The 56,147-nt window shown below is 67.1% G+C and carries 52 protein-coding genes and 2 tRNA genes (2 of these 54 running past the window's edge); 20 read left to right on the top strand and 34 right to left on the bottom strand.

What is annotated here, in order from left to right:
* Nucleotides 1–81: the 5' end (the start) of an MGMT family protein gene (locus V8246_RS10065; protein WP_336188970.1), read on the bottom strand. The gene continues 258 nt to the left of window position 1, outside the view; only the first 81 of its 339 coding nucleotides appear in the window; the start codon lies at nucleotides 79–81; its stop codon lies beyond the left edge, outside the window.
* A 41-nt stretch (nucleotides 82–122) separates the two neighbouring features.
* Between V8246_RS10065 and V8246_RS10060 the strand changes: the two genes are divergently transcribed.
* Nucleotides 123–533 carry a hypothetical protein gene (locus tag V8246_RS10060; protein ID WP_162110233.1) on the top strand — a complete coding sequence of 137 codons (411 nt, stop codon included), beginning with the start codon at nucleotides 123–125 and terminating at the stop codon, nucleotides 531–533.
* A 155-nt stretch (nucleotides 534–688) separates the two neighbouring features.
* Here the strand turns inward: V8246_RS10060 and V8246_RS10055 are convergent, their stop codons facing one another.
* Nucleotides 689–1,810, bottom strand: a complete 1,122-nt coding sequence (locus V8246_RS10055) for an inorganic phosphate transporter (protein WP_336188969.1) — start codon at nucleotides 1,808–1,810, stop codon at nucleotides 689–691.
* A gap of 12 nt (nucleotides 1,811–1,822) precedes the next feature.
* Nucleotides 1,823–2,449 (bottom strand): DUF47 family protein, encoded by a 627-nt coding sequence (locus V8246_RS10050; protein ID WP_162110231.1) that lies wholly within the window; start codon nucleotides 2,447–2,449, stop codon nucleotides 1,823–1,825.
* A 268-nt stretch (nucleotides 2,450–2,717) separates the two neighbouring features.
* Here V8246_RS10050 and V8246_RS10045 point away from each other — a divergent pair, with 268 nt between their 5' ends.
* Both V8246_RS10045 and V8246_RS10040 read left to right on the top strand, forming a co-directional pair.
* On the top strand, nucleotides 2,718–4,055 hold the full coding sequence (locus V8246_RS10045) for a hemolysin family protein (RefSeq protein WP_336188968.1): 1,338 nt from the start codon (nucleotides 2,718–2,720) through the stop codon (nucleotides 4,053–4,055).
* A gap of 1 nt (nucleotide 4,056) precedes the next feature.
* Complete coding sequence (locus V8246_RS10040) at nucleotides 4,057–4,677, top strand: exopolysaccharide biosynthesis protein (RefSeq protein ID WP_336188967.1); 621 nt, start codon at nucleotides 4,057–4,059, stop codon at nucleotides 4,675–4,677.
* Nucleotides 4,678–4,798: 121 nt separating this feature from the next.
* Here the strand turns inward: V8246_RS10040 and V8246_RS10035 are convergent, their stop codons facing one another.
* The 3 genes from V8246_RS10035 to V8246_RS10025 form a co-directional block, all read right to left on the bottom strand.
* Nucleotides 4,799–6,919, bottom strand: coding sequence for a GGDEF domain-containing protein (locus V8246_RS10035; protein WP_336188966.1), 2,121 nt, complete (start codon nucleotides 6,917–6,919; stop codon nucleotides 4,799–4,801).
* Entirely contained in the window at nucleotides 6,916–7,809 is an 894-nt protein-coding gene (locus tag V8246_RS10030) for a phosphate/phosphite/phosphonate ABC transporter substrate-binding protein (RefSeq protein ID WP_336189091.1), read from the bottom strand. Before V8246_RS10030 ends, V8246_RS10035 begins: the two co-directional genes overlap by 4 nt.
* An 86-nt stretch (nucleotides 7,810–7,895) precedes the next feature.
* On the bottom strand, nucleotides 7,896–8,717 hold the full coding sequence (locus V8246_RS10025) for an RNA methyltransferase (protein WP_336188965.1): 822 nt from the start codon (nucleotides 8,715–8,717) through the stop codon (nucleotides 7,896–7,898).
* 96 nt (nucleotides 8,718–8,813) lie between these two features.
* Between V8246_RS10025 and V8246_RS10020 the strand changes: the two genes are divergently transcribed.
* Nucleotides 8,814–9,635, top strand: a complete 822-nt coding sequence (locus V8246_RS10020) for an inositol monophosphatase family protein (protein WP_336188964.1) — start codon at nucleotides 8,814–8,816, stop codon at nucleotides 9,633–9,635.
* Nucleotides 9,636–9,865: 230 nt separating this feature from the next.
* Here V8246_RS10020 and secF read toward each other — a convergent pair whose 3' ends face one another.
* From secF to V8246_RS09990, 6 genes are all read right to left on the bottom strand, one after another.
* Nucleotides 9,866–10,840 carry a protein translocase subunit SecF gene (gene secF, locus V8246_RS10015; RefSeq protein WP_336188963.1) on the bottom strand — a complete coding sequence of 325 codons (975 nt, stop codon included), beginning with the start codon at nucleotides 10,838–10,840 and terminating at the stop codon, nucleotides 9,866–9,868.
* Nucleotides 10,841–10,855: 15 nt separating this feature from the next.
* Nucleotides 10,856–12,739, bottom strand: coding sequence for a protein translocase subunit SecD (gene secD / locus V8246_RS10010; RefSeq protein WP_336188962.1), 1,884 nt, complete (start codon nucleotides 12,737–12,739; stop codon nucleotides 10,856–10,858).
* 100 nt (nucleotides 12,740–12,839) lie between these two features.
* Nucleotides 12,840–13,178, bottom strand: a complete 339-nt coding sequence (gene yajC / locus V8246_RS10005) for a preprotein translocase subunit YajC (protein ID WP_162110146.1) — start codon at nucleotides 13,176–13,178, stop codon at nucleotides 12,840–12,842.
* Nucleotides 13,179–13,669: 491 nt separating this feature from the next.
* Nucleotides 13,670–14,809 (bottom strand): tRNA guanosine(34) transglycosylase Tgt, encoded by a 1,140-nt coding sequence (gene tgt / locus V8246_RS10000; RefSeq protein WP_336188961.1) that lies wholly within the window; start codon nucleotides 14,807–14,809, stop codon nucleotides 13,670–13,672.
* Nucleotides 14,810–14,954: 145 nt separating this feature from the next.
* On the bottom strand, nucleotides 14,955–15,989 hold the full coding sequence (gene queA / locus V8246_RS09995; protein ID WP_336188960.1) for a tRNA preQ1(34) S-adenosylmethionine ribosyltransferase-isomerase QueA: 1,035 nt from the start codon (nucleotides 15,987–15,989) through the stop codon (nucleotides 14,955–14,957).
* 59 nt (nucleotides 15,990–16,048) lie between these two features.
* Nucleotides 16,049–16,480 carry an Lrp/AsnC family transcriptional regulator gene (locus V8246_RS09990; RefSeq protein WP_162110149.1) on the bottom strand — a complete coding sequence of 144 codons (432 nt, stop codon included), beginning with the start codon at nucleotides 16,478–16,480 and terminating at the stop codon, nucleotides 16,049–16,051.
* Between the two features lie 119 nt (nucleotides 16,481–16,599).
* On the opposite strand from V8246_RS09990, the gene V8246_RS09985 reads away from it, so the two are divergent.
* Nucleotides 16,600–18,096: an aminotransferase class III-fold pyridoxal phosphate-dependent enzyme gene (locus V8246_RS09985; protein ID WP_336188959.1), complete on the top strand. Its 1,497-nt coding sequence runs from the start codon at nucleotides 16,600–16,602 to the stop codon at nucleotides 18,094–18,096.
* 65 nt (nucleotides 18,097–18,161) lie between these two features.
* On the opposite strand, the gene V8246_RS09980 is transcribed toward V8246_RS09985, so the two are convergent.
* The 3 genes from V8246_RS09980 to V8246_RS09970 form a co-directional block, all read right to left on the bottom strand.
* Nucleotides 18,162–18,767 carry an inorganic diphosphatase gene (locus V8246_RS09980; protein WP_336188958.1) on the bottom strand — a complete coding sequence of 202 codons (606 nt, stop codon included), beginning with the start codon at nucleotides 18,765–18,767 and terminating at the stop codon, nucleotides 18,162–18,164.
* A gap of 115 nt (nucleotides 18,768–18,882) precedes the next feature.
* Nucleotides 18,883–20,241: a metallophosphoesterase family protein gene (locus V8246_RS09975; protein WP_336188957.1), complete on the bottom strand. Its 1,359-nt coding sequence runs from the start codon at nucleotides 20,239–20,241 to the stop codon at nucleotides 18,883–18,885.
* A gap of 20 nt (nucleotides 20,242–20,261) precedes the next feature.
* Complete coding sequence (locus tag V8246_RS09970) at nucleotides 20,262–21,377, bottom strand: phytase (protein WP_336189090.1); 1,116 nt, start codon at nucleotides 21,375–21,377, stop codon at nucleotides 20,262–20,264.
* A gap of 216 nt (nucleotides 21,378–21,593) precedes the next feature.
* On the opposite strand from V8246_RS09970, the gene V8246_RS09965 reads away from it, so the two are divergent.
* Nucleotides 21,594–23,969, top strand: coding sequence for a TonB-dependent receptor (locus tag V8246_RS09965; protein WP_336188956.1), 2,376 nt, complete (start codon nucleotides 21,594–21,596; stop codon nucleotides 23,967–23,969).
* Between the two features lie 119 nt (nucleotides 23,970–24,088).
* Nucleotides 24,089–24,721, top strand: a complete 633-nt coding sequence (gene upp / locus V8246_RS09960) for a uracil phosphoribosyltransferase (RefSeq protein WP_336189089.1) — start codon at nucleotides 24,089–24,091, stop codon at nucleotides 24,719–24,721.
* Nucleotides 24,722–24,820: 99 nt separating this feature from the next.
* Here the strand turns inward: upp and V8246_RS09955 are convergent, their stop codons facing one another.
* The 6 genes from V8246_RS09955 to rsmD form a co-directional block, all read right to left on the bottom strand.
* Entirely contained in the window at nucleotides 24,821–25,711 is an 891-nt protein-coding gene (locus V8246_RS09955; protein ID WP_336188955.1) for an MBL fold metallo-hydrolase, read from the bottom strand.
* A 19-nt stretch (nucleotides 25,712–25,730) separates the two neighbouring features.
* On the bottom strand, nucleotides 25,731–27,476 hold the full coding sequence (gene ggt / locus V8246_RS09950) for a gamma-glutamyltransferase (RefSeq protein WP_336188954.1): 1,746 nt from the start codon (nucleotides 27,474–27,476) through the stop codon (nucleotides 25,731–25,733).
* A gap of 48 nt (nucleotides 27,477–27,524) precedes the next feature.
* The gene (locus V8246_RS09945; protein WP_055940809.1) at nucleotides 27,525–27,773 is read right to left on the bottom strand and encodes a YfhL family 4Fe-4S dicluster ferredoxin; all 249 of its coding nucleotides are present in this window, start codon (nucleotides 27,771–27,773) and stop codon (nucleotides 27,525–27,527) included.
* 194 nt (nucleotides 27,774–27,967) lie between these two features.
* Nucleotides 27,968–28,462, bottom strand: coding sequence for a hypothetical protein (locus tag V8246_RS09940; RefSeq protein ID WP_185896749.1), 495 nt, complete (start codon nucleotides 28,460–28,462; stop codon nucleotides 27,968–27,970).
* Nucleotides 28,463–28,506: 44 nt separating this feature from the next.
* Nucleotides 28,507–29,013, bottom strand: a complete 507-nt coding sequence (gene coaD / locus V8246_RS09935) for a pantetheine-phosphate adenylyltransferase (protein ID WP_185896750.1) — start codon at nucleotides 29,011–29,013, stop codon at nucleotides 28,507–28,509.
* Entirely contained in the window at nucleotides 29,010–29,654 is a 645-nt protein-coding gene (gene rsmD / locus V8246_RS09930) for a 16S rRNA (guanine(966)-N(2))-methyltransferase RsmD (protein WP_336188953.1), read from the bottom strand. Before rsmD ends, coaD begins: the two co-directional genes overlap by 4 nt.
* Nucleotides 29,655–29,794: 140 nt before the next feature.
* Here rsmD and htpG point away from each other — a divergent pair, with 140 nt between their 5' ends.
* Nucleotides 29,795–31,693: a molecular chaperone HtpG gene (gene htpG / locus V8246_RS09925; protein ID WP_336188952.1), complete on the top strand. Its 1,899-nt coding sequence runs from the start codon at nucleotides 29,795–29,797 to the stop codon at nucleotides 31,691–31,693.
* A 211-nt stretch (nucleotides 31,694–31,904) separates the two neighbouring features.
* On the opposite strand, the gene V8246_RS09920 is transcribed toward htpG, so the two are convergent.
* Nucleotides 31,905–32,204, bottom strand: a complete 300-nt coding sequence (locus V8246_RS09920; protein ID WP_336188951.1) for a hypothetical protein — start codon at nucleotides 32,202–32,204, stop codon at nucleotides 31,905–31,907.
* Nucleotides 32,205–32,327: 123 nt separating this feature from the next.
* Here V8246_RS09920 and ftsY point away from each other — a divergent pair, with 123 nt between their 5' ends.
* From ftsY to V8246_RS09905, 3 genes are all read left to right on the top strand, one after another.
* A complete protein-coding gene (gene ftsY / locus V8246_RS09915) occupies nucleotides 32,328–33,521 on the top strand; it encodes a signal recognition particle-docking protein FtsY (protein WP_336188950.1) in 1,194 nt (397 codons plus the stop codon).
* Nucleotides 33,522–33,626: 105 nt separating this feature from the next.
* The gene (gene mutY, locus V8246_RS09910; protein ID WP_336188949.1) at nucleotides 33,627–34,706 is read left to right on the top strand and encodes an A/G-specific adenine glycosylase; all 1,080 of its coding nucleotides are present in this window, start codon (nucleotides 33,627–33,629) and stop codon (nucleotides 34,704–34,706) included.
* A 3-nt stretch (nucleotides 34,707–34,709) separates the two neighbouring features.
* Nucleotides 34,710–34,979: an oxidative damage protection protein gene (locus tag V8246_RS09905; RefSeq protein WP_162110163.1), complete on the top strand. Its 270-nt coding sequence runs from the start codon at nucleotides 34,710–34,712 to the stop codon at nucleotides 34,977–34,979.
* A 16-nt stretch (nucleotides 34,980–34,995) separates the two neighbouring features.
* Here V8246_RS09905 and V8246_RS09900 read toward each other — a convergent pair whose 3' ends face one another.
* Entirely contained in the window at nucleotides 34,996–35,448 is a 453-nt protein-coding gene (locus V8246_RS09900) for a DUF6491 family protein (protein WP_336188948.1), read from the bottom strand.
* Between the two features lie 179 nt (nucleotides 35,449–35,627).
* Between V8246_RS09900 and V8246_RS09895 the strand changes: the two genes are divergently transcribed.
* The 3 genes from V8246_RS09895 (at nucleotide 35,628) to V8246_RS09885 (ending at nucleotide 37,052) form a co-directional block, all read left to right on the top strand.
* Nucleotides 35,628–35,703, top strand: a tRNA-Phe gene (locus tag V8246_RS09895).
* Nucleotides 35,704–35,818: 115 nt separating this feature from the next.
* On the top strand, nucleotides 35,819–36,529 hold the full coding sequence (locus V8246_RS09890; RefSeq protein ID WP_336188947.1) for an rRNA pseudouridine synthase: 711 nt from the start codon (nucleotides 35,819–35,821) through the stop codon (nucleotides 36,527–36,529).
* Nucleotides 36,530–36,731: 202 nt separating this feature from the next.
* Complete coding sequence (locus V8246_RS09885) at nucleotides 36,732–37,052, top strand: antibiotic biosynthesis monooxygenase family protein (RefSeq protein WP_336188946.1); 321 nt, start codon at nucleotides 36,732–36,734, stop codon at nucleotides 37,050–37,052.
* A 19-nt stretch (nucleotides 37,053–37,071) separates the two neighbouring features.
* Here the strand turns inward: V8246_RS09885 and V8246_RS09880 are convergent, their stop codons facing one another.
* Nucleotides 37,072–37,581, bottom strand: coding sequence for a Rid family hydrolase (locus tag V8246_RS09880; protein WP_336188945.1), 510 nt, complete (start codon nucleotides 37,579–37,581; stop codon nucleotides 37,072–37,074).
* Between the two features lie 194 nt (nucleotides 37,582–37,775).
* Between V8246_RS09880 and V8246_RS09875 the strand changes: the two genes are divergently transcribed.
* Nucleotides 37,776–38,111, top strand: a complete 336-nt coding sequence (locus tag V8246_RS09875) for a hypothetical protein (protein ID WP_336188944.1) — start codon at nucleotides 37,776–37,778, stop codon at nucleotides 38,109–38,111.
* On the opposite strand, the gene V8246_RS09870 is transcribed toward V8246_RS09875, so the two are convergent.
* From V8246_RS09870 to V8246_RS09855, 4 genes are all read right to left on the bottom strand, one after another.
* Nucleotides 38,091–39,143 carry an alpha/beta hydrolase gene (locus V8246_RS09870; RefSeq protein WP_336188943.1) on the bottom strand — a complete coding sequence of 351 codons (1,053 nt, stop codon included), beginning with the start codon at nucleotides 39,141–39,143 and terminating at the stop codon, nucleotides 38,091–38,093. The genes V8246_RS09875 and V8246_RS09870 overlap by 21 nt on opposite strands.
* 174 nt (nucleotides 39,144–39,317) lie before the next feature.
* A complete protein-coding gene (locus tag V8246_RS09865) occupies nucleotides 39,318–40,781 on the bottom strand; it encodes an MFS transporter (RefSeq protein WP_336188942.1) in 1,464 nt (487 codons plus the stop codon).
* Nucleotides 40,782–40,905: 124 nt separating this feature from the next.
* Nucleotides 40,906–43,446: a glycoside hydrolase family 3 N-terminal domain-containing protein gene (locus V8246_RS09860; RefSeq protein WP_336188941.1), complete on the bottom strand. Its 2,541-nt coding sequence runs from the start codon at nucleotides 43,444–43,446 to the stop codon at nucleotides 40,906–40,908.
* A 133-nt stretch (nucleotides 43,447–43,579) separates the two neighbouring features.
* On the bottom strand, nucleotides 43,580–46,369 hold the full coding sequence (locus V8246_RS09855; protein WP_336188940.1) for a TonB-dependent receptor: 2,790 nt from the start codon (nucleotides 46,367–46,369) through the stop codon (nucleotides 43,580–43,582).
* Between the two features lie 224 nt (nucleotides 46,370–46,593).
* Between V8246_RS09855 and V8246_RS09850 the strand changes: the two genes are divergently transcribed.
* From V8246_RS09850 to dxs, 5 genes are all read left to right on the top strand, one after another.
* Entirely contained in the window at nucleotides 46,594–48,057 is a 1,464-nt protein-coding gene (locus V8246_RS09850; RefSeq protein WP_336188939.1) for a glycoside hydrolase family 30 beta sandwich domain-containing protein, read from the top strand.
* Nucleotides 48,058–48,139: 82 nt separating this feature from the next.
* Nucleotides 48,140–48,613, top strand: coding sequence for an LEA type 2 family protein (locus tag V8246_RS09845; protein ID WP_336189088.1), 474 nt, complete (start codon nucleotides 48,140–48,142; stop codon nucleotides 48,611–48,613).
* Between the two features lie 35 nt (nucleotides 48,614–48,648).
* Complete coding sequence (locus tag V8246_RS09840; RefSeq protein WP_336188938.1) at nucleotides 48,649–50,442, top strand: acyl-CoA dehydrogenase C-terminal domain-containing protein; 1,794 nt, start codon at nucleotides 48,649–48,651, stop codon at nucleotides 50,440–50,442.
* Nucleotides 50,443–50,538: 96 nt separating this feature from the next.
* Nucleotides 50,539–51,192, top strand: coding sequence for an HNH endonuclease (locus tag V8246_RS09835; RefSeq protein WP_185896764.1), 654 nt, complete (start codon nucleotides 50,539–50,541; stop codon nucleotides 51,190–51,192).
* Between the two features lie 245 nt (nucleotides 51,193–51,437).
* A complete protein-coding gene (gene dxs, locus V8246_RS09830; RefSeq protein WP_336188937.1) occupies nucleotides 51,438–53,339 on the top strand; it encodes a 1-deoxy-D-xylulose-5-phosphate synthase in 1,902 nt (633 codons plus the stop codon).
* 19 nt (nucleotides 53,340–53,358) lie between these two features.
* Here the strand turns inward: dxs and V8246_RS09825 are convergent, their stop codons facing one another.
* The 6 genes from V8246_RS09825 to pheT form a co-directional block, all read right to left on the bottom strand.
* Nucleotides 53,359–54,393 carry a TraB/GumN family protein gene (locus tag V8246_RS09825; RefSeq protein WP_336188936.1) on the bottom strand — a complete coding sequence of 345 codons (1,035 nt, stop codon included), beginning with the start codon at nucleotides 54,391–54,393 and terminating at the stop codon, nucleotides 53,359–53,361.
* Between the two features lie 89 nt (nucleotides 54,394–54,482).
* A complete protein-coding gene (locus V8246_RS09820; RefSeq protein WP_336188935.1) occupies nucleotides 54,483–54,953 on the bottom strand; it encodes a cupin domain-containing protein in 471 nt (156 codons plus the stop codon).
* 102 nt (nucleotides 54,954–55,055) lie between these two features.
* Nucleotides 55,056–55,132, bottom strand: a tRNA-Pro gene (locus V8246_RS09815).
* 86 nt (nucleotides 55,133–55,218) lie between these two features.
* Complete coding sequence (locus V8246_RS09810) at nucleotides 55,219–55,575, bottom strand: MerR family transcriptional regulator (RefSeq protein WP_056878218.1); 357 nt, start codon at nucleotides 55,573–55,575, stop codon at nucleotides 55,219–55,221.
* Complete coding sequence (locus tag V8246_RS09805; protein WP_055936063.1) at nucleotides 55,556–55,855, bottom strand: integration host factor subunit alpha; 300 nt, start codon at nucleotides 55,853–55,855, stop codon at nucleotides 55,556–55,558. The genes V8246_RS09810 and V8246_RS09805 overlap by 20 nt, the downstream gene beginning before the upstream one ends.
* A 56-nt stretch (nucleotides 55,856–55,911) precedes the next feature.
* Nucleotides 55,912–56,147 carry the 3' end of a phenylalanine--tRNA ligase subunit beta gene (pheT, locus tag V8246_RS09800; protein WP_336188934.1) on the bottom strand. It continues 2,152 nt past the right edge of the window, so the window shows 236 of its 2,388 coding nt (coding positions 2,153–2,388); the start codon falls outside the window, past its right edge; it ends in the stop codon at nucleotides 55,912–55,914.

Genomic DNA, 56,147 nt, shown 5'->3' with positions numbered 1-56,147 from the left:
TTCGCCATAGCCGGCCACCTGCCCGCGCGGGATGGCGCGGATCGCGGCCAGGATGCGGTCTTCGGGAGACTTGGCGCTCATGCCGGATTAGCATAGCGGCATCGGCAACACGGGAGCACGCCATGCACAACTTCGAACAGGTCCGCGGCCACCTGAATTCATCGGGCTACAAGGTCACCATGCACGACCCCTTCGTCGCTTGCGTGGAACTGTCGCTGGGCAACGGCAAGCGGCACCAGGCCATCTTCCTGTCCGAGCTGGGCAACGACGACGAGCGCGGTTACCTGCGCGTGAGTACGGTCATCGCGCCGATGACCGGCATCGACGCCAAGCGTGCGCTGAAATTCAACTGGCAGAGCAGCGTGGGCTACCTGGCCATCGGCGAACTCGACGGCGTGCCCTACCTCCAGCTGTGCGAGAACCGCCCCTACGAAAGCCTCAGCCCGGCGGAAGTGGACCGGCTGGTGCTGGAGATCGGCGGACTCGGCGACAGCATGGAGCGTGCGCTCTCCGCCGAAGGCGATCTGCTTTAAAGCCGGGATTCTGGAATCGGGATTGGAGATTCGAAGGATCAACAGCAAAAGAAACGGCGCGTCTTCGACGCGCCGTTTTACGTAGAGCTCGATAAATAACGCGTGGCGCGCCAGTGCCGGCGAATCCTCAATCCCGGCTCACGAATCCCGGCCTTTCAAGCCCAGCCGATCGCTTCCAGCAGGCGCAGCAGGCCGTAGGCGATGCCGCCGGCGGCGGGAATGGTCAGCACCCAGGCCCAGAGGATGCGCTCGATCACGCTGAACTTCAGCGCGCGCGGATTCTTGGCGAAACCCACGCCCATGATGGCGGTGGAGATGCTGTGGGTGGTGGACACCGGCATGCCGAAGTGCGCGGCCACGGTCAGGATGGTGGCCGAACTGGTCTCCGCCGCGAAGCCGTTGATGGGGTGCAGCTTCACCATCTTGTGGCCGAGGGTCTTGATGATCTTCCAGCCCCCCATCGCGGTGCCCAGCGCCATCACGATGGCGCAGGTGATGACGATCCAGGTGGCGATGTCCTGCTCGCCCGCCGCGCCCGGATGCAGGAACGCGAGCCAGCCCGGCAGGTCGTCCAGCGCACCGCTGGCCTCCGCGCCGAACAGCGTCAGCGCGATGATGCCCATGGTCTTCTGCGCGTCGTTGTGGCCGTGGGCGTACCCCATGTAGGCGGCCGACAGGATCTGCGCCTTGCCGAAGAACCGGTTGACGAAGTGGGGACGCGCCAGCCGGCCGAGCCAGCCGCCCAGACGCGACAGCAGCGCGATCAGTCCCCACAGCGCCACCATCACCAGGATGCCGAGCAGGAAGCCCGCGATCGGCGAGGTGATCATGGGCAGCACCACCTTCCACAGGATGCCCTTGTTCTTGGTCCAGTCGCCCACGGCCTCGGACCAGATCAGCGCCGCCCAGTCGTTGTGGGCCGCTGCCAGCGCCGCGCCGCACAGGCCGCCGATCAGCGCATGCGAGGACGACGACGGCAGTCCTTTCCACCAGGTGATCAGGTTCCACACGATACCGCCCAGCAGGGCGCACAGGATGACCTGCGAGGTCACCTGCACCACATCGGTATTGACCAGGCCCGAGGCGATCGTCTTGGCCACGGCGGTGCCCATCAGGGCGCCGATCAGGTTCATGCCCGCCGCCAGCATCACCGCCTGGCCCGGCGACAGCACCTTGGTGGCCACGACGGTGGCGATGGAGTTGGCGGTGTCGTGGAAACCGTTGATGAACTCGAAGATCAGCGCGGCCAGGATCACCACCAGCACGAGGGTCAGCATGACGGAGCGCCCTTAGCTGTTCTTCAGCACGATCTGGTACGCCACCACGCCGGCCTCGCGGCAGCGGTCGATGGCTTTTTCCAGGATCTCGAAGAACTCCTTCAGCAGGAACATCTGCAGGTGGTCCAGGCGGCCGGAATAAATGTCGCGGTACAGCTCCAGCATCAGCCGGTCGGCCTCGTTCTCGATCGCGCGCAGCTTCTCGTTGAGCGAGGTCATGCGGTCGATGTTCATCTTCTTGATCTCGTGGACCATCTCCACGACCACGGACGCCGCCTGCTCCAGCATCGCCGCGCGCGGCGCGAAATCGATGCCCTCCAGGTGCTGGATGGCCAGCGAATAGCGATCGGCGAACTTCTCCACCTGCTTGGGGATCTTGTACAGCGCCGAACCCAGCGCTTCGATGTCCTCGCGCTCGATCGGGGTGATGAAGCTGTCCACCAGCGCCTTGCCGATCTTGTCCGAGGCCGCGCGCTCGCGCAGGCGCGCCAGCTTGAAGGCATCCAGCGCCGGCTGGCGGTCGGTGGCCTTCATCATGGTGTGCAGGGCCTTGGCGCTGTCGTGGGCGGCTTGGGCGGCTTCGTCCAACAGCGTGTAGAACTGCTGGCCGGAGCCGAAGATCGTCTGGAGGGAGAACATCGGGCGGTCCCACCGTCACGGGATGGACGGCTTCAGGGGCGGAATTATGACCGTTTCATGACTCGGGCGGACAGTCCGGCCGCCGGGGCAGGCCTCCGATTAGCCAAACGTCTTGTTCAGCTTCGCGCCTTGTCCACCAGACCGTTTGCTAAACTCGCCCCGCGCCTCCGGGTGCACCCTATGGACGACGACCCTTCCTCCCCGCACTGTCCCCCGCGACAGACCCCGCCCGCCCTGCCGGCCCTCCCCACCCTGAACGGAGGCGCCCGTGCTTGAGCTGATGATCGTGTTCGCCCTGGTCCTGCTGAACGGCTTCTTCGCCATGTCCGAGATGTCGGTCATGACCTCGCGCAAGAGCCGACTGAAGCAGATGGCGCAGACCAGCCATCGCGCGCAGCGCGCACTGGACCTGTCCGAGAAGCCCGAGAGCTTCCTGTCCACGGTGCAGATCGGCATCACGCTGATCGGCGTGCTGACGGGCCTGTTCGGTGGCGAGGCCATCGGCATGGCCATCGCCGAGCGGCTGCAGGGCCTCTTCCCCTCCCTGGCCGCCAGTTTCACCCTAGTCGGCGAACCTCAGCCCTGGTCGGAGTTGATCGGCAAGACGCTGGCAGTCGCCCTGATCACCTTCATGACGCTGATCTTCGGCGAGCTGGTACCCAAGCGCCTCGCCATCACCGCGCCGGAGACGATTGCCGGCGTCGTGGCGGTGCCGATGGGCTGGCTGGCGAAGGCCGCCTTCCCCTTCGTCTGGCTGCTGTCCCACAGCACCCGCCTGGTCCTGCGCATGCTGGGTCTGGGCAAGGACGAGGCCACCACCATCAGCGAAGAGGAAATCCGCATGCTCGTGTCCGAAGGGCACGAGGCCGGCGTGATCGACGCCGACGAGCGCAACATGATGAACCGCGTGCTGCGCCTGGGCGACCGCACCGCCGACAGCCTGATGACGCCGCGCAAGAAGATCACCTGGCTGGACGCCGCGGCGTCCTACGAGGACAACCTGCAGACCATGCACGAGTCGGCGTTCTCGCGCTTCCCTGTGTACCGCGGCGACGACCAGGACGTGATCGGCGTGCTGGAGGTGAAGTCGCTGCTGGACCGCTTTGGCGTGGAGAAGCCGGACCTGTTCGTCAAGTTGCGCGAGCCGCTGTTCGTCTCCGAGTCCACCCATGCGATGAAGCTGCTGGAGATCTTCCGCGAGGAACAGCAATCGCTGGCGCTGGTGGTGGACGAGTACGGCGAGATCCAGGGCCTGGTGACCCAGAGCGACCTGATGGGCGCGGTGGTCGGCCGCCTGCAGGCCGCCGAGAACACCGAGGACGCGCCGTTGGTCGTGGTGCGCGACGACGGCTCGCTGCTGGTGGACGGCTCGCTGCCCAACGACGACCTGCGCGAACTGCTGGGCGGCGTGGCGCTGCCGGACGACGACGAATACAACACCCTGGCCGGCATGATGATCGAGCGCTTCGGCCGCATCCCGCACGTCGGTGAGCGCCTGGACTGGGCGGGCTGGCGCTTCGAAGTGGTCGACCTGGATGGCGCGCGCATCGACAAGCTGCTGCTGCACAGGTTGCCCGACGCCGACGACGAAGACCTCGTCGCCTGACATGAGCCACGAAGACAACCACACCACGACGGTGGCGCTGCTCGATGGCTTCGCCGACGGCGATCCCGAGGATGTGCTCCGGCTGGGTGATCTGCTCAAGGACTTCGGGCCCGCCGCTTTCGGCATGCTGCTGTTCCTGGGCGTACTGCCCGCCTTCATCCCGGTCCCGGGCGTAGGCGGCGCTGTCGGCGGGCCGCTGGTGATCCTGGTCGGCGTGCAACTGCTGCTGGGGATGCGCAAGCTGTGGCTGCCCGGGTTCCTCGCGCGGCGCGGCCCGCATCGCAGCGCGATGATGCGGTTCCGCCAGCGCATGGCGCCCTGGCTGCGGCGCCTGGAAAAGCTGGTGCGTCCCCGCATGACGGCCTTCCTGGACAATCGCATCGCCCTGAGCTTCACCGGCCTGCTGCTGGTCCTGCTGGGCGTGCTGCTGGCGCTGCCCATCCCGTTCACCAACTACGTCTTCGGATTCCTGCTGTTGCTGTTCGCCTTCGCGCTGCTGGAACGCGATGGCGCCCTGCTGCTGGTGGCGTGGGTGGCCGGTGGCATCGCCGTCGTGGTGTTCGGTTTCCTGTCGGGCAACCTGGTGGAGGCGACCAGCGCGCTGCTCGCGCGGTGGTTTTGAGCAGGCATGGTTCTATAGGAACCATGTAAGTCGCGACCGCAGGTCTTCAGCATCTTGATGCCGTCACGACACGGATAACGTGTGGTCGCGACTCACGTCGCTCCTACAACAGCGCCGCTTCTCACGCCACCAGCTGCGCGAACTCCGCTGCGGTGACCGGATACCCCAGCCAATAGCCCTGCGCCAGGTCGCAGCCGCGTTCGCGCAGCAGGTTGAACTGGCCTTCCTTCTCCACGCCCTCGGCGACCACGGTGATGCCCAGCGAGTGCGCCATGGCGATGATCGCGGTGGTCAGGGCCAGGTCGTCGGGATCGCGCAGCATGTCGGCGATGAAACTGCGGTCGATCTTCACGCCATCCACCGGTACGCGGCGCAGGTGGCTGAGGCCGGAGAAACCGGTGCCGAAGTCGTCCAGCCACACCTTCACGCCCGTGCGGTGCAACGTGGCCAGCAGTGCGCTGGCATGCGCCTCGTCGCTGATGACGGCGGTCTCGGTGAGTTCCAGGTGCAGGCGCGAAGCCGGCAGGCCGGTGTCGCGCAGGCACTCTGCCACCACGTCGGGCAGGTCGCCGCTGCGCAGCTGGCGCGGCGACACGTTGACCGAGACGAACAGCGGATCCATCGCTTCGCGGTTCCCACCCCAGCGCGCGGCAGCCGCACAGGCCGCGCGCAGCACGCGCGGTCCGATGATTTCGATCAGGCCGCTCTGCTCGGCCACGTCGATGAACACCGATGGCGCCACCATGCCCAGCTCGGGATGCTGCCAGCGCAGCAGCGCTTCGGCACCGACGATGCGGCTGTCGGCCATGCGGAACACCGGCTGGTACATCAGGCTGAGTTCGCCGCGCTCCCAGGCGCCGCGCAGCTCCTGCTCCATGCGCACGCGGCGCTCCACGGCCTGGTCCATCGCGCGGCTGTAGAACCGGTAACAGTTCTTGCCCGCCACCTTGGCTTGGTACATCGCGATGTCGCCGTTCTTCATCAGCGCGGTGGCGCCGGACGCATCCTCGGGGAACAGGGTGATGCCGATGGACGTGCCCAGGAACACCTGGCGGTCCTGCACCACGATCGGACGGCCCAGTTCCGCCACCAGCTTCTCCGCCAGCCGCGTGGCGCTGCCGCGCACGTCGCCGTCCTGGATCAGGATGACGAACTCGTCGCCACCGAAGCGCGCCAGCAACGCATCGTCGCCGCCCATCTGGTCGACCGCGTCGCGGATGCGGTGGGCGAACTGCTGCAGCACCTCGTCGCCGGCCTCGTGGCCCAGGGTATCGTTGACGCGCTTGAAGTCGTCGATGTCGGCGAACAGCAGCGCCAGCTGCCGACCCGCGCCACGCAGCATCATCAGCCGGTGGTCCAGGCTCTCGCGGAACGCCAGCCGGTTGGTCAGCCCGGTCAGCGAATCGGTATAGGCCATGCGCCGCACGTCGCGGTCGTGCCGGGCGATGCTGTCGCTCATCGTCCCGAACGCGCGCACCAGTTCGCCGACCTCGTCCTGGCGCTCGCTCACCATGCGCTCGCCGTTGTAGTTGCCCACCTCGATGTCATGCGCCGCCCGGGCCAGCTCGCGGATGGGCCGCACCAGGGTGCGCTGCGCGTACACCATGATGGCCACGCAGACCAGCACCAGCGCCGCCAGCAGCAATGCGATCCAGCCCAGGTGGCGCGCGCCGAGTTCGTTGAGGCGCGCGCGCGCGGCGTTGATCGCCTTCTCCTCGTACGCGCGCACCGAGGCCACCGAATAGCCCACGCGCACGCCGCCTATGCGCTCGCTGCCGATCATGATCGGCTCGGACACGTCGACGATCTGCGCCGACCACTGCGTATGCATGCCGCGCGCGTTGACCGCCTCGTAGGCCAGCGGGTCGGTCATCGTCTGGCCGTACACGGCGATGTCGGCCGTGCCGTCGTGGATGATGCGGCCCTGGTTGTCGTAGACCAGCACGTAGCTGACGTCGGGTTCCTTCTGCGCGGAACGCACGATGCTGCCGATGGCATCCAGGTCGAAGTAATACAGCGGGTTGGCCAGCGCATCGCCCAGCTGGTCGACCGTGGCCTCGCCGTGCCGGCGCAGGCTGTCCTCGACCATGCTGTGCATGGCATCCCGCCCCAGGTCGGCGACCTCCTGCTGCATCACCTTCTGCCGGTGCAGCAGGGTCCCCAGCAGGGCGAGCACCACCGCCAGCATGATCGCCATCGCCGCCAGGAAGCGCGCCTGCAGGCCGAAGCGCATCGACTTCATTCCAGCTGCTCCCGGACGCGCGCCACACCGCGGCGAAGGTCGTCCAGGGCCTGCTGGGAGGCCGGATCCACTGGCAGGAAGCGGGTCGTGCGGAAGAACACGCTCAATGCCTCACTGGCGGCGGGATCCTGAGCGGCCTCGAGCAGCACTTCGCGCAGGCGCGCCTCAATCTTGGGGTCCAGGTCGCCGCGCACCATCTCCAGCGCACGCGGGAAATCCTGCGTCTCATGGATGACGCGGAAGTCGCGCCGGAATGCCGGTGGCATCCGGCGCACATCGTCCCAGTCCAGGTTGCTCACCACGCCGGCGTCGACCAGCCGCTTGTGCACCCAGGCGGCGATGTTGAGCTCCGACCGTGCGAACACGTAACCCACGGCATCGGCCGAGGGCCGGTCCATGGGCGAAAGCAGGATTTCCAGGCGTTGGCCCGCATCGAGCAGCGCGGTCGCCGGCGCGAAATAGGCGCTGGTGGACGCCGTGTTCTGGAAGGCGATCGTCCTTCCCTCCAGATCCGACAACCGCTCCAGCCCACTGTCGCGACGCACGAAGAAGACGCCATGGTAGCGACTCACGCCGCCGCGCTCGGTGAGCAGCAGCGGACGGGCACCGGCGCGCTGCTGCAGCTGCATGCCGGTACCGGCCGTCTCGGTCACCCAGTCCACACGACCGCGGCGCAGGTAGCTGGTCATCTGCTGCGCGTCGCGCGCCATCAGGATGCGGCCCTCGGTGATGCCGACATCGCGCATCCGCGGCACCACATAGTCCAGCAGGGGCTTGAGCTGCTCGTAATGCGCCTTGGGATCGTCGCTGATGCGACCCAGCACGAGTACGCGCTCGTCGCCGGCGGCATGCGCCGGCGCAGTGAGGGCAGAAAGCAATGCTGCGCCGATCGCGGCCAGCGCCAGGCTGAACCAGGTTGTACGCAACGATAGACGCCCGCCAGAACGATGGCGGCAGCCTATCGGAAAACGTGACTTCAAGACAGTGATCCGGTCCCGCCCCCACCTGCCAGGCGGGCCATGCGCTGGGCATCGGCCAGGATGCCCCGAAGCAGGCGGACCTCCTGCTCGTTCAGCTGGGCCTTGTTGAACAGCCGCCGCAGCTTGCGCATGGCCGAATCGGGCGTACGTCCCTTGTGGAAGTCGATGGCGTCCAGCGTATCGCCCAGCTGGGTGAAGAAACCCTCCATGTGGGCATGGCTGGCCAGGACCTCGTCCGGGTGGACCGGCTCGGCGGTCGCCGGCGCGGCACCCTCCAGCAACGCGAGCCTCAGCTCATAGGCCAGCACCTGCACCGCGGCGGCCAGGTTCAACGAGCTGTACCCGGGGTTGGCCGGGATATGCACGGCCGCGTGGCAGAGCTGCAGTTCCTCATTGCTCAGGCCGGTGCGCTCACGGCCGAACACCAGCGCCACTTCCCCGCCTGCGGCGGCACGCGCCACCGCCACGGCGGCGGCCTGCCGGGGGACGTGCTCTTCCAGCTGCACGCGACGGCTGCGCGCCGTACAGCCGAGCACGAGGTGGCAGTCCGCCACGGCCTCGGCCAGCGTGTCCACCACCGGAGCATCGCCCAACAGGTCGTCGGCCCCGGCAGCGCGCCGGTAGGCCTCCTCGGCCGGGTAGTCCTCGGGAGCGACCAGCACCAGGCGCGCCAGGCCCATCGTCTTCAGCGCGCGGGCCGCCGCACCGATGTTGCCGGGATGCTGCGTGCCCACCAGCACCACGCGCAGACGGGCGGCAGCAGCCAGGGAAGCGGGATCCGCAAAGGCGGAATCGATGAAGGAAGGAGGCGTGTTCATGGGGGCAAATGGTAAACTGCGCGGGCCGGCCGCTGCGCCGCGCTGCTCTTTTCCACTTGTTCGCCCCGCTCCCACGCCTGTCCGAGGTCCGTTCGCATGCAGAAGCCCGTCGTCACCGTCATGGTCAAGGCCGCCCGCCTGGCAGGCAACGTGCTGTTGCGGAGCATCAACAAGCTGGACGCTCTGAACGTGGTGCAGAAGGAGCGGATGGATTACGCCAGCGAAGTGGACTCCGACGCCGAGAAGGTCATCATCAAGGAGCTTCGCCGGGCCTATCCGGATTACGGCTTCGTCGGCGAGGAGAGCGGCGCCCAGATCAACGGGCGCTACACCTTCGTGATCGACCCGCTGGACGGCACCAGCAACTACCTGCGCGGCTTTCCGCACTACTGCGTGTCCATCGCGCTGGTGGACAACGGCGAACCCACCGACGCGGTGATCTTCGACCCGCTGCGCAACGATCTGTTCACCGCCAGCCGCGGCGCCGGCGCCCAGCTCAACGAGCGCCGCATCCGCGTGACCGACCGCAAGGAACTGACTGGCGCCATGATCACCACCGGCTTCCCGCCACGCGAGCGCGCCCGCGCCGGGGCGCAGCTGGAATGCGTGCGCGAGCTGCTGGTGCATGCCGAAGACATCCGCCGCACCGGCTCGGCCGCGCTGGACCTGGCTTATGTGGCCTGCGGTCGTTCGGATGCCTACTTCGAAGCCGGCGTGAAGGACTGGGACATCGCCGCGGGCGTGCTGCTGGTGCGCGAAGCCGGCGGCAAGGTATGCGATTTCCGCGGCGCCGCGCTGGGCAAGATCGACGGCCGCACCGCCCTGCCCCGCCAGATCGTGGCCGGCAACCTGAAGGTCGCCGAGGCGCTGCAGAAGACCATCGTATCTTCCGGCTACGCCGCTTCATTCAACGGCTGAAACACGACACCGTTCTGCTTTCTGTAGGAGCGACGTGAGTCGCGACCGGGAACTGGAACACCCGGCGTACGATCAGCCAAGGGGCCTTCCTGGCCCGGTCGACCATTTCCAAACTGTTTGAACCGGTCGATCTGGCCGTGCGGTCGCGACTCACGTCGCTCCTACAGAGACGACACCAACAAAAAAGGCCGCGCACTGCGCGGCCTTTTTCTTTCGATCATGTGTTCCGCTTACGGACGGCGCGCCAGCAGCGCCTCGTCCTTCGCCTTCGGCATCAGGTCCTGCTTGGTGACCTTCAGGAAGCCGATGGTCAGCAGCGGACAGGCCACGAAGATCGAGGAGATCGTACCCAGCACGATGCCGATCATCTGCGACAGCGCCATGCCCTCCAGCGAACCGCCTCCGTACAGGTACAGCGCCAGCACGGTCAGGAAAGCCACGAACGAAGTGATGATCGTGCGCGACAGCGTCTGATTGATCGAACGGTTGAGGATCTCCATCGGTTCGGCGCGCAGGTTGCGGAAGTTCTCGCGCACGCGGTCGAACACCACGATCTTGTCGTTGATCGAGAAGCCCATGACCGACAGCAGGCCGGCCAGGATGGTCAGGTCGAACTCGATGCCGCTGAAAGCGAAGAAACCCGCCACGATCAGCACGTCGGCCAGGGTGGTAACAATGGCCGAAACGGCGAATTTCCACTCGAACCGCACGGCAATGTAGATCAGGAAGCCCACCACCACGAACAGCAGCGTGTACAGGCCGTTGAGCGCGAGTTCCTTGCCGACCTGCGGACCGACGAACTCGCTGCGCATTACCGTCGCCTGATTGCCTTCGCTGGATGCCAGGCGCAGCACGTCCTGTGCGGTACGGTCACTGGCCTCCGCACCGGCCGCCGTCCCCGCGTCCTCGCGGGGCTGCAGACGTACCAGCAGGTCGCTTCCGGTGCCGAACGTCTGCACTTGAGCGCTGCCATAGCCGCCGGCTTCCAGACGCTCGCGCACGCCATCCACATTGGGCGGGGTCTGGAAGCGCAGCTCGACCACCGTACCGCCGGTGAAATCCAATGCGAAATTGAAGTTCTTGACCACGATGGCGCCGATAGCGGCGATCGCCAGCAGCGCCGCGATGCCGATGGACACCCAGCGCACACGCATGAAGTTGAAGTTGGTGGTGTGCGGAATCAGCCGCAACGGGAAAAGGCTCATGGGTACTGTCTCCCGTCAGATGGCAATGGACTTGAGCTTGCGACGGCCACCGTAGATCAGGGTGGCGATGCCGCGCGACACGGTGACCGCGGTGAACACGGACGTCAGGATGCCGATGACCATCGTCACCGCGAAGCCCTTGAGCGGGCCGGTGCCAAAGGCGTACAGCGCCACGCCGGCCAACAGCGCGGTCATGTTGGAGTCGAAGATCGTGCCCGACGCCTTGTCGTAACCGGTGGCGATGGCGGCCTGGGGCGGCACCCCCGCCCGCAACTCCTCGCGTATGCGTTCGTTGATCAGCACGTTGGCGTCCACCGACATGCCGATGGTCAGCGCCAGTCCGGCGAAGCCCGGCAGCGTCATCGTCGCACCGAACAACGACATTACCGCCACCACCATCACCAGGTTGAGCAACAGCGCGATGCAGGTGATCAGGCCGAACATCCGGTAGTACACCAGGAAGAACGCCAGGGCGAAGACGAAGGAGAACACCACCGCCTTGGTGCCGCGGGCGACGTTCTCGGCGCCCAGGCTGGGGCCGACCACGCGCTCTTCGATGAAGTCCATCGGCGCCGCCAGAGAGCCGGCGCGCAGCAGCTTGGCCAGGTTCTCGGCCTCGGCCTTCTCCAGTCCCGTGGTCTGGAAGTTCTTGCCGAACACACCGGCGATGCGGGTGGGCGCCAAGGCCTCCTCGCGCACGCGCACGCTGCGCACTTCCTTGCCATCGACCATGGTCACGGTCGGCACGCGCTCGATGTACACCACCGACATCAGCTTGCCTACATTGGCGCTGGTGTAGTCGAACATGCGCTGGCCGGCGACGTTGTTGAGGGTCACGTCCACGGCCGGCAGGCCGTTGTTGTCCACGCCCACGCGGGCGTTGACCATCTCGTCGCCGGACGCCAGCACACGCTTGTTCAGCAGCACCGGGCCGCCGTTGTCGCGCAACTGGTAGACCTTGGCCTCGGGCGGGATGCGGCCGCTGGCCACGGCATCGGCGGCATTGCCTTCCACCACGGCGCGGAACTCCAGCGTGGCGGTCGCACCGATCAGGCGCTTGGCCTCGGCGGTGTCCTGCACGCCGGGCAGCTGCACGACCACGCGGTCGTTGCCCTGGCGCTGGATGATGGGCTCGGCCACGCCGATCTCGTTGATCCGGTTGCGCAGCGTGGTCAGGTTCTGCTCGATCGCCTCGCTGGCGATCTGCTCCAGCTCCGCCTGCGGCAGGCCGATGGTGATCTGCTGGCCGGCGGCCTGGTAGGTCAAGCCCGATCCCGTGGCCAGCGTACCCGCGGCATTGCTGCGCGAGCTCAGCGTCTGCGCCAGCGCCTGCTGCGCGGCCGCCGCGTCTTCATCCGCGGCCAGCGTCACCACGATACTGTTGTTCGGACGGCGCTCCACGGACGTGTAACGGATGCGCTTGTCGCGCAGGGTGACCCGGATGTCCTCCAGATAGCCCTCCACCCGCTTGTCGAGTGCCGCCTTCTGGTCGACCTGCAGCACGAAGTGCACGCCACCCTGAAGGTCCAGGCCCTGCACCATCGGGCGTGCGCCAAGGTTGCCCAGCCAGTCCGGCACCGTGGAAGCGAGATTCAGCGCGACCAGGTAGTCCTCGCCCAACGCCTTGCGCAGGGCGTCGTTGGCGGCGGTCTGCGCTTCCAGGCTGGGCAGACGCACGAGCATGGCGCCGGCCTCGGCATCGACCTCCTTCGCCTGCACACCCGCGTCCTTCAGGGCGGCATCCACGCGTCCGCGCAAGGCGTCGTCGATGGCGAAGCCACGGTTGGCGGTGATCTGCACGGAGGGATCCTGAGGGTACAGGTTAGGCAGCGCGTACAACGCGCTCGCCAACACGACGATCAGGATCAGGACGTATTTCCAGCGTGGGAATTCAAGCATCGGGGCGACCCGCACAGGCCCTTCCCGGGCATGCGCTCAGCAGTGGTTCGGATGGAAACGCGGAATCCGCTCCGCCGCCCGCGCGGCGGAGCGGGATGGATCAGGCGGACTTCAGCGTGCCCTTCGGCAGCACGTTGCCCACGGCGGCCTTCTGCACGCGCACACGCACGTTGTCGGCCACTTCCAGGGTGACGAAGTTGTCGCCGATGTCGGTCACCGTGCCGGCGATGCCGCCGGAGGTGATGACCTCGTCACCCTTGGACAGCTTGTCCAGCATGGCGCGGTGTTCCTTGGCGCGCTTCATCTGCGGGCGGATCATCAGGAAGTACATGATGGCGATCAGCGCGATCGGCATCAGCAGGCCGAAGCCGCCCATGCCCGGCTGGGCCGGCGCGGCCTGGGCGAACACGGGAGCAACGAAGAAATCAAGCAGATTCATGGACTTGTCCAGTCGGTATCGAAAGCAGCCGGGGATTATGCCACGCGGCGGGAAGCCCCGCCCGGGCCTCCCCGTCGGCCCGGACCAGAAATGACCGCATCGGCGCCGGATGGTTCCCGGCCGGCGCTGGCATGCGGCCCCGCCGAAGGGCTCCGCCTCGCCCCCGAAGCCTGCTGGAGCGCCCCAGGGGCTCGATGTTCTTCCGCACGCCCCAAGGAGAGCATCGCGGGCATGGCCCGCTCCTACAACAGCCTCTGAGGGCGCTTCGCGGGCAGGCCGCGCCCCACAGACCCATGTTGATGCGTCGTGGGCAATGGCGACCTCCCCGGCGCCGAACCTCGCTTTGTAGGAGCGCCCCATGGGCGCGATGCTCTTCCGCATGCCTCAAGGAGAGCACCGCGGGCATGGCCCGCTCCTGCAAAAGCCTCTGGTGACGCATCGCGGGCATGGCCCGCTCCTACGGGGCAGCGGTCAAGGGGAGATGCGACCGGTCACAAAGGCGCGGGGGCCACGCCCCGCGCCGCGTAGAAGGCGGCACGGAAAGCCGAGAACCGGCCCTCCGCGATCGCCGCCCGCATCTGCGCCATCAGCTGCTGGTAGTACCAGAGGTTGTGCAGGGTGCCGAGCATCGGGGCCAGCATCTCGTTGCAGCGGTCCAGGTGGCGCAGGTAGCTGCGGGTGAAGCCGTTGCGACAGGCATAGCAGCCGCAGCCGGGCTCGATGGGCTGCAGGTCGTGCTCGTACTTCGCGTTGCGGATGCGCACCGTGCCGAACGAGGTGAAGTAGTGGCCGTTGCGCGCGTTGCGGGTGGGCATGACGCAGTCGAACATGTCCACGCCGCGCGCGACCGCCTCCACCAGGTCTTCGGGCCGCCCCACGCCCATCAGGTAACGCGGCTGGTCCGCCGGCAGCTGCGGGCAGGTGTGCTCCAGCATGGCATTGCGTTCGGCCTCGGTCTCGCCGACCGCCAGGCCGCCGATCGCGTAACCGTCGAAACCGATGCCCTTCAGCCCGTCCGCCGAGCGCGTGCGCAGGTCGTGGTGCACGCCGCCTTGCACGATGCCGAACAGCGCAGCGTCATTGCCTTCATGGGCGTACTTCGATCGCTCCGCCCAGCGCAGCGACAGTTCCATGGATCGCTCGATGACGCGTTTGTCCACGGGTTTGCCGTCGATATTCACCGGAGGGCATTCGTCGAAGATCATCACGATGTCGCTGCCCAGCACCTGCTGGATGCGCATGCTCTCTTCGGGCCCCAGGAACACCTTCGCCCCGTCCACCGGCGAGGCGAACGTCACGCCCTGCTCGGTGATCTTGCGGCGATGCGCCAGCGAGAACACCTGGAAGCCGCCGGAGTCGGTGAGGATGGGCTTGTTCCAGCGCGCGAAACCATGCAGGCCGCCGTGTTCGCCGATGACCTCCAGCCCGGGCCGCAGGTACAGGTGGAAGGTGTTGCCCAGGATGATCTCCGCGCCCAGGTCCTCGACGTGCTCGGGCAGGATGCCCTTCACCGAGCCGTAGGTGCCCACCGGCATGAAGGCCGGCGTCTCGATGGTGCCGCGCGGGAACGTAAGCCGGCCACGGCGGGCCACGCCGTCGGTGGTCAGCAGATCGAAGGACATGCGGCTCATGCGGCAACCCCGCCGCGCGCCTGACTCCCGTCATTCCAGCGAAAGCCGGAATCCATTTGGCTCTTACCGCTCGGCTGGGATGCCAAGATCAAGATGGATTCCGGCTTTCGCCGGAATGACCGCAAGAGGACAATGTGCCGGCACTTCACTTGGCATACTCCGGAAACAGGAGCATCGCATCTCCGTAGGAAAAGAACCGGTACTGTTCGCGCACCGCATGGGCGTAGGCGGCCATGATCCGGTCCTTGCCGGCGAACGCGCTGACCAGCATCAGCAGCGTGCTTTCCGGCAGGTGGAAATTGGTGACCATCGCATCGACGCTGCGGATGCGGTAGCCGGGGAAGATGAAGATCTGCGTCTCGCCGGCGAAGGGCTGCAGTTCGCCATCGCGCATGGCCGATTCCAGTGCGCGCACGACCGTGGTGCCCACTGCGACGACGCGGCCGCCGCGGGCGCGCGTCGCGCGCACCTGCTCGACCAGTGCCGCGCCGACGTTCAGCCACTCGCTGTGCATGCGGTGCTCATGGATATTGTCCACGCGCATCGGCTGGAACGTACCGGCGCCGACGTGCAGCGTCACGTGACCGAATTCGACGCCGTGGTCGCGCAGCGTGGCAAGCAGCGCATCGTCGAAGTGCAGGCCCGCGGTCGGCGCCGCGACCGCGCCCAGTTCGCGCGCGAATACGGTCTGATACCGCTCGTCGTCGTCCTGCCCGGGCGCACGCTGTATGTAGGGCGGCAGCGGCAGGCGCCCGGCCTTCTGCAGCCAGCTCTCAAGAGCGCCGGACACATGGAAGCGCAACTGGTAGAACTCGCCGTCGCGGCCGACCACTTCCGCTTCGCCGCCGGCATCCAGCTGGATGCGGCTGCCCGGCTTGGGCGACTTGCTGGCGCCCACCTGCGCCCGCGCGGCATTCTCAGGCAACAGGCGCTCGATCAGGATCTCCACGCGACCGCCGCTTTCCTTCTGCCCGAACAGGCGCGCCGGAATCACGCGGGTGTCGTTGAAAACCAGCAGATCGCCCGGCTGCAGCCATTCGGGCAGGTCGCGGACGTGGCGATCCGCGAACGGCGCGTCGCCCGGCGGCACCACCAGCAGGCGGCTGGCGGAACGCTCCGGCAGCGGCGCCTGGGCGATCAGCGCCTCGGGCAGGTCGAAATGGAAATCGGACTTCTTCACGGTCAGTGCCTTACGGGGGCGTGCATTGTACGTGACCGGCCCGCGCGGCCCGGCGCCGCTCAGCGCTCGAACTTGGTCGACAGCACGATGGACGAGGTGGTGCGCTCGACGCCTTCCAGCGCGCCGATGCGGTCGGTCAGCAGGTCCATGTCGCCGACGCTGGGCACCGCCCCGATGGCGATCAGGTCGTGGCTGCCGCTGACCGAGTGCAGCACGCGCAGCTCCGGCATGGCGCGCAGGGCGGCCACCACCGAGGTCATCTGTTTGGGATGCACCGCGATCATGATGTGCGCGCGCAGGTGGCTGCGGTCGTACTCGTCATGGACGCGGACGGTGTAACCGCTGATCACACCCTCGCGTTCCAGCCGCTCGATCCGGCTCTGCACCGTGGTCCGCGAGAGGTTCAGCCGGCGGGCGATCTGGGCGGTGGAGGCGCGTGCGTTCTCACGGAGCACTGAGAGCAGTTGCTGGTCGGCGTCGGTGAGCTTCATGGGGGCGCTTCATTTCGTCGAATCGACGAAATATCCATGAATTTAGCGCAGATCACAACTGTCAAGCGACGAGTTAATCCCGATAATAGAGGTTTGCCCCTCTTTTCCGGAGCTACGCCATGGCCCTGACCGACGCCCTCGCCCCCCTGCGCGCCCACACGGGCCAGCGCCTGACCCACGGCCTGGACGATGCCACCGTCGAACGCCTGGCCAAGGGCCACCCGGACCTCGCCGCCGTCATCGAGGCCGCCGCCGCCGAGCACGCGCGCCTGAAGGACGAGTTCGCCGAACTGTTCGACCTCGATGAGGCCGAGCAGCTGCGCGCCGTGCAGGCCGGCTACGTCAACTTCTATGCCGACGACGCGGTCAATCCGTACATCGCACTGGCCGCGCGTGGTCCCTGGGTGGTCACGCTCAATGGCGCCGTGCTGTACGACGCCGGCGGCTACGGCATGCTGGGCTTCGGCCACACGCCGGCCGCCGTGCTCGATGCGATGGCGCGGCCCCAGGTGATGGCCAACATCATGACCCCCAGCCTGTCGCAGCTGCGCTTCGACCGCGCCCTGCGCAAGGAAATCGGCCACACCCGCGGCGGCTGCCCGTTCGCGAAGTTCCTGTGCCTCAACTCGGGTTCCGAATCGGTCGGCCTGGCCGCACGCATCGCCGACATCAACAGCAAGCTGATGACCGATCCGGACGGCCGCCACGCCGGCCGGACCATTAAGCGCATCGTGGTGAAGGGCAGCTTCCACGGCCGCACCGAGCGCCCGGCGCTGTATTCGGATTCCTCGCGCAAGTCCTACCAGCAGCACCTGGCCAGCTACCGCGGCGAAGATTCGGTCATCGCCATCCCGCCGTACGACGTCGATGCGCTGAAGCAGGCCTTCGCCGATGCGGAGGCCAAGGGCTGGTTCGTCGAAGCCGTGTTCCTGGAACCGGTGATGGGCGAAGGCGATCCGGGCCGTTCGGTGCCGCCCGCGTTCTATGCCGCCGCGCGCGAGCTGACCCGCAGCCATGGCAGCCTGTTCCTGGTCGACTCCATCCAGGCCGGTCTGCGCGCGCATGGCGTGCTGTCCATCGTCGACTACCCGGGCTTCGAAGGCCTGGACGCGCCGGACATGGAAACCTACTCCAAGGCGCTGAACGCCGCGCAGTACCCGCTGTCGGTGCTCGCCGTGAACGAGCGTGCGGCCGGCCTGTACCGCAAGGGCGTGTACGGCAACACCATGACCACCAACCCGCGCGCGTTGGACGTGGCCTGCGCCACCCTGGCCCAGCTGACCCCGCAGGTACGCGACAACATCCGCAAGCGCGGCGTCGAAGCGGTGCAGAAGCTGCAGCAGCTGCAGGCGGAACTCGGCGGCCTGATCACCAACGTGCAGGGCACCGGCCTGCTGTTCTCGTGCGAGCTGTCGCCGGCCTTCAAGTGCTACGGCGCCGGCTCCACCGAGGAATGGCTGCGCCAGCACGGCCTGAACGTCATCCATGGCGGCGCCAACTCGCTGCGTTTCACCCCGCACTTCGCGATGGACGCCGAAGAGCTGGACCTGTTGGTCGGCATGGTGGGCAAGGCGCTGCGCGAAGGTCCGCGCATCAGCCAGGCCGCGGCGGCCTGACATTCCGCCAGTGTTTCAGAAGAAGGCGAGCCTCGGCTCGCCTTTCTCGTTGCAGGAGGGGCGTCTCAGTCGTTCGCCAACTGGCCGAAGCGCTCCAGCGAGGCCTGGATCACCGCCTTCGCTTCCTTTGCATCGCCATAGCCGTTGAGCTGGACCGGATTGCGCCCTTTCGGCAGATCTTTGTAGACACGGAAGAACGCCTCGATGCGATCCCGTTCGATCTGCGGCAGGTCGGCCAGGTCGCGGATGCCGGCATAGGTGGGATCGACCTTGTCGCTGGGCACGCCGATGATCTTCTCGTCGTGCTCGCCGTCGTCGAGCATGCGCAGCACGCCGATCGGTCGGAACCTCACCAGCACGCCCGGATGCAGGGGCTCGCGCGTCAGTACCAGCGCGTCCAGCGGATCGCCGTCGCCGGCGAGCGTGCGCGGCATCGACCCGTAATTGGCCGGATACGCCACCGGCATCGACTGGAACCGGTCGACGAAGACCAGCCCCTCATCGTTGATCTCGTACTTGGTGAAGCTGCCCGCCGGGATTTCCACGGCCAGCAACATCTCTTCCGGCGCCGACTTGGGCTGCTGGGCGAGGAACGGGTGGCGGATATGGGCTTCGCGCGCGGAGGCGCTCGCGCAGAGCAGAAGCAAGGCGACGGCGGCAACGTGCTTCATGGTCGACTCCTGTAGAGGGAAACCGGAGAGCGGAGCTTGCTCCGCTGCTATCGAGTGGATCGGCGATACATAAGGCTGCGCGGAGCCGAGCAAGCTCGGCTCGACGGGAAAGGGGTCATTCCCAGCATCGGTCGGCGCGGCCCTTCAGGGTCTCGGCACGGGTGCAGGTACGTTCTTCGATGCGGCCTTCCGCATGCTCGACAAGCTGCTTGCCGGCCGCACCGCCATCGACAAGGTCGAAGGCATCGTAGAGGCGACCTGTCGCCGTGCGCGCTTCGTAACGCAGGCGCGGACCGTCGAAGCGCAGTATCTGGAACAACTGGGTGTCCTCGGCGACGGGCCGCATGGTCTTGCGTGCTTCCTCGGAGAGCCGGTACTGCTTGGCGCCGGTGACCGACACGACGAACACAGGTGTCGGCGCTTCGTTCTTCCGCCGGCCGTAGACATGGTCGTGGCCCTGCAGCACCAGGTCCACCTTGCGCTTGCGGATCACCGGCAGCAGGTGCTGGCGCAGCAGCACGTTGTCGCGCCCTTCGCGCGGGGAGAAGAACGGCTGATGGGTCAGCACGATGCTCCAACGGTGCGGATTCGACGCCAGTGCCTGGTCCAGCCACGCGGCCTGCGCCTTCGCCGTACCCAGATCGAGCGCGGAGGTGCCATCGATCACGACCACGCGCACGTCCTGGTAGTCGAACCAGTACGTCGTGCGCCTGGCCTGCGCCACGCCATTACCCGGCAGCGCGAACGTCACCGGCCAGTGCGCGCCCAGCACGCGGCGCTCCTGCGGCGTGTCCTCGAACTCCTCGAAGTACTCGTGATTACCCGGCGCCGGCGCCACGACCAGCGAGGTCGGCAACACCTCGTTGGCTTCGAACCACTCGCCCCACTCGGTGTCGTCCTCGCCATCGCCGCCGCTGACCAGGTCGCCGGCAAACAGGGCAAGGCGCGCCTCCGGTGCCGCGCGCATCGCTTCGCGCACCACCCGCGTGGTCAGGCTGACGTTCTTGTTCTGGGTGTCGCCGAAGTACAGCAGCGTGAGCGGCGCAGTCGCCGCGGCCGCCGTGCGGGTGTGATGCCAGGCGCTCCAGGTGCGGTCACCCTGTACGCGCCAGGCGTACAGCGTGTCGGGCTGCAGGCCGTCGACGTCCGCGCGATGGTGGTGGGCTTCGCCGTTCTCGGTCTTCAGCGGCGTACTGGTCGCCTCGATCCGGCGCGGCTCGCCCATGTCGGGCGAGTCGCCGGCGACGACGATCTCCAGCTGCGGCGCACTGACGCGCGTGTCGGTGCGCCAGGCCACCGAGAAGCCCGTGGACGCATCCTGCGCGGGCGAGGCCACGATACGGTCTGGAAAGCCGCTCGGCGTGTAACGCACCACGCCCTTGGGCACGCGCGTGTTCGGTTCGGGCCGGCGCGCTTCCTGCGCCAGGGTCGTCGCGCAGAGGCCCAGCAACAACGCGGACAGCACCCACCTCATTCCTGCATCCCCTGCACGCTTCATTCCGCACGGCACTCCGGCAATGACAGCGCCTTCGCTATATCGCGCCAATCGAACGCCGCCACCGCCTGGTCATCGTCCACGGCATAGAACGCGCCCTGCGGGAAGCGCGCATCGGCGCTCTGGTCCAGCCATACGCCATCGGTGTTCGCGGTCCTGTTGCCCGCGAACGCGCCCTTGTATACCAGTGTGGTGCGGTCGAACACATGGAACACGCTACGGTCCTTGAACTGGTCGGTCGCGACCCAGTAGCCGGTGCCGTCCGCGCACTGCGCCAGCGCCATGCCCTCGGCCTGCGCCTTGAACAGGTCCGCACCGATGTCGCGGCCGCGATAGGTGCCATCCAGGCCGTACTCGCGCAGGCGCGTGCCGACGGCGACGTCCTCCTCCGCAAGCAACAGACGGTCGTTCGCGGCATCGCCGAACACCGACTCCGCGATGCGGATCGCGCCGGCTTCGCCGGTGTCGCCAAAAGTGTCGGCAAGCGTGGCCTTCCAGCCGCCCTCGGCGCGCTGCAGGTGATACCGCTTGAAGCGCTGGCCCAGCTCGGCCAGCGGCGGCGGCAGGTCCTCGTTCTGCGGCGACATGTAGTTGTCGCTGACGATCACCTCGTAGGCGTCCTTCTGCGGACGGACCCACAGGCCGTACGGCTGTTTCAGCTCGTCCGCGCCGAACGCCAGCAGCGGCTTGAAGTCCGGCAACTGGAACACCTGCACGCGCCGATTGTCGCGCTCGACCACCAACACCAGATCGTCGATCACCGCGATCCCGTTCGGCCGCTGCATCTGCCCGAGCTCGCTGCCCGGGCCGGACACGGTGCGCAGTTGCTTGCCCGTGCTGCCGTCGTAGACGACCAGGCGGTGCGTGTCCTTGGCGGTGGCGATCAGCCAGCGCGTCCCATCGCGCGCGCGCCAACTCGCGGGCGAATCGACGTTCTCCGCCGGCGTCGCGGGGGTGATGAAGGCTTCAGGCACCACGACGTGGGCGATCTTCGCCTCGCTCAGCAGCGGATCCTTCTCGACGTTCTCGTCGGGCTCTTTCTCGCGCGCAGGCGCCTGTGCCACCGGGTCGGCCGCAACCGGCGCATCGGGCTTGCCGCCGCAGGCGGCCAGCAGGAGAGGGATGGCAAGCAGGACGAGACGTGGTTTCACCGGGTTCCCCATGACATGTAGGCGTCAACAAACTGCCATGTTCTACGCAGGCGTGATGACATTTTCGTGTCAGCGCACTGCACGCAATTACCTGTCATCGCGCGGGAACCTGCCTGTCATGTGGCCGCCATGTGACGTGCTTACAAAGTGCCGTTTATTTTCGTCACGGGGACGACACACATGAAACGCAATGCCTTGGCCGCCTCGCTCGCGCAGGCGCTGTTCTGCGCTGCCCTGCTTCCGGCCAGCCTCGCTGCCTCCGCCCAGAACCAGGCGCCGGACGCGGGCACCGCAGGCGATCCCAAGCAACTGGACACGGTGGTGGTGCAGGCCGAGATCGCCTACCGCGACCGCACCGACGACATCGCGCCGACCCTGGTCTACGACCTGGAGTATTTCCAGCGCTTCGAGCCCAACACCGTGGGCGACATGCTCAAGCGCGTGCCGGGCGTGGGCTTCGTCGGCTCGGACATCATGGAATACGACGGCGTGCAGCTGCGCGGCCTGGGCGGTGGCTATACGCAGGTGCTGATCAACGGCAAGAAAGTGCCGGGCGCCGGCGACGACCGCTCGTTCTATGTCGACCGCATCCCCGCGGAGATGGTGGACCACATCGAGATCAAGCGCAGCGCCAGCGCTAACCGCAGCGGCGATGCGATGGCCGGCGCGATCAACATCGTGCTGCGCGATGCCTACGAGTTCACCGGCAGCTACATCCGCGTCGGCGTGAACCGCTGGGACGATGGCGAGATCAACCCGACCTTCGGCGCCGTGACCTCGTTCGAAGCGCTCGGCGGGCGCCTGCTGGCCGGCGTGAACGTGCAGGACCGCTACCGCGCCAAGACCAAGCGCTCGGACCGCTTCACCGACAGTACGCGTGAAGAGAAGGTCAGCTGGGAAGACCAGACCGAGGTCAAGGACGGGCGCGACTACTCGGCCAACCTGTCCTATACCGCGGACGTGGGCGACACCGGACGCTTCAGCATCGACGGCTTCTACGTGAAGACCGATCGCGATGTCACCGAGGTGTCGTTCGAAGAGGAACTGGACGACGACGAGACCGTCAACATCCGCGTGCCGGGCCGCGACCCGTACGACCAGAAGAACTACGGCATCGGCGCGGAGTACACGTTCGACATGGCCGGCGGCAGGACCGCCGTGAGTGTGGACTATGCCCGCTTCGAGAACTCGCAGGCCACAACGGAAGGCGAGCAGGTTTACGTGAGCGGTGCGGAGAACTGGGACGACACCTGGAGCATCCCGGCGGACGCGGAGTGGGACGAAACCGTCTATGAAGCCGAATCCGTCACCGCCAAGGACGCCGAAACCGGCTTCCGGCTGACCCATGCGCGCCCGCTGGGCGGCGCCGAACTGGAGTTCGGCGTGGACTACCGCACCAAGAAGCGTGAAGGCCTGCTCGTCACGTACGAGTGGGAGGCCGAGGAGGAAGGCCAGACCCCGGCGCTCCTGGCGGACTACGACCTGGACGGCAGCGTGGCTTCCGTGATCGAGGAAAAGCGCCTGGACCCGTACATCATGCTCAGCGGCAAGGGTGACGCTTTCTCGTGGGAAGCCGGTCTGCGTTACGAGACCACCAAGTCGGAGGTCGAGTATCTCGAGGATGACGAAAGCGAAGGCCGCGTCAGCAAGGACTACAACGAACTGCTGCCGTCGGTGAACCTACGCTGGAACCTGGGCGATGCCGACCGCATCAGCCTGTCGCTGGCCAAGACCATCAAGCGCCCGAACTTCAACGAACTACTGCCGGCCCTGCTGGACGGCGAGTTCGGCGACAACGACTACATCGGCAACCCGGAACTGGATCCGGAGACCGCCAATGGCCTGGACCTCGGCTTCGAGCATCGCCTCGGGCGCAAGGGCGTGGTCGGCGTGAACTTCTTCTACCGCGACGTGAAGGACCTGATCGAGATCATCAATACCGGTGTGCCCAGCGAAGAGATGCAGGACACCTGGGAAGAGATGATCGAGGACGGCGACGCCGTCGACCTGGCCGATGCGATGGCGCAGGAGCCGGCGTCGAGCTGGCTGTACACGTCCTCCAACGTCGGCGACGGCAAGGTTTACGGCTTCGAGTTCGACGTGTCCACGCCGCTGTCGGCCATCGGCCTTGAGAACACCGGCATCTTCGCCAACTACTCGTGGGTCAAGTCCAAGGTGGACGACTTCCTGGGCGAGCGCCGCTTCAACGACCAGGCCAAGTCGGTCTACAACATCGGCTTCATCCACGATCTGCCGACCCTGGGCGCCAGCTTCGGCGCGACCTACCGCAAGCAGGGCGACGCCTACACGCGCCTGCTGGGTGAAGAAGTGCTCATCCGTTACGGCGGCGAACTGGACGTCTTCGTCGAGAAGCGCTTCGGCACGAATGTCTCCGTGCGCCTGAGTGCCAACAACCTGCTGGATGCCAGCAAGGACGAGTTCTTCGACAAGTTCGACACCCTGCAGGACCAGATCGACCGCGACTACGACGAGTACGAGCTGGAAACCGAGGAAGCCGGCCCGAGCTATCAACTGGTCATGCGCTGGGCGTTCTGATCCGGATCTGCAGCATCTCCATGCTCCAGGCAGCAAGCCGGCGCATGCCGGCTTTCTGCTTTGTGGGGCAGCCGTGTTTGATGCAGACTTCCCGCATCGCCAGCCGCCCTGCCCTCGCCATGAAGACCGTCGAAGTCCGCCACCCCCTCGTCCAGCACAAGATCGGCCTGCTGCGGAACACCGGCCTCAACACCAAGGATTTTCGCGAACTGGTGACCGAACTGGGCACGCTGCTGGCCTACGAGGCGACGGCCGACCTGGAGCTGACCACCGAAACCATGGCGGGCTGGGCGGGTCCGGTGCAGGTGAAGAAGATCGCCGGCGCCAAGATCACCCTGGTGCCCATCCTGCGCGCCGGCCTGGGCATGCTGCCCGGCGTGCTGGCACTCATCCCCACCGCACGCGTCAGCGTGGTGGGCCTGCAGCGCGACGAGGAAACCCTGCAGCCCGTGCCCTACTTCGAAAAGCTGACCGGGCGGCTGGAGGAACGCGATGCGCTGATCCTGGACCCGATGTTGGCCACCGGCGGCACCCTGATCGCGACCATCGACATGCTCAAGCGCGCGGGGGCGAAACGGATCAAGGGCATTTTCCTGGTCGCCGCTCCCGAGGGCCTGAAGGCGCTGGAAGCCGTGCATCCCGATGTCGAGGTCTACACCGCGGCCATCGACGAACGCCTCAACGACAAGGGTTACATCCTGCCGGGGCTCGGCGATGCGGGGGATCGCATCTTCGGTACGCGGATCGTCTGAAACTTCATCGGTCGTAGCGACGTTTCTTGTTGTGGGAGCGACGTAAGTCGCGAAGATATCGCTCCGTCGCGACTCGCGTCGCTCCCGCGGCTTCGGACGTCACGCCGCCAGGGATCGAGCGTGCAGTTCCGCTACCTCATGGGCGACGCCGAACCTGCCCTTCTCGTCGCGGGTGACCTGCGCCAGTGCGCACCCCGGGTCGTGGGTGAAGAACAGATGGACGTTGCGGACGAGCTTGTCTTCCAGGAAGGCGCGTTTCTCGTCGATCAGCAGTTCGGCATTGCGGTCGTAGCCCATGGTGATGGGCACGTGCACCCAGGAGCGGCCGGGGATCAGGTCGGCGCAGAACACCACGCCGCCGTGCGGCTGGCCGTCGATGCGTTCGGCGCCGACGATTTCGGCCAGCATCAGCCCCGGCGTATGGCCATCGCTGAAGCTGAAACGGACCGCGTCGCCCAGCGCGTGCGAGTGCTCGCCCGACACGAGCTCCAGCCGTCCACTGGCTTCCAGCAGCGGCTGAAGTTCCGGGATGAAACTGGCGCGGTCGCGCGGGTGCGGCTTCAGCGCACGCTGCCAATGCTCGGCGCCGACGATGAAAGTCGCGTTCGGGAACAGCAGCTCCGGCGCACGGCCATCCTGCCACGGTGCCAGCAGGCCGCCGGCGTGGTCGAAGTGGAGGTGGCTGAGCACCACCACGTCGATGTCCTCATGGGTGAAGCCGGCCTCGCGCAGCGAATTCAGCAGTACGTGGCGGTCTTCCTGCACGCCGAAGCGTGCGCGCAGCTTCGGCTCGAAGAACGCGCCGATGCCGGTCTCGAACAGCACCGTCTTGCCGTTGAGCGGCTGCGCCAGCAGCGCGCGGCAGGCCAGCTCGATGCGGTTCTCCGCATCGGGCGGCGACCATTTTTCCCACATGGCGCGCGGCGCGTTGCCGAACATCGCGCCGCCATCGAGTTTCTGGGAATTGCCCAGCAGCGACCAGAGTTTCATGGCCCGGATTCTACGCCTCTCAGCGCGACGGGGCCGACTCGACGACCTTGGCGGCGCCGACCGGATTGCGCGGGTCGCTGCCACCCATCAGGGTGTTGGTGGTCTTGTCCCATTCCACCGTCTGCAGGTTTCCCCAGACATGGCTGGAACCGCGACCGCCCTGTGCGGCGTTGCCCGGCACCTTGAACCTGTGGCCCATCGCCTCCAGCGTCTGCTGCGTACCGGGGCTGAGTGCGTCGGTCTCCATCTCGATCAGGTCCGGCATCCACTGGTGGTGGAAGCGCGGCAGCGCGGCGACCGCCTGCGGCTCCAGCCCCGCGTCGTAGCCCAGGATGCCCAGCAGCACCATGGTGATGATGCGGCTGCCACCCGGCGTCCCCAGCACGGCGACCTTCTGCGGCGACTCCAGGAAGGTCGGTGTCATCGAGCTGAGCATGCGCTTGCCGGGCTTGGGCGCATTGGCGTCGTAGCCCATCACGCCGAAGGCGTTCGGCGTGCCGGGCTTCAGCGCGAAGTCGTCCATCTCGTTGTTCAGCAGCACGCCCGTGCCCGGCGGGATCAGGCCCGAGCCGTACAGCAGATTGACGGTCTGGGTACCGGCGACGCGGTTGCCCTCGGCGTCGATGATGGAGAAGTGGGTGGTTTCCTCATCCTCCAGCGGCGTCTGCTGGCCCGACAGCTGGTCGCTGGGCGTCGCCCTCTGCGGGTTGATCGTCGCGCGCAGGCCGGCCGCGTAGTACGGGCTGGTCAGCGTCTTCATCGGGATCTGCACGAAGTCCGGATCGCCCAGATAGAACGTGCGATCGCGGAAGGCGCGACGCATCGACTCGACGATCAGGTGCGTGCGCTGCGCCTCGTCGAGCTTCGACAGGTCGTAGGCGTCCAGGATCTGCAGCATCTGCGTCAGCGCCACGCCGCCGGACGACGGCGGCGGCGCGGTGGTCACCTTCCAGTCGTTGTACTGGAACGTCAGCGGCGCACGCTCGCGTACCGTATAGCCGGCCAGTTCCTTCGCCGTCCACTGCCCGCCTTCGGCCTTCACGCCGGCCAGCAGGCGCTTCGCGGTTTCGCCCTTGTAGAAACCGTCGAAACCCTGTGCAGCCAGGCGTTCCAGGGTGCGCGCCAGGTCCGGCTGCCTGAAGAGGTCGCCTTCCTTGATCGGCTGTCCGTTCACGAGGAAGACCGCGCGCGTGCCCTTGTACCGTTCCATCACTTCGCGGCGCGCCTGGTAGCCACGCGCCATGCGTGCATAGACGGAGAAGCCTTCGCGGGCCGCGCGTATCGCGGGCGCGAGCGAAGTCGCCAAGGGCAACCGGCCGTATTTTTCAGCCAGATGGACGAAGGCGGCCGGCAGGCCAGGAATGCCGGCGGCCCAGGGACCGTTTTCTGCGCGGTCGCGGTCGAATTCGCCGTTCGGCAGCAGGTACTTGTCCGGCGTCGCAGCCGCGGGCGCGGTTTCGCGCGCATCGATGAAGACGTCCTTGCCGGTCTTGCCGTCGTGCAGCAGGAAGAATCCGCCGCCACCCAGGCCCGAACTGATCGGCTCTACCACCGACAGCGTGGACGACACCGCGATGGCCGCGTCGAAGGCGTTGCCGCCCTGCGCGATGACATCCAGCCCCGCCTGCGTGGCGAGGGTGTGCGCGCTGGCGATGGCGACGCCGGGCGGATGCGCCGGGGCGGACGGACGGACGGCGTCGGCCGCCGGTGCGGCGGGCACGAACGCGACGAGCAACAGCAGGGCGAACAGATGGCGCTGGATCACGATGTCTCCTGGACGATAACCGGCACGGAACACCGCCAGCGGAGCGGATCAGCCGGCCTGCAGCCGCAGCATCTTCGCCAGCAGTGCTTCGTGGGTCTCAGGATACGCCGGATCGGGATCGATGCACTCCACCGGGCACACGACGACACATTGCGGTTCGTCATGATGACCGACGCATTCGGTGCAGCGCGCCGGATCGATCACGTAGATCGTCTCGCCCATCGAGATGGCCTGGTTGGGACAGGCCGGCTCGCAGACATCGCAGTTGACGCAGAGCTCGTTGATCTTGAGGGACATAGGGATTGCCGTCATCCCGGCGCAAGCCGGGACCCAGTGACTTTCATCCGGTATTCGTCGGCAGCGTTCATTCCGATGCCCCGTCGCTGCAGGATGGTTGTAGGGCCCGACTGAAAGTCACTGGATCCCCGCCTGCGCGGGGATGACCTTCCGGCAAAGGCGTGGCCGCCATGCGGCGGCCACGCGCCGGAAGGTCACTTGGCTTCGACGAACACGTACTCGGCGCCGCTAGGGGCCACCGCGGTCTTCACGCGCTCGCTGTCCTCGGCCTTGCCGATGAACAGGATGCGCACACCCTTGAAGGTGTCGGCTTCCACGCCGGCGAACGCGGCCACGGCCAGGTCCGCGATCTTGACGCTGGACGGCGAACCGAACGCGATCAGGTTGCCGCTGGTCACGCCACGCGCCACCGCGCCCTTGGCCTGCTCCAGCTGGCGGCCGTACTTGGCTTCGAACTCCGGATCGGTCTCGGCCGGCAGGTAGTAGACGTACGGGGTGTTGGTGATCGTGCCCATGTTGGCGTCGACCACCTTGCTCAGGTATTCCTTCCACGGGCCGTCTTCGGTCGTGGTCGGCGCCACCAGGGCGACTTCGGCCGGCTCGGCCGGGGCTTCGTCCTGCTTCTTGCACGCCGCGAACGGCAGCACGAGGCAGGCGGTCAGCAGCATGCGGGTTGCGATGTTCTTCATGGGTGTTCCCCCTCCTGTTGGATCTGTTGTCGGAATGCGGGCGCTCAGGCGCCCTTTTGTGACTGCCATTGTGCCTTGAGCGCGGCGACCACCGCCGGCGGCACGAAACCGGACACGTCGCCGCCCAGGCGCGCGATCTCGCGCACCAGCGACGAGGAAATGAAGCCGTACTGCTCGGCGGGCGTGAGGAACAGCGTTTCCACCTCGGGAATCAGGTGGCGGTTCATGCTGGCCAGCTGGAACTCGTACTCGAAGTCGGACACGGCGCGCAGGCCGCGCAGCAGCACGCCGCCGCCGACCTCCTTCACGAAATGGGCCAGCAGCCCGTCGAAGCCGCGCACCTCCACGTGGGGGTGCCGGGCCACCGCGTCGCGGGCCAGCGCCACGCGCTGGGCCAGCGGCAGCGCCGGGCCCTTGCCCGGGCTTTCGGCCACGCCGATGATCACCCGCTCGAACAGCGGTGCGGCGCGGTCGATCAGGTCGATATGCCCGTTGGTGATGGGGTCGAACGTGCCGGGATACACCGCCGTCCGGTTGCGTGCCACAGTCATTCAGTCGTCGCCGGCGAATCGTCGTGGCGCAGTGTACCAGCGCCCTGCGGGGCCGGGGCGCGGTACAGGGCGTAACGCACGTCGCGCGTCTGGCCCTGGCGATGCAGGGCCCAGCCCGGCGGCACGGGTGGCACCGTCCCGGCCGGCGACTCCACGTAGACCCACGCACCCGTCGCCAGGCGCGGCTGCAGCGACGCCAGCGCCGGTTCCCACAGTCCGTCGGCGAACGGCGGGTCCAGGAAGACCAGATCGAAGGTCGCCTGCTGTCCTGCCAGCCACGTCAGCGCGTCCTGCGCCACCACCGTCGCCTGGGCGCCCAGGCGCATGCACGCGTCGCGCAGCGCGGCCGCCAGGCCGGGGTCGCGCTCCACCAGGGTGGCGTGTACGGCTCCCCGGGACAGGGCCTCCAGCCCCAGTGCACCGGTCCCGGCGAACAGGTCCAGTACCCGCGCGCCCGGCAGCACCGGCATCAGCCAGTTGAACAGGGTCTCGCGCACGCGGTCGCTGCTGGGGCGCAGGCCGGGACGGTCCGGCACCGCCAGCTTCGTGCCCCGCCAGCGGCCACCGATGATCCGCACCTGGCCGCTTCCGCGCGGCGCGGATGCAGGGGCTGGAGGGGAGCGGCGGGGGCTGCGGGCCATCGGCAAGACGGTGATGGGAGGTCCCGCATGATACGTCCCCCGCGCGGGTCGCACGGTTGAGAAAGCCGGGCCCGGCCCATACACCGGAACCCATCGGCCGCAGCCTGCGGCCCGCAACCGATCCACGGAGCACGACCACGATGACCACCGAAACCCGCAAGGAAACACTGGGCTTCCAGGCCGAAGTGAAGCAGCTGCTGCAGCTGATGATCCACTCGCTGTACTCGAACAAGGAGATCTTCCTGCGCGAGCTGGTCTCCAACGCCGCCGACGCCGCCGACAAGCTGCGGTTCGAAGCGCTGAAGGACCCGAAGCTGCTGGAGGAAGACCCCAGCCTGCGCATCCGCATCGGCTTCGACGCCGACGCGCGCACGGTCACCATCGACGACAACGGCATCGGCATGAGCCGCGACGAGGCCGTCGCGCACTTGGGCACCATCGCCAAGTCCGGCACCGGCGAGTTCCTGCGCGCCCTCAGCGGCGACCAGAAGAAGGACGCCAACCTGATCGGCCAGTTCGGCGTGGGCTTCTACAGCGCCTTCATCGTGGCCGACCGCGTGGATGTGTTCAGCCGTCGCGCCGGCCTGCCCGCCAGCGAGGGCGTGCACTGGTCCAGCGCGGGCGAAGGCGACTTCGAGGTGGCCACGGTCGACAAGCCCGAGCGCGGCACGCGCATCGTGCTGCACCTGAAGGAGGGCGAGGAAAGCTTCGCCGACGGCTGGAAGCTGCGCGGCATCATCAAGAAGTACTCCGACCACGTCGGCCTGCCCATCGAGATGCCGAAGGAGTACCACGGCGAGGACAAGCCCGCCGCGCCCGAATGGGAGGCCGTCAACAAGGCCAGCGCGCTGTGGACGCGACCCAAGGCGGAGATCAAGGACGAGGAGTACACCGAGTTCTACAAGCACATCGCCCACGACTTCACCGACCCGGTGGCGTGGAGCCACAACAAGGTCGAAGGCAAGCTGGAGTACACCTCGCTGCTGTACGTGCCCGGCCGCGCGCCGTTCGACCTGTACCACCGCGACGGCGCCAAGGGCCTGAAGCTGTACGTGCAACGCGTCTTCATCATGGACCAGGCCGAACAGTTCCTGCCGCTGTACCTGCGCTTCCTGCGCGGCGTGGTGGACTCGTCCGACCTTTCGCTCAACGTCTCCCGCGAGATCCTTCAGTCGGGCCCGGTGGTCGATTCGATGCGCTCGGCACTGACCAAGCGCGCGCTCGACATGCTGGAGAAGCTGAGCAAGGACAAGCCGGAGGACTACAAGGCGTTCTGGAAGCATTTCGGCCAGGTGCTGAAGGAAGGCCCGGCCGAGGACTACGGCAACCGCGAGAAGATCGCCGGTCTGCTGCGCTTCGCCTCCACCCACGACGCCTCCGGCGAACCCAGCGTGGCGCTGGCCGATTACGTGGCGCGCATGAAAGAGGGCCAGGACCGGATCTACTACCTTACCGGCGATGCGTACGCGCAGGTGAAGGACAGCCCGCACCTTGAGATCTTCCGCAAGAAGGGCATCGAGGTGCTGCTGCTCACCGACCGCGTCGACGAGTGGATGATGGGCTACCTGAGCGAGTTCGACGGCAAGTCCTTCGCCGACGTCGCCCGCGGCGACCTGGACCTGGGCGCGCTGGACAGCGAGGACGAGAAGAAGGCCCACGAGGAAACCGCCAAGGCCAAGGAAGCGCTGGTGGAACGCCTGAAGACGGTGCTGGGCCTGGACGTGGCGGATGTGCGCGTCTCCCACCGCCTGACCGATTCGCCCGCGATCCTGGCCATGGGCCAGGGCGACCTGGGCGTGCAGATGCGCCAGTTGCTGGAGGCCAGCGGCCAGCAGGTGCCGGAGAGCAAGCCGGTGTTCGAGTTCAACCCCGACCACCCGCTGATCGCCCGACTGGACGCCGAGGGCGACGCGAACCGCTTCAACAGCCTGACCCGGGTGCTGTTCGACCAGGCCGCGCTCGCCGCAGGCGAGAGCCTCAAGGACCCGGCCGGCTACGTGAAGCGACTCAATGCGCTGCTGCTGGAATTGTCGGCCTAGTCAGCCAGCTGAGCAGCCGCATCCCCTCTCCCCGTGAAACGAGGAGAGGGTGCTAAGGCGGGTGAGGGGCGAGCGGAGGCAAGAGACTTCCACGCGCCCGATGACGATCCAGGCCAGCAACCTGTTTTGCTACAAGAACACGCTTTGCGCAAAAAACGCCCCTCATCCGCCCTTCGGGCACCTTCTCCCCGCTAGCGCAGGGAGAAGGACATCAGACCCTGACATCCAGCAAGCTGCCCAGCGTCTGGTCCGCGACCTTCAGCACGAACACGTTGGCGCCGGCCATCGCCTTGTAGTTCAGCGTGGCGGCCACATCCTCGACCGGAGCGGCCGGATCGGGGGACGCCTCGACCATGGCCGCCGCAACGCCACCCGTCGGGCCGGCCGACAGCACCACCGCCTGCCGCGCGGCGTCCGGGGTGGCCAGGTTGGCGAGGTTGTGGGCCGCGGCCTGCATGCCCAGCGCGGCGGCGCGCAGGCCCGAGGTGGCGATGCCGGCGATGGGGGCCATGCGATGACTCCGGAGGGTTTGCAGCCTCGATATCGGCCACCGCCTGCCCCACTTTAGCCCGGCGTCCACGGTCCGCCGGCAGGCCGGTGGTAGCATGTCGCACTCTTCGAGATACCCCCTGAAATGATCGGTTTTTTCCGCCGCAAGAAGCCCCAGGACGGCCCGGACGCCGCCCAGACCCGCCCCAGTACCGAGGAACTCGCCGCCGCCTTCCCGCGCGCGCCGGGCGAAGCACTGCCAGCGGACACGAACCCCGCTTCCGACCGGGCGGCGGAAGCACCGGTGCCCGCATCGGCAGTGGCCAGCCTCGAGGCCGCACCGGTGGCCTCGCCCGTCACGCCCGCCGTGCCGGCCGAAGATCGGGAGCCCGCCGATGCGGTTCCCCCGGCCGCCGCAGGCAAATCCGGCTGGCGCGACCGCCTGCGCCGCACCAGCGCCGCACTGGGGCTGGCCGGCCTGTTCACGCGCAATCCGCGCCTGGACGACGACCTGCTGGACGAGATCGAGACCGCACTGCTGACCGCCGACGTGGGCGTACCTGCCACCACGGCGATCGTCGAGGATCTGCGCAAGCGCATGAAACAGCGCGAGTTCGCCGACGCGCAGGCGCTGCTGAAGGCCCTGCGCACCGACCTGATCGCGCTGATCGCGCCGGTGGCCAAGCCGCTGGTGATCGATGCTTCGCGCAAGCCCTTCGTCGTGCTGACGGTGGGCGTCAATGGCGTGGGCAAGACCACCACCATCGGCAAGTTGGCGCGCCGCTTCAAGCAAGATGGCCACAGCCTGATGCTGGCCGCCGGCGACACCTTCCGCGCAGCGGCCGTCGCCCAGCTGCAGACCTGGGGCGAACGCAACGGCGTGCCCGTGGTCGCGCAGGGCCAGGATGCGGATGCCGCGTCGGTCGCGTTCGATGCATTGCAGTCGGCCAAGTCGCGCGGCTTCGATGTGCTGATCGCCGACACCGCCGGTCGCCTGCACACCCAGACCGGCCTGATGAACGAGCTGGGCAAGATCCGCCGGGTGCTGGGCAAGATCGACGACACCGCACCACACGAGGTGCTGATGGTCATCGACGGCACCACCGGGCAGAACGCGCTCTCCCAGCTGCGCCAGTTCCACGCCGCCGTCGGCGTCACCGGCCTGGTGGTCACCAAGCTCGACGGTACGGCGAAGGGCGGCGTGGTGTTCGCCCTGGCGCGCGAGTTCGGCATCCCCATCCGCTATGCCGGCATCGGCGAGCGCGTGGAAGACCTGCGGGTGTTCGATGCGGAAGCCTTCGTCGATGCGCTGCTGCCGGAAGCGCTGGGTGGCGGCTGAGCTCGCCACACCCCCTGTAGGAGCGGCCCATGGCCGCGATGCTTTCCCCTTCCGATCGCGCAAGAGCATCGCGGCCATGGGCCGCTCCTACAGGTGCATTTCCGGATGATCTCCGACCGCCTTACCTTCGCCTCCCGCCTGCTGGCCTGGTTCGACCGCCACGGTCGCCACGACCTGCCCTGGCAGCATCCGCGCACGCCGTATCGCGTATGGCTGTCGGAAATCATGCTGCAGCAGACACAGGTGGCGACGGTCATTCCGTACTTCCTGCGTTTCATCGAACGCTTCCCCACCCTGCCTGATCTCGCCGCGGCCTCCACCGACGACGTGATGGCGCATTGGGCCGGGCTGGGCTACTACGCCCGAGCGCGCAACCTGCACGCGGCCGCGAAAGCCTGCGTGCGCGACCACGGTAGAGGACTTCCGCGCGACATCGAGGCCTTGCACGCGCTGCCGGGGATCGGTCGCAGCACCGCCGGCGCGATCCTGTCGCAGGCCTGGAACGACCGGTTCGCCATCCTCGACGGCAACGTCAAGCGCGTACTGGCCCGCTTTCATGGCATTGCAGGATGGCCCGGGTTACCGGCGGTGGAAAAGCAGCTGTGGGCGCTGGCGGAACGGCACCTGCGCGACGTACCCGACGGCCGCCAGGCCGATTACACCCAGGCGCAGATGGACTTCGGCGCCACCCTGTGCACGCGCGCAAAGCCGGCCTGCGCCGTGTGTCCCCTGCAGGAAGACTGCGTGGCACGCCGTGACGGCCTGGTCGACGCGCTGCCCACATCGAAGCCGTCGAAGCAGCTGCCCGAGCGCGAGGCCACCGCGCTGTGGCTGGAGAATCCCGCCGGCGACATCCTGCTGCAACGGCGCCCCGAAACCGGCATCTGGGCCTCGTTGTGGACACTGCCGCAGGCCGATACCGATGCGGACATGCGTGACTGGTTCGCGCGCGAGGCGAAAGGCGACTACGACGCGGCCGAGACGCTGCCGGTGGTGGTGCACACCTTCAGCCACTACCGCCTGTACCTGCAGCCGTTGCGGCTGCGCAAGGTCGCCCTGCGCGAGCGGGTGCGCGACAATGACGGCCCCGTATCCAGTACGGGGCAAGCTCTGCGCTGGGTCGCGCGCGGCGAACTCGCCACGCTGGGCCTGCCGGCGCCCATCCGCAAACTGCTAGGGAATTGACCGATGGCCCGCACCGTCTTCTGCCAGTACGAACAACGCGAAACGGAAGGGCTGGATTTCGTGCCTTATCCCGGCGAGCTGGGCAAGCGCATCTTCGCCAACGTCGGCAAGCCCGCCTGGGCGGCATGGCTGGCGCACCAGACCATGCTGATCAACGAGAACCGGCTGTCGCCGCGCGACCCCAAGCACCGCGCCTTCCTGGAGACAGAACTGGAGAAGTTCCTGTTCGGCGGCGGCGCGGAGAAGCCGGCAGGCTACGTGCCCACGCCATAGGGCGTGTCCCGGCGCTTCAGGATTTCGTTTCGCGCTCCACGGCCGACGCCTCGCGCAGTTCCTTCTCGCTCGCCCGCAAGGCCTTCACGTCGAGGGGGCGGATGGTCTGGATGCGGCAGGGGATCTTGATGCTGGAAGTGCCGGCGCCCAGCGGCAGCACGTCGTCGAAGCGCGCCGACACGCGGTTGCCGAACTGGGTGATGCTGATGGCCATGGCGTACTCCAGGTCCGGGCAGCGGCCACTCAGTTCCAGCAGATAGGCTTCGCTGGGCTTGGTCCAGACGGCCAGGGCGGCGTCGCCCAGGGGGCTCCAGCCGTTGAGGGTGCCGAAGTAGCGGAAATCCTTGACGGGTTCGCCGGCGTGGTCGCGGTAGAGGGCCAGCTTTTCGGTGGTGCTCAGCTTGGGGCCGGTGGCGCAGCCCGCCAGCAGGGTGGCGGTCAGCAGGGCCAGGGGGATCAGGCGCTTCATGGGGCGGACTCCTGTCGTTCCGGTGGGGGCTTTCGACAACGCGGATGATGCGCCGTGGGTGGACAGGTGGCGCGCCGGGGTCGGCGCCACGTTCAGCCGTGGTGCGGCTTGCCATCCCCCGCGCCGATCCGTATCATCTGCGGCCTTCGCACCGGCTCGGCCGTCCTGCGACAGATCCTGGCCTGGTAGCTCAGTTGGTAGAGCAGCGGATTGAAAATCCGCGTGTCGGTGGTTCGAATCCGCCCCGGGCCACCATATCGATTCCGGAAGGCCTGCAGCGATGCAGGCCTTTTGCGTATCCGTCGCCACCCTCGCCTCTTGCAGCGCCGCGCGGCGCGCCCCTCTCCGCCTCCCGAGCCCTCCGGTCCCCATGTCCGAGCCCGTCCGCCTTGCCAAGCGCGTTGCAGAACTGACCGGTTGCTCCCGCAGCGAAGCCGAGCAGTACATCGAAGGCGGCTGGGTCACGGTGGATGGCGAAACGGTCGAAGCGCCGCAGCACCCGGTCACCGACGAGCGGGTGGAGATCGATCCGGCGGCCGAACTCGGCGCCGCCGAGCCCGCCACGCTGCTGCTGCACAAACCCGAAGGCATCGCTTGGCAAGACGCGGCGGCGCTGGCGACGCCAGCCACGCACATGGCAGGCGACGACAGCGGCGTGCGCCCGTTGAAACGCCACCTGCACCGCCTCACCGCGCTGGTGCCGCTGGATACCGAGGCCAGCGGCCTGATGGTGCTCAGCCAGGACGGGCGCGTGTGGCGCCGCCTGACCGAGGACTATGCGCAGATCGAGCAGGAGTTCCTGGTGGAAGTCCGCGGCGAACGCGGGCCGTACACGCTCAGTCGCGTCGGCCACGCGGCCGCTTATCAAGGCCGCGGCCTGGCGCCGTGCAAGGTCAGTTGGCAGAACGAGGTGCGGCTGCGGTTCGCCATCAAGGACGTGCAACCCGGCGAGTTGCACCACCGGTGCCGCGAAGGCGGGCTGGAGGTGGTGTCGATCCGCCGCCTCCGGATTGGCCGCGTCGCCTTGGCGAAGGTGCCGGTGGGCCAGTGGCGCTACCTTCCCCCGGGCACGCGCTTCTAGCAGCGCCCCTGTCCCCGCGGCGATCGATGTTCTGAATCGCCGCGGGTTCAGTAGACATCTCCCCGTCACTCCTCACGGCCATCGGAGGTGGACATGCAGGGGAAGCGAAATGCGGCCGACTCCAGCGCCGTGGCGCTTGCCTTGACCCGACCGTGACTTACGACCCACGACACGGCGGGCCTCACCGGCAAGACTCGGCCCCATGCACCCGGATACTCCCCCGACATCCGTGTCCTACCGCTACGGCCTGGCCACCTTCATCAAGGTGCAGGAAGGCGCACGGGACGCATTCATCGACGTATTGGGCGAAGTGGCCACCGTCGCCTGCCAGACGCCCGGTTGCCTGGAGTACATCATCAGCCAGGTACCCGGGGAACCACATGGCATCTTCGTCACCGAGTTCTGGCGCAGTCTCGACGATCAGCGCGACGCGCTGCACCGACCCGAGATCGTCGCCCTGATCGAACGCTGTTCGCCCCTGATCGATCATGTCGAACAGAGGGCCCTGGAGCCCCTGGCCTGACGCCACCGGCGCCGCGCACTTACGGCTTCGGCGCGTCCGGCTTCGGAATATCCGCCTTCGGCGCACGACCCGAACCGATCATCGCCACCGCCCGCAGTTCCACCACCGCGCCCGGCGACAGCAAGGCCGACGTACCCACGGCGCTCCACGCCGGATAGTGCGAGGAGAAGAACTCGTGGTGGATCGGCGCGAAACGCGCGAACTCGTCCTGGAACCCCGCCGCATCGGTCGGCCCCGTGTGGAACGTGGTCAGTTCCACCACGTCCGCATACGTCGCCCCCGCCTGCGCCAGGTCCTTGCCCAGTGCCACGAACATGCGCCGCACCTTCTCTTCGTAGGTGCCGGGCCCGGCGGCGGGAATGCCCGACACGATGACCATCTGGCCCACCTTCACCACCGGCGTGTAGTGCCAGTCGTGATAGGCGGCTTCGTGCCCGGGACGGGCGAAATGCTCGCGCGTGGGGGCTTCCTGCGCGAAGGCAGGCAGGGCGGCAAGCGACAGCAGCAGGCAGGTCGAGCGCAGCGGCATGGCATTACTCCGGATGGGGACGCGCGAGTCTTGCCCCGGCACCGGCCATCGCCATGTCCCATCCGTCACGCCTTCCCCACGTCGTTCACCTGCGGCTGAATACCGCGCCGGATGCGGCGGTCATCGCGGATCGCTTGACGCAGCCTGCACGCGCAGTGCCGCAAGGTCTGGACAGCCGCTTTCCGGAGCCCGCCATGGACATCGTGATGAAGAACGCCCCGCACGCACTCCCCGAACGCTTCGTCTGGCACCGCACCCCCGAAGGCTGCGAACTGCGCCTGGACGATGTCGTCATCGCCCAGGTCAGGCCCCTCAACGCGGGGCTGGTGCTGCGCGTGCTGGTGGAGGCCGGCGACATCGCGCCGTTCGAAATGGCCGTGCGTTGCGAAGAGCGCGCGATCGGCTGGGCCACGCAATGGGCCCGCCAGCGCGCCGGGATGCTCTGCCGGCACGTGGACCGACAGCGCACCGTCGCCTCGGCAGCGCAGGCGCACGAGGCGGACGCCCCCTCACTCGCCCTGGCCGTCTGATCGGTCGACCGTCGGTGGCGGCGTTTCTGCACGCCCCTCGCGCAGGCCGTGCAGAAACGCCACGCTGCGCTCCATCGCCTGCCGCCCGGCCTCGCTGTCCAGGTTGAACTGGTATTCGTGCGGCAGCGGCGGCGCGTGATCCTTGGGGAAGAACAACGTGTCCACGCGCACGCCCTGTTTCGTCAGGGCCGCGGCCAACGCATGCGAGTGCGGCTCCAGCGGGTCCGCGTTTCCGGCGCTGATGAAAGCGGGCGGAAAGGCGGGCGTGACATGGTGCACCACGGAAAACGTGTCCAGCCGTGGATCGTCGAGAAAATCCTTGCGTCCCATGTAGGACCACAGGACGGTCCGCATGAAGCCGGCGAACGGGCTGTCCCATTGCACCAGGCCGGCATCGTAAGGCCCGCAGAACAACAGCGTACCGGCGAGCTGCCGCGGCGCCAGCGCAGGCGTGATGCCGATGCGGCGCGCATGATCCGGCGAGGTGATGGCGTTGGCCAGCTCTGCTGCGATCTGCGCGCCGGCCGAATCGCCGGCCAGCACGATGCGGTCGGCATCGATGTTCAGGGCACCGGCGTGCGCCTGGAGGTAGGACAGTGCGGCGTTGACCTGACGCGTGGGCGTGGGCCAGGTGGCGCCGGGGGCGATGCTGTAGTCCACGTTGGCCACCACGAACCCGCGCGCGGCGAGGATCTTCAGATAGTGGGCCACGTCCTCCCGCCGGCCGGACACGAAACCGCCGCCATGGATCCACACCACGGTGGTCAACCGGTCGGGGCCGCCCTGTACGTTCGGGGGGTAATACACGTCAAGTAGCGCGCCCGGATCGGTCGCGTCGTAACGCACCGCGGCGCGTTCGGTCACTCCTGCGGGCAGATGCTTGCGCAGCGCCTCGCTGGCATCCGCCGCGCCCCGATCGAAGACCCAGCGGATCAGCAGCACCGAGGGCCAGGGACTCAGCTGGAACGCCGCCCAGGTACCGACACCCAACACACCCAGCGCCAGCGCCACGCGCAGCGCCCAGCGGCGCACGTTTCCCCCGCGTCCCTTTCCTGCCCTCATGTCCGCCCCACCGGCCGTTCGCTGGCGCCGATGGTGCGCCATTGCGCGCCGGATGCAAGGGGGAGGCATGAAAAAGCCACCGGGCTGGAGAGTCGCCCGATGGCCTGGAGATGCGCGCCGGCCTCTCGCCGGCGCGCACCGCACTCAGTGGCCGTTGCCCGCCGCCAGCTTGTCCAGGTCGATTCCCTGCTTGCGCAGCGTCCGCGTGGCTGCGATCGCGTAGAACGCCAGGTAGGCGAAGCACAGCACGCCGACGATGAAGCTGTAGTGGATGCCCACCTTGTCGGCCAACGCACCCTGCGCCCAGCTGACGATACCGCCGCCCATGATCATCATGATCAGCAGGCTGCTGCCCTGGTTGGTCTTGTTGCCCAGCCCGGTGATCGCCAGCGCGAAAATGCAAGGCCACATCGTGCTGCAGAACAGGCCAACGCTGATGAAGGCGATGACGCTGGTCATGCCGGTGGTGAACATGCCGATCAGCTGCGCCGCGATGCCGCAGATGGCGAAGTAAAGCAGCATGCGGGCCGGGTTGCCCCTGCTCGCAAGCGTGGCCAGGATCATCAGCACGATGACCGCGGCATAGCCGAAGAACTGCGAGGGGTCGTGACCGGTGATGGCGTTGACGGCGAGAAATACGCCGAACGCGAGGTAAGGGAGTATCAGCATCAGCATCTTCTTCACGCCCGCGCCGACATCGAATGCGCCCGCGGCGCCGCTCCAGCGACCGATCATCAGGCTGGCCCAGTACAGCGACACGAAAGGCGCGATCAACGCGGTTTCGATGCCCAGTCCGCCTTTCTCCACCGGCAACTCGAGGTAGGCCGGCAGGTTGTCGATGGTGGAAACCTCGACGCCGACGTACAAGAAGATCGCGATCATGCCCAGCACCAACTGCGGATACGACAGCGCCGACTTCTTGTGGATCAGCTTGCTGCTGTCCTGCGCCTCTGTTTCCGACAGCTTTTCCAGGTCGATATGGTTGGGCACCGACGAGAACTTCAGGAAGATCGCCACGAGGACGAAAGCGGCGCCCAGCACCAGGTAGGGTGTCTTGACGCTCTCGATGCTCGCCTCGGTATTGCCCGAGGTGACGCTACCGAAGATCGCCACGCTGACCAGCAGCGGGCCGATGGTGGTGCCGAAGTTGTTGATGCCGCCGGCCATCGTCAGGCGCTGCGCGCCCGTCTTGGGGTCGCCCATCACGATGGCCAACGGATTGGCCGCGATCTGCTGCAACGAGAAGCCCAGGCCGACGATGAACAGGCCGGACAGCATGAGATTGAACGAGCCGGTGTTGGCTGCGGGATAGAACAACAGAGCGCCCAGCGCGGAAATCACCAGGCCCAGACAGATACCGTTCTTGTAGCCGATCTTGTTGAGCACATCCTGGCCCATCGCCTTGGAAACCGCGACGTAGATCAGTGACCCCACGGTGTAGGCCACGTAGAACGCCAGCGCCACGTACATGCTCTGCGCCTGCGTCAGGTCGAACGCCTTCTTGAACACCGGGATCAGGATGCCGTTGCTGGCGGCCACGAAACCCCAGAAGAAGAACACGGTGATCAGCACGCTGAACTGCGACCATCGGGTGGTTTGGGTGGTCATGTATTGGTATGCCTACTGGTAAGGTATCCGGACGGAACGGCCAGCCTACGTAGCCGCCGCGCGATTGCAACTTGCACTGCGGCAGCGCCCCGCGGTGATATCGCGGGACGCTGCGCGAACGGCCTTACTGCGCGCACTTCACCACGTCGGCGCCATCGGCGGCGCCCGCCACCACCTGGATGTCGGTAAAGGCCGCGGCGAACGGTGCATCGGCGGTGACGCTGAAGGGCGTATCCACGCCGGTCAGGTCGGCGCCCAGCTTGCCGAAGCAGGCCAGCGGCACCTTGACGGTCTGCTTCCTGCCGACGGCGTCGCCGGAGAACGTCGCGGTCAGGTCCAGGCTCGCACCGCAGTCGGCGCCGCAGCCCAGGGTGAACCGCACCGGCTTGGCCGGCGCCTGCTTGACCACCACGTCGAACTGCACCACGCCGCGCGCCGTGGCCATCGCGGCCAGGTTGTTCTTCGACGGGTTGCGGGCGAAGAAGCGCGCGGGCGCCAGCCAGGTGACCTCCTTGGCATCCTGCTGCGTGTTGACCTGCACAGTGGCCACCTGCAACGCGGGCTTGGCCTGCGGCCAGCGCTGCGTGGCGTTCACGTCGTTGCCCACGGCCTGGGTCGCGTCGCCGGCCTCCATCTGCAGGGTGAAGGGCGCGATGTCGGACTGCTTGAAGATGCCCAGCGCTGTGGCCGCGCCGCAGCTCGCTGTCGCGTCCTCGGGCAGCTTGCCGACCGGCTTCGTGTCGCCGTAACGCAGGCCGGCGTCCAGCGCGAACTGCGGCGTGCTGTCGGCATTCGGACAGGCCACGGCGGGCCAGGGGAACGTCAGCTTGCCGCGGAAGTCATGCGCCGGCTTGCCGTCCTCACCCGCCACCAGCACGTCCGTGATGCCCTTGCCTTCCGTCCCCGGCAGCCATGCCGCGACGAAGCTGCTGGACAGGTTGAGCAGGTCGTTCGCGTACAGCGCGCGACCGGACAGGAACACCGTGACCACCGGCTTACCCGTGTTCGCCGCAGCCTTCAGCACGGCCAGGTCTTCGGGATGGCGACGGCTGTGGGCCATCGTGTCGGACGGCACGATGTCGCCGTTGGTCTCGGCATACGGCGTTTCACCGATGGCCGCGACGATGACGTCGTAGCTGGCCGGGTCCACACCCTCCGCGCTGTCGCGCAGAATGACGTTGGCCTCGCCCAGCTGCTCGCGCAGGCCGGCGGCGATGCTGTCGGCGTTGGGGAAGTCGGCGTTGGTGTTGTCGGTGCCCTGCCAGGTCAAGGACCAGCCACCGGTCTGATGGGAGATGCTGTCGGCGCTCTTGCCGACCAGCAGCACGCGCTGGCCTTTCTTCAGCGGCAGGGTGGCGCCATCGTTCTTCAGCAGTACCAGCGACTCACGCACGGCGCGGCGGGCCAGGTCACGATGCACCAGCGACTCGGGCTTGCCGGCGAACTGGCTGGCGGACGGCTTGTGATCCCACAGGCGCGCGCGCAGCTTCACTCGGAGGATGCGGGCGACCGCGTCGTCGATGCGGGCCTGCGGGATCTCGCCGGACTTCACCTGGGCGATGGTGTTGGCGATGAAGGACTTCCATGCATCCGGCACCATCACCATGTCGATGCCGGCATTGATCGCCTGCGGACAGCTGTCGTCCCTGCAACCGGCGACCTGGCCGATGCCGTTCCAGTCGGACACCACGAAACCGTCGAAGCCCATCTTCTCCTTCAGGGCCACGGTCAGCAGGTCGCGGGAGCCGTGCATCTTGCCGTAGTCCTTGCCGGCTGCGATGTCGTTCCAGCTGTTGAACGAGGCCATCACCGTCTGCACGCCGGCCTCGATGGCACCGTAGTACCCCTGCCCGTGCACGTTGATCATCTGCGCCTGCGTGACCAGCGCATTGCCCTGGTCCTTCCCGCCGTCGGTGGCGCCGTCGCCGATGAAATGCTTGGCGGTGGCGACCACGTTGCCGTCCTTGTCCAGCAGCCCCTGCATGCCCTTGACGTAGGCGGCGGCGTATTCGCGGATCAGCGCGGGCTGGGAGGAATAGCTCTCGTAGGTGCGTCCCCAGCGCGCGTTCTGCGCGACCGCGACGGTCGGCGCGAACGTCCAGGTCACGCCGGTGGCGCGCGTGGACTGGCCGGTGGCCTCGGCGATGCGCTCGATCAGTTCGACGTCATGCGCGGCGCCCAGGCCGATGTTGTGCGGAAAGATGGTGGCGCCGTAGACGTTGCTGTGTCCGTGCACCGCGTCGGTACCCCAGATCACCGGTACCGGGATCTTCGCATCCGTACCCATCGAGGCGTCGTAGTAGGCATCGGCCAGCGCGACCCAATCCTGCACGCTGGCGTGCTTGTTCTTGGCCGGCCAGGAACCGCCACCGTTCAGCACCGAGCCGATGTAGTACTGGCGCACTTCCTCAGGCGTGATCGACTTGATCTCCGGCTGCACCATCTGACCGACTTTCTGCTCCAGCGTCATGCTGGCCAGGATTTCGGCCACGCGGGCCTCGATGGCCGGGTCCTTCGCGAACCGGCTTTCCAGCGCCGGCCAGTCCTTCAGCTCGGCGGAGGCGTCCCCGGCGGCGACGGGCGGGGTTTCGGCATCCTTCTGGCCGGTACACGACATGCAGGCCAGCAGGCTGGCCCCCAGCAGGGTCATTCGGATCGACTTCACTCGCATCTTCCTCGGTGTTGGCAGCGCGCGCGCCGTCCGCGACGGGACCTGCGCGGCGCCGGAATGGCCGACGGGACGCGGGGGCATGCCCCGCATCCCGTCAGGTGCTGCAGCACTCACACGTTGCGTGCGGTCACAGCTTGTAGCGGAAGCCCAGCAGGTACTGGCGGCCGTATTCGGTGTACTCCTCGGGGAAGAACAGATCCGGGTGCGTACCCGAACTCACTTCCGTGCGGAATGGTTCGTTGTTGACATTGTTCACCTGGAACAGGATCGACAGGCCCGACAGACGGCTCGACTCCGGGAAGTCGTAACCCAGCTGCAGGTCGATGGTCCGCTCGTTCAACGTGTAGCGATACGTGCGCTGATTGAAGATCGATCCGTACTCGCCGCGGTAAGGGTCGCGGAAACGCTGACTTACGCGCGCGGAGAAGCCATGCTTTTCGTAGTACACCGTGGCATTGGCGACGATCTTCGACAGACCCGGGAATGTGTCGGTACCCGAGCCGATGCCCGGACCGTCGGGATCGATCGACGACTCCGTGTAAGAGGCATTGAACAGCAGACCGAAGCCATCGAGCGCATCGTGGATCAACTCGCCGCCCAGCGCGGTGGAGAACTCGTAGCCGCGCATGTAGCCGCCGGTACCGTTGGCCGGCGTGGAGAACACGCCGATGTCGGACGCCGGCGGCTGATCGCCCTCGTAGTCGTAGCCGGAGAAATCCCACGGGATCTGACGCGTGTAGATGTAGGAGTCCATGTCCTTGTAGAACGCCGCCAGGGCGACATAGCTCGCTTCGCCGAAGTACTTCTCGATCGAAAGATCGTAGGCATTGGCACGGTAGGGCTCGAGGGCCGGATTACCGCCGCTGCCACGCCATTCGGAGGGGCCACCCTGCGAGGTCTGTACATAGACGCTGGCACGCGCACCCATGTCGTTGATGCGCGCGCGCATCATCTCGCGGGCCGCACCGAAGCGCAGGTTCCATCCGTTGCCGAAATCCGCGACCAGATTGAGGCTGGGCAGAATGTCGCCATACGATGCGCCTGCGCTACCAGCCACGAGCTCCTGGCCGTTCTGGTTCCGTTGGATGACCACGCCTTCGGAAGTCTGCTCGGTACGGATGTACTGCACGCCGGCATTACCGCGCAGGCGGACCGTATCGGTAAGGTCCATGTCCAGGTTGGCCTTGAAGTAGAACGTCTTCACGTCCTCTTCCGTGATAGCGTCCTTCTGCAGGTCGTCGTTGGACTCGCTGATGTACACGTTGTAATAGCGGGACAACAGCGCTCGCGGGTCGTAGGTGATGACATGGCCCATGCCGGCGAACCCGAGATCCGTGGGCGAGGACAGCAGGGAGGGATCGATCAATGTCGGCGTGCGGCCCGGCAGGTCGGCGAAGTAGACTTCCGCGCTCTTCTCCTTGGTCCGCTTGCTGTAATGGACCCCGGCGTCCCAACTGCGGAGGAAGTCGGACGATTCGATTACGTGGTTGACGGCCACCCTGAACGCCTTCATCTCGTCCTTCTGGTGGCTGTCCTCCAGGCGGCCGTCATGACCCCAGTTCTGGGGGTCCCGCAGGTATACCGCGGAGGGATCGGCCATGTCTGGCAGGGCGTAGTAGCCAAAGCCGGGCGACAGGCGCACGCGGAAGTCCGCGGATACGCCACCCAGACGGCCTGCATAGGTCTCGAGTTTCGAGTCCTCGACCTTGGCGCGCGAGTAACTGAGGTCGGTGGACAGCGTCCACGTGTCGTTGAGCTTGAACTCGTTGTTCCAGCCCGCAGAAAACAACCGCGATTCGCGCGTGTTGTTGTCATTGCGCAGGGCCGGCTGGATGCCGTTCAGGGTGCCGCCGGTGACCACCGGGGTTCCGTGATACGGAGTCGTGGTCACGTCGCTGTAGCTGACGGCGCCGCCGTTGAACCAAGGGTCGTTGCTCCACATTGCACCACGCATCCACTCTTCCTGATCGAAGCGCGACGCGTACACGTCCAGCACGCTATGCCAGCGGTCGTTTGGCTTGAACTCGAGTACTGCCATGACGCCATCGCGCGTGGTGTCTCGCGACTTCACCCATGCTTCTGCGCCTTGCAGGGCGATCGCATCGGCAGGCTTGCCGGGCTGCGGCGCCCCCCACATATTGGTGTTCGCCCACCACCAAGACTTGTAGTGCTTCTCCTGAAACGGCGCATCCATTCGCGCAACGCCGATCGCGAAACCCACGGTGTCATCGGCGAACTGGTCCACGTACGAGGCGGATAGGCGGTAGCCCTTGTTGTCGCCGCCATCGGTCAGCTGGTCGAACGAGTTCAGTTCGCCCTGTCCGGTGACCACGATGCGCTGCTCACCGAATGACAAGGGGCGGATCGACTGCAGATCCACCGTGCCAGAAATGCCCTGGCCGATCAAAGAAGCATCCGGCGTCTTGTAGACGGTAACGCCATTGATCAGCTCGGCCGGATACTGGTCGAGTTCGACGCCACGGTTGTCGCCGGTCGTGACCTGCTCGCGACCGTTGAGCAGCGTACCCGCAAACTGCTCGGACATACCGCGAATGTGGATGACCTGGCCACGACCGTCGAGGCGCTGCATGGTCAGGCCGGGCAGACGTGAGATGGAATCGGCAATGCTGATGTCGGGAAGCTTGCCGATATCTTCAGAGGAGATCGCTTCCACGATCGACGTGGATTCGTTCTTGGTCTCGACCGCGGTCGCGATGGCGGCGCGGATGCCGGTGACGCGGACGGTGTCCAGCGTCTCGACGCTCTGCTCGGCGGGTGCGGCCTGCGTCGATTGCTGGGCCTGCGCGGCCAGCGGGAACGCGAGCGCCAGGCAGCACGCCATGGCCAGTTGTTGTTTGCGCAGGGCATGACGACGCGCGCGCGGGCTCATGCCCGCAGCGGGTTTGGTGTGGTGCATATGGTCCCTCTCCGACCGTGGTTGACAGCGCTGTCATATCGAAGCTCCAATGCACTGTCAACAAATTCGTAACATCCGTGTACCGCCGGAGCGCACAGGATTGAATTTGCTTGATGCGCGCCATCTCACAGAGAAGCCGTCGCTGCACTGCAACAAACGCTTTGCGCGGATTCCGGAGGGGTTCGCCGCGCAGTCACGACCTCCACAGCACCCTGGATTCCCGCATGACCCGAGCTTTCTCCGTCCGCTTTCATCCCCTGCTCGCCAGCCTCGTCCTGGCGGCATGGGCAGGTGCGCCGCAGGCCGCCGAGCCGCCCGCTCCCGCCGACGTGTCGGTATGGATCACCACCGCCGACCACGCCCGCGCGCTGGCGCCTTCCGCCCCGGCGCGGTTTGCCGAACGGGCCTCCGCGCGGCCGCATATCGTGGTCGACGACACGCAACGCTTCCAGGAGATCGTCGGCTTCGGCGCGTCGCTGACCGATTCGTCCGCCTGGCTGATCCAGCACAAGCTGGATGCGCGCCAGCGCGATGCCCTGCTGGAAGAGCTGTTCGGCCGCGAAGGCAACGGCCTGGGCTTGAGCTTTTCGCGCTTGACCATCGGCGCGTCCGACTTCTCGCGCCATCACTACAGCCTCAACGACACGCCGGACGGCAAGCCGGATCCCGAACTGAAGCACTTCAGCATCGACGAGAACCGCGGCGACGTGATCCCGGTGGCGCGCGCCATGCTGGCCATCAACCCGCAGTTGAAGATCATGGCCTCGCCGTGGAGCGCACCGGGCTGGATGAAGGACAGCAACAGCCTGATCCAGGGACGCCTGCTGCCGCAGTACTACGATGCCTTCTCGCGCTATCTGCTGAAGTACGTGGACGCCTACGCCGCCGAGGGTGTACCGATCTTCGCGCTGACCGTGCAGAACGAGCCGGACTACGAGCCGAAGGACTACCCCGGCATGCGCCTCAACGCACCGGCGCGTGCGCGGCTGATCGGCGACCATCTGGGCCCGATGATCGCCCGGCGCGGCAACGGCCCCCTGATCTTCGACTGGGACCACAACTGGGACAAGCCGGAAGAACCGATGGGCGTGCTGTCCGACCCGGTCGCCCGCGCCTACGTGGGTGCCGTGGCCTGGCACTGCTACGGCGGCGACGTGGCGGCGCAGTCGCCTGTGCACGATGCCTTTCCCGACAAGGACGCCTACATGACCGAGTGCTCCGGCGGCGACTGGGAGCCGGTGCGCAGTGGCGGGCTGCCGTTGCAGGCGAAGAACATCATCATCCGCAGCATGCGCCACTGGGCGCGCGGCGCCCTGTTCTGGAACCTGGCGCTGGACGAGAACAACGGCCCCTATGCCGGCGGGTGCCACACCTGCCGTGGGGTGGTGACCATCGACTCGCGTACGGGAGACATCACCCGCACGGACGAGTACTACGCGCTCGCGCACGCCAGCCGCTTCGTCCGCCCCGGCGCCCACCGGATCGCCTCGAGCGGACCGAGCGACGACTTGGACAACGTCGCCTTCCGCAACGCCGACGACGGCTCACTGGTGCTGCTGGTGACCAACTCCGCCGGCGAAGCCCGCCGTTTCAGCGTGGCGCACGGCAAGCGCCGGTTCACCTACACACTGCCGGCACGCAGCGTGGCGACCTTTGTGTGGCGGCCTGACGCAGCGCAACAGGACTGAGCCAGCGCTTGCGGCCCGGGGTGTTCTCCGGGCCGCCATACGCCGTAGTATCCTGCCGCTTTCCCCCTGGAGCAGCGGCATGATGCGGCGTACTTCCCTGCTGATACTGATGGCGACCTCGACCCTGCTGGCCGGCTGCGGCAGCGGCATGGTCCGGCGCGTTTCGGACCCGGCCGTGAGCGTGCAGCAGCTGACGGTGAAAGCGGACGGCCAGTGGGTGGTCGAACTGCGCCTGCAGAACTACAGCAGCATCCCGATGCGCTTCGACGCCGTGCGGGTGGACGTGCAGGTGGGCGACCAGGCCGCCGGCACGCTCCAGGCCACGCCCGGCCTGTCGGTCGGGCCGGAATCGGCCGACGTCGTGACGGTGCCGTTCGCGCCGGCCAGCGGCGCGCGCATCGTGGTGGCCGACGCGCTGGCCGGGCGGCGCGCCCTGCCCTACACCCTGACCGGCAGCGCCGACGCGACGCCGGAAGACGCCAAGGTCCGCAGCTTCGACATCGACACCCGCAACACCCTCAATCCCGTTCCCGGCCTGGACGGCGTGCTGCGCTGAGCCCTCCCCACCCGACCGACTTCCCGAGACCCTGCATGAGCGCGTCCTACAAAGCTCCCCTCTCCGACCTCCGCTTCGCCCTGTACGACGTGCTGGGCGTCGAGCCGCTGTTCCAGCGGCTAGGCTATCCCGATGCCACCCGCGACATCCTCGATGCGGTCCTGGAGGAAGCCGCGCGCTTCTCCGAAACCGTGCTCGCCCCGCTCAACAGCGTCGGCGACGAGATCGGCAGCACGCTGGACAAGGCCACCGGCGAAGTGACGACGCCGCCAGGCTTCAAGGCCGCGTACGCGCAGTTCGTCGAGGGCGGCTGGACGGGCCTGACCGCCTCGCCGGACTTCGGGGGCCAGGGCCTGCCGCACACCATGGGGGTGCCGCTCAACGAGATGGTCAACGCCAGCAACCTGGCGTGGGGCAACTTCCCGCTGCTGTCGCACGGCGCGGTGGAGGCACTCAAGCACCACGGCGAGGCGTGGCAGCAGGACGTCTTCCTGAGGCCGCTGGTCGAGGGCCGCTGGACCGGCACGATGTGCCTGACCGAACCGCATTGCGGCACCGATCTGGGCCTGCTGAAGACCAAGGCCGAACCCAATGCCGACGGCAGCTACGCCATTACCGGCACCAAGATCTTCATCACCGCCGGCGAGCACGACCTGACCGACAACATCGTGCACCTGGTCCTGGCCAAGCTGCCGGATGCGCCGCCCGGCGCGAAGGGCATCTCCCTGTTCGTCACCCCGAAGTTCAAGGTGGCGCGCGACGGTACGGTCGGCGAACGCAATGCGCTGGCCTGCGGCTCGATCGAGCACAAGATGGGCATCAAGGCCTCGGTCACCTGCGTGATGAACTTCGACGGCGCGCAGGGCTATCTGGTGGGCCAGCCCCACAAGGGGCTGCAGGCGATGTTCACCATGATGAACACCGCCCGCCTGGGTGTGGGCCTGCAGGGCATCGGCCTGAGCGAGCGCGCTTACCAGAATGCGCTGCGTTACGCGCGCGAGCGCCTGCAGACGCGTTCGCTGAGCGGTCCGAAGTTTCCCGACAAGCCGGCCGACCCGATCATCGTCCATCCCGACGTGCGCCGCATGCTGCTGACGATGAAGTCGCTGATCGAAGGCAGCCGCCTGCTCGCCCTGCATGCCGGCAGCCTGATCGACGTGGCCAACCATGCCGAAGATCCGGCCGAGCGCGAGCGCGCCGACACACTGGTCAGCTTCCTCACCCCGATCTCGAAGGCCTGCCAGACCGAATGGGGCATCGAGAACACCTATCACGCACTGCAGTGCTTCGGCGGCCACGGCTACATCCATGAGCACGGCATGGAACAGCTGGCACGCGACGCGCGCATCACCACCCTGTACGAAGGCACCACCGGCATCCAGGCGCTGGACCTGATGGGCCGCAAGACGGCGGCCACGCAGGCGGCAGGCCTGAAGCTGTTCCTCGCCGAGGTGCATGCGTTCGCCCAGCAGCACAAGGACGACGCCACCCTGCGCGAATTCATCGATCCGCTGCAGCAGAAGGCCGCCGAATGGGCCGCGCTGACGAAGAAGGTGCTGGAGCGCGCGGCGTCGAACCCAGAGGAAATCGGCGCCGCCAGCACCGACTACCTGTTCTATTCCGGCTACGTGGTGCTGGCCTACTGGTGGGCGCGCAGCGTGGCCGCGGCGCAGGCGTCGGCGCATGGGGACGCGTTCAAGCAGGCCAAGCGCGAGACCGCGCGGTTCTACTTCGCACGCATCCTGCCGCGTACCCTGGCGCACGCGGCCGCCATCGAATCCGGCGCAGACACCCTGATGGCGATGGACGACGCGCACTTCGGGGATTGACCCGGCCTGCCGGAAGCGCGCGGCCTGCGCGCTTCCGGCGAAATCCCTCGGGCGCTATACACATTTCGTCAACATTTGGGTATAACCTGCTTCTCCATGGAAGCAGACAGAGCTCAGCTTCACCTGGTCCAGACCGGTTCTCCGCAAACACCGGTCCCGCCCCCGTCGTCTCCCCGCCCGCACCCCGCCGCCCTGCGCCTGCTGTCGCTGGATGCCCATGGCCGCGTGCTCGACTGGATCAACTGGCAGGACGCGACCTGCCTGTACGCGCGCGGTGCCGTGGCGTGGACGCTCGGCGACCCCTGCCTGCACGTGCATGGAGGCGTCAGCCGCCTGACCGGGGAGCAGAGCCTGATCGAGCTGCATCCCATCGTGGCGTCGCGCGGTCATGCCCGTGCGCATGCGCTGTCGCCGACGCCCACGCTGACCAATACGGCCCTGTTCGCCCGCGACGCGCACCTGTGCCTGTACTGCGGCCACGAGTTCTCCCGTCCCCACCTCACCCGCGACCACGTCCTGCCGCTGTCCAAGGGCGGCAAGGACGTATGGGAGAACGTGGTGACGGCCTGCTTCCACTGCAATTCGCGCAAGAGCAACCGCACGCCCCAGCAAGCCCACATGCCGCTGCTGGCCGTGCCGTACCGGCCCAGCTGGATCGAGCACCTGATCCTGTCCAACCGCAACATCCTGGCGGACCAGATGGCATTCCTGAAGGCGCAGCTGCCGAAGAAGTCCAAGCTTTCCGCCTGATCCGTTGCCAGGATGCCCTGCTCTCGCTTGCGCGAGGGCGTTCCTGAAGGTGCAGCTGCCGAAGAAGTCGAAACTTTCGGCCTGATCCGCCGCCGGCGTCGGACATCCGGCCGTACGGCCACCTGAACATCCTGTCGACGCCTACCCGGCGCACGTTGTGGGCGTTTTTCCGCCCACTTCACCCCTTTGCTTGCCCCGCTTCACACAAGAGGGGGAAAATAGCGGGCCAGACCAATACCAGCCCGATGATCGACGCCGCCCGCTATCCCCGCCTGTCCCGGATCCAGATCCCGGCCGACCTGCGCCAGTTCGACGAGTCCGAACTGCCCGCCATCGCCGAGGAGCTGCGCGGCTACCTGATCGAGTCGGTGGGCCGCAGCGGTGGCCACTTCGGCGCCGGACTGGGCGTCATCGAGCTGACCGTGGCGCTGCACTACCTGTACGAGACGCCGCACGACCGGCTCGTGTGGGATGTCGGCCACCAGTGCTATCCGCACAAGATCCTTACCGGCCGCCGCGACACGATCCATACGGTCAAGCAGAAGGACGGCGTGGCGCCGTTCCCCAAGCGCGAGGAAAGCGAGTACGACACCTTCGGCGTGGGGCATTCCTCCACCTCGATCTCCGCCGCGCTGGGCATGGCCATCGCGCTGGCGCAGCACGGCGACGACCGCAAGGTGGTGGCGGTGATCGGCGATGGCGCGATGACGGCCGGCATGGCGTTCGAAGCGCTCAACCATGCCGGCGGCATGGAGCCCGAACCCAACCTGCTGGTGATCCTCAACGACAACCAGATGTCGATCTCCGAGAACGTCGGCGGTCTGACCAAGATGCTGGGCCGGCTGAGCAGCAGCCGCACGCTCAACGCGCTGCGCGAGGGCGGCAAGAAGCTGCTCGGCGACAAGAAGAAGCCGCCGGCCCGCTTCATGCGCCGCTGGGAAGAGCACTGGAAGGGCATGTTCGTGCCGTCCACCCTGTTCGAACAGATGGGCTTCCACTACACGGGACCGATCGATGGCCACGATGTCGACGCGCTCGTGGGCGCACTGAAGACGCTGAAGACCCTCAAGGGTCCGCAGCTGCTCCACATCCTGACCACCAAGGGCAAGGGCTACGAACTGGCCGAGGGCGACCAGATCGGCTACCACGCGGTGGGCCCGTTCGATCCCGAGAAGGGGCTGGTCAGCAAGGGCGGCGCGAAGAAGCCGACCTACACCGACATCTTCAGCGACTGGCTGTGCGACATGGCGGCCGCCGAACCGAAGCTGCTGGGCATCACGCCGGCGATGCGCGAAGGTTCGGGCCTGGTGCGTTTCAGCAGGGAATATCCCGAGCGCTACTTCGACGTCGCCATCGCCGAGCAGCATGCGGTGACTCTGGCGGCGGGCATGGCCTGTGAAGGAAGCAAGCCGGTGGTCGCGATCTACTCGACGTTCCTTCAGCGCGGTTACGACCAACTGGTGCACGACGTGGCTATCCAGCAGTTGGACGTGCTGTTCGCGATCGACCGCGGCGGCGTGGTCGGTCCCGACGGCGCCACGCACGCCGGCAACCTGGACCTGAGCTACCTGCGCTGCGTGCCGCACATGGTGGTGATGGCCCCGGCCGACGAGAACGAGTGCCGGCAGATGCTGAGCACCGGTTATCACTTCAACGGACCGGCCGCGGTGCGCTATCCGCGCGGCACGGGCCCCGGCGTGGCGATCGAACCCGGCCTGGACACGCTGCCGATCGGCAAGGCGGACCTGCGCGTGCGTGGCACGCGCGTGGCGCTGCTGGCTTTCGGCTCGACCGTCGCCGCCGCCGAACAGGTGGGGCGCGAACTGGGCTTGACCGTGGTGAACATGCGGTTCGTGAAACCGCTGGACCGCGACCTGCTGCTGGACCTGGCGAGGAACCACCAGGGCTTCGTCACCATCGAGGACAACGTGGTGATGGGCGGCGCGGGCTCGGGCGTGGCCGAACTGCTCAACGCCGAAGGCATCACCCTGCCCGTGCTGCACCTGGGCCTGCCGGATGAATTCCAGCACCATGCCAGCCGCGAGGACCTGCTGGCCGAAGCCGGCATCGATGTGGCCGGCATTCGCGGCAGTGTGCTCAAGCGCTGGCCACCGCTGGCCGTGGTCCCGAAGACTGCGGCGGGCTGAGTCCCGCGGCGGCGCCGGATCACTCCGGCGCTTCCACCTCGTATCCCTTGGCCTGCAGCGCCGCGAGATAACCGCCGGGCTTGACCAGCTGCCATACCGGCACGGTGGCGAAGGTAATCCGGTTCTTCTGCAGCGCGCCCTCGGCGACCTCCATCCAGCGCGCCTGCATGCGCGCTTCCACGTCGGAAATGCCGCGCTTGCGCGCCGTCTCAGTGTTGAACCAGGCCAGCTCGCAGGCCTGCTGCCAGTCCTGCCGCGCTCCGGATCGCAACGCCGGCCAGTCCCCGACCGCCCAGGCATTGGCACGCGCCGCTACGTGCGGCAGATCGCCCTCGATGACATCGAGCGTCTTGCTGAAACAGGCGAGATCCTCGGGCTTGAGGGTTTCCTTGCGGAAATCCGCCAGCGCCGCACGCGGATCGTCAAATTTGATGTTCAGCACCGTCGGCGTGCGCTTCATCTTGCGCCGCTTCAACACGGCATCGATCACGGGATTGATGACGCCGCCCTCGCGCAGGCCCGAGTCCGACAAGGCTTCGGAGTAAAGCTGGAACGCCGCAATCAGCGGACGCTTCTTCTCGATGCTTCCGTCACGTCCCATGTAACGCTGCTTCAGTACGGCCCAGCGGGCGTACAACTCGGGCGGCAGGACGTCCTGCAGCTTCTGTCCGTCCGGATTCTTGGAGGCCTTCATCGCGGAAGGCAGCAACGTGAGTCCACGGAAGAAGCCGATATCGGCACCGACGCTGATGCCGGGCGAGGCCAGCACCTCGTCCGCGAGCTGCAGCACCTGGTTGACCTCATCGGAGCGCCAGGTGATGTTCTTCGGCAGCGGCGACTGCGTACCCAGCACGTAAAGCAGATGGTCGCCCTGGCGCACCTTCCACAGGCCGGGCCCCGGCTGTACGCCGGCGACGACCACGGCCTCCATGTCGATCACGTCGGTCCCGGCCACCGGCGGCACGGGTTCGCTCTCTGGAACTTCCTGTGCACGTGCGGGGGCACACGCGACCAGCAACGACAGCCACAACATGCCGTAGAACGACAGACGCATCGCGGCGACTCCAAGCGGAAGGATCGCGGAAGTTTGCCTTTGGGGAAGACGGACGGCGCGCAGCGTCTGGCGGCCGAGGGGGTTTCCGTTCAGGCGACCTTGCCGCCCGCATCGCGCAACGTGCGCGCGACCTCACTGCCGCTCTGCATCAGCTCGAAGCCCTGCCAGCTGAAGCCAGGGGACACTGAACAATCCACCAGCGTGTAGTCGCCGAGGGAACGCGCGCTTTGCCAGATGCCCGCGGGCACCACCTGGTTCGATTGGCCTCCGCGGGCGGAAGTATCCAGTTGTACGCGGGTCAGCGTGCGCTGCTCGGGATCGAACATGGACAGCTCCAGCGGGCTGCCTTCGTGCCAGTCCCAGACCTCGGTGGCATCCACCCGGTGCCAGCGCGTCGTCACGCCGGCCGGCAACAGGAACTTGATGGCCGTCAGCGTCGGCCGCTCGATCCCATTCACCTCGGTGCGCTTGGCCGATTCGTACACCCGGCGGAAGTGGCCACCCTCGGGATGCGGCGCCAGTTGCAGGGTGCGGATCAGGTCTTCGGCTCTTGGATGCATGGGCGTTCCTGTCTGCACGGTGGATGGCCTGCCGTCGCCGGGTGCGTGCGACGGACACAAAAAAGCCCACGCGTGAGCGCAGGCTTCATGTCGAACCGCGATTGGTCGGGACGGCCGGATTTGAACCGACGACCCTCTGCCCCCCAGGCAGATGCGCTACCAGGCTGCGCTACGCCCCGAATCTCGCGGATCGGCCCGCCTTGCGACGGGCCGCGCATTATAGCCGGAATTCGCCGGCGACTCCCAGCAGGAGCGCCGTCATGCGTCACCGACGCAACAACTGCAGGATTTCTTCCAGCTCCATGCGCACCTGGCGCACGATCTGGTGGCTCAGCGCGGCTTCCTGCTTGGCGCCCTCGCCTTCCAGACGCAGGCGTGCGCCGCCGATGGTATAGCCCTGTTCGTACAGCAGGCTGCGGATCTGGCGCACCATCAGCACGTCATGGCGCTGGTAGTACCGGCGGTTGCCGCGGCGCTTGGCCGGCTCCAGGCTGGGGAACTCCGTTTCCCAGTAGCGCAGCACGTGCGGCTTGACGTCGCACAGCTCGCTGACCTCACCGATGGTGAAGTAGCGCTTGGCCGGGATCGGCGGAAGCTCGCGGTTACTGCCCGGATCCAGCATACGTTTCCACCCGCTCCTTGAGTTTCTGGCCCGGTCGGAAGGTCACCACCGTCCGCGCCGAGATCGGGATTTCCTCGCCGGTCTTCGGATTGCGGCCCGGGCGCTGGTTCTTGCGCCTCAGGTCGAAGTTGCCGAAGCCCGACAGCTTCACCTGGCGGCCCTGTTCCAGGGCCTCGCGCAGGACGTCGAAGTAGGCGTCGACGAATTCCTTCGCCTCGCGCTTGTTCAGGCCGACCTCGTCGAACAGACGTTCGGCCATCTCCGCCTTCGTCAATGCCATGGACTACTGCTTCCCCATTGCGGCCGTCGCCGGCCACGCCACTGTCGTCATACCGATCATCCGCGCACCTTCGCGCCATGCGCGTCGCCGATGGCCGCCACGACCTGCGCCACGACCTGCGCCACGTCGGCGTCCGTGAGAGTGCGTGAGTTGTCCTGCAAAATCAAGCCCATAGCGAGACTCTTTTGACCTGATTCGACCCCCTGCCCAACGTACCGGTCGAACAACTGGACGTCCCGCAGCAGCGGGCCCGCGGCGGTACGCACGGTGGCCGCGATCTCCGCCCAGGGCA

The organism is Pseudoxanthomonas sp. F11 (genome assembly GCF_037046485.1).
GTDB lineage: Bacteria > Pseudomonadota > Gammaproteobacteria > Xanthomonadales > Xanthomonadaceae > Pseudoxanthomonas_A.
This window is presented reverse-complemented; position numbering and strand designations above follow the sequence as displayed.

What these genes read in the sequence shown, in the direction of transcription:
- V8246_RS10020 (WP_336188964.1), top strand. Translation starts at nt 8,814, where the DNA reads ATGCAGAAGCCCGTCGTCACCGTCATGGTCAAGGCCGCCCGCCTGGCA.
- V8246_RS09955 (WP_336188955.1), bottom strand. Translation starts at nt 25,711, where the DNA reads ATGAAACTCTGGTCGCTGCTGGGCAATTCCCAGAAACTCGATGGCGGC.
- V8246_RS09980 (WP_336188958.1), bottom strand. Translation starts at nt 18,767, where the DNA reads ATGAAGCACGTTGCCGCCGTCGCCTTGCTTCTGCTCTGCGCGAGCGCC.
- V8246_RS09985 (WP_336188959.1), top strand. Translation starts at nt 16,600, where the DNA reads ATGGCCCTGACCGACGCCCTCGCCCCCCTGCGCGCCCACACGGGCCAG.
- V8246_RS09945 (WP_055940809.1), bottom strand. Translation starts at nt 27,773, where the DNA reads ATGTCCCTCAAGATCAACGAGCTCTGCGTCAACTGCGATGTCTGCGAG.
- V8246_RS10025 (WP_336188965.1), bottom strand. Translation starts at nt 8,717, where the DNA reads ATGAACACGCCTCCTTCCTTCATCGATTCCGCCTTTGCGGATCCCGCT.
- tgt (WP_336188961.1), bottom strand. Translation starts at nt 14,809, where the DNA reads ATGAGCCGCATGTCCTTCGATCTGCTGACCACCGACGGCGTGGCCCGC.
- secF (WP_336188963.1), bottom strand. Translation starts at nt 10,840, where the DNA reads ATGAGCCTTTTCCCGTTGCGGCTGATTCCGCACACCACCAACTTCAAC.
- V8246_RS10060 (WP_162110233.1), top strand. Translation starts at nt 123, where the DNA reads ATGCACAACTTCGAACAGGTCCGCGGCCACCTGAATTCATCGGGCTAC.
- V8246_RS09850 (WP_336188939.1), top strand. Translation starts at nt 46,594, where the DNA reads ATGACCCGAGCTTTCTCCGTCCGCTTTCATCCCCTGCTCGCCAGCCTC.
- V8246_RS09905 (WP_162110163.1), top strand. Translation starts at nt 34,710, where the DNA reads ATGGCCCGCACCGTCTTCTGCCAGTACGAACAACGCGAAACGGAAGGG.
- V8246_RS09805 (WP_055936063.1), bottom strand. Translation starts at nt 55,855, where the DNA reads ATGGCATTGACGAAGGCGGAGATGGCCGAACGTCTGTTCGACGAGGTC.
- V8246_RS09845 (WP_336189088.1), top strand. Translation starts at nt 48,140, where the DNA reads ATGCGGCGTACTTCCCTGCTGATACTGATGGCGACCTCGACCCTGCTG.
- ftsY (WP_336188950.1), top strand. Translation starts at nt 32,328, where the DNA reads ATGATCGGTTTTTTCCGCCGCAAGAAGCCCCAGGACGGCCCGGACGCC.
- rsmD (WP_336188953.1), bottom strand. Translation starts at nt 29,654, where the DNA reads ATGGCCCGCAGCCCCCGCCGCTCCCCTCCAGCCCCTGCATCCGCGCCG.
- V8246_RS09825 (WP_336188936.1), bottom strand. Translation starts at nt 54,393, where the DNA reads ATGCGTCTGTCGTTCTACGGCATGTTGTGGCTGTCGTTGCTGGTCGCG.
- dxs (WP_336188937.1), top strand. Translation starts at nt 51,438, where the DNA reads ATGATCGACGCCGCCCGCTATCCCCGCCTGTCCCGGATCCAGATCCCG.
- V8246_RS09855 (WP_336188940.1), bottom strand. Translation starts at nt 46,369, where the DNA reads ATGCACCACACCAAACCCGCTGCGGGCATGAGCCCGCGCGCGCGTCGT.
- coaD (WP_185896750.1), bottom strand. Translation starts at nt 29,013, where the DNA reads ATGACTGTGGCACGCAACCGGACGGCGGTGTATCCCGGCACGTTCGAC.
- V8246_RS09840 (WP_336188938.1), top strand. Translation starts at nt 48,649, where the DNA reads ATGAGCGCGTCCTACAAAGCTCCCCTCTCCGACCTCCGCTTCGCCCTG.
- V8246_RS09975 (WP_336188957.1), bottom strand. Translation starts at nt 20,241, where the DNA reads ATGAGGTGGGTGCTGTCCGCGTTGTTGCTGGGCCTCTGCGCGACGACC.
- V8246_RS09890 (WP_336188947.1), top strand. Translation starts at nt 35,819, where the DNA reads ATGTCCGAGCCCGTCCGCCTTGCCAAGCGCGTTGCAGAACTGACCGGT.
- V8246_RS09965 (WP_336188956.1), top strand. Translation starts at nt 21,594, where the DNA reads ATGAAACGCAATGCCTTGGCCGCCTCGCTCGCGCAGGCGCTGTTCTGC.
- V8246_RS09885 (WP_336188946.1), top strand. Translation starts at nt 36,732, where the DNA reads ATGCACCCGGATACTCCCCCGACATCCGTGTCCTACCGCTACGGCCTG.
- V8246_RS09810 (WP_056878218.1), bottom strand. Translation starts at nt 55,575, where the DNA reads ATGCTGGATCCGGGCAGTAACCGCGAGCTTCCGCCGATCCCGGCCAAG.
- V8246_RS09900 (WP_336188948.1), bottom strand. Translation starts at nt 35,448, where the DNA reads ATGAAGCGCCTGATCCCCCTGGCCCTGCTGACCGCCACCCTGCTGGCG.
- V8246_RS09990 (WP_162110149.1), bottom strand. Translation starts at nt 16,480, where the DNA reads ATGAAGCTCACCGACGCCGACCAGCAACTGCTCTCAGTGCTCCGTGAG.
- V8246_RS09880 (WP_336188945.1), bottom strand. Translation starts at nt 37,581, where the DNA reads ATGCCGCTGCGCTCGACCTGCCTGCTGCTGTCGCTTGCCGCCCTGCCT.
- V8246_RS09835 (WP_185896764.1), top strand. Translation starts at nt 50,539, where the DNA reads ATGGAAGCAGACAGAGCTCAGCTTCACCTGGTCCAGACCGGTTCTCCG.
- upp (WP_336189089.1), top strand. Translation starts at nt 24,089, where the DNA reads ATGAAGACCGTCGAAGTCCGCCACCCCCTCGTCCAGCACAAGATCGGC.
- secD (WP_336188962.1), bottom strand. Translation starts at nt 12,739, where the DNA reads ATGCTTGAATTCCCACGCTGGAAATACGTCCTGATCCTGATCGTCGTG.
- V8246_RS09875 (WP_336188944.1), top strand. Translation starts at nt 37,776, where the DNA reads ATGGACATCGTGATGAAGAACGCCCCGCACGCACTCCCCGAACGCTTC.
- V8246_RS10035 (WP_336188966.1), bottom strand. Translation starts at nt 6,919, where the DNA reads ATGAAGTCGATGCGCTTCGGCCTGCAGGCGCGCTTCCTGGCGGCGATG.
- V8246_RS10040 (WP_336188967.1), top strand. Translation starts at nt 4,057, where the DNA reads ATGAGCCACGAAGACAACCACACCACGACGGTGGCGCTGCTCGATGGC.
- yajC (WP_162110146.1), bottom strand. Translation starts at nt 13,178, where the DNA reads ATGAATCTGCTTGATTTCTTCGTTGCTCCCGTGTTCGCCCAGGCCGCG.
- V8246_RS09865 (WP_336188942.1), bottom strand. Translation starts at nt 40,781, where the DNA reads ATGACCACCCAAACCACCCGATGGTCGCAGTTCAGCGTGCTGATCACC.
- mutY (WP_336188949.1), top strand. Translation starts at nt 33,627, where the DNA reads ATGATCTCCGACCGCCTTACCTTCGCCTCCCGCCTGCTGGCCTGGTTC.
- V8246_RS09820 (WP_336188935.1), bottom strand. Translation starts at nt 54,953, where the DNA reads ATGCATCCAAGAGCCGAAGACCTGATCCGCACCCTGCAACTGGCGCCG.
- V8246_RS09940 (WP_185896749.1), bottom strand. Translation starts at nt 28,462, where the DNA reads ATGAAGAACATCGCAACCCGCATGCTGCTGACCGCCTGCCTCGTGCTG.
- V8246_RS10055 (WP_336188969.1), bottom strand. Translation starts at nt 1,810, where the DNA reads ATGCTGACCCTCGTGCTGGTGGTGATCCTGGCCGCGCTGATCTTCGAG.
- V8246_RS10050 (WP_162110231.1), bottom strand. Translation starts at nt 2,449, where the DNA reads ATGTTCTCCCTCCAGACGATCTTCGGCTCCGGCCAGCAGTTCTACACG.
- htpG (WP_336188952.1), top strand. Translation starts at nt 29,795, where the DNA reads ATGACCACCGAAACCCGCAAGGAAACACTGGGCTTCCAGGCCGAAGTG.
- V8246_RS09920 (WP_336188951.1), bottom strand. Translation starts at nt 32,204, where the DNA reads ATGGCCCCCATCGCCGGCATCGCCACCTCGGGCCTGCGCGCCGCCGCG.